This is a genomic window from Bacillus sp. 95MFCvi2.1, assembly GCF_000374965.1.
GTDB classification, from domain to species: Bacteria; Bacillota; Bacilli; order Bacillales; family Bacillaceae_G; genus Bacillus_A; species Bacillus_A pseudomycoides.
Map to the genome: position 1 here is coordinate 227,185 of NZ_KB895691.1, position 56,918 is coordinate 284,102.

Here is a 56,918-nt window from a genome sequence, read left to right on the forward strand (position 1 = left end):
CTGCTGGTTCCCCTACTGGTGTGAAATCAAATTTAAAGTCTCCCGTATGAACAATTTGCCCTTGCGGTGTTTTCACAACAACTCCATATGAATCTGGAATACTGTGCGTCGTACGGAAGAAGGAAACAGATGTCTTTTTGAATTTAATAACATCGTCTTCTTGAATTTCGTAAAGTTTTGCTTTACGAAGTAATCCGTGCTCTTCTAACTTGTTTTTAATTAAGGCGATTGCCAATTTCCCACCATAAATTGGGATGTTCACTTGGCGTAATAAATAAGGGATTCCACCGATATGATCTTCGTGACCATGTGTGATAAATAACCCTTTAATTTTATCTTCGTTTCGTACAAAATAAGTGTAATCAGGAATCACGTAATCGATTCCGAGAAGTTCGTCTTCTGGAAATTTAATTCCAGCATCAATTATAATAATTTCATCTTGAAATTGGACAGCATATGTATTTTTGCCGATTTCACCGAGTCCACCAAGAGCAAAAACGGCCGCCTGATCATTTTTTAGGAATTTCATAAATTATACGATCTCCGTTAATGTTAAATCAGCATTTTGCTTTTCGTATTCAAGATGAGCGCCAGTAACAGATTGGACAAACTCAATATTATATGCGAACTTTTGTAATTTTGTACGAACGTCTCTTTCAGATTCCGCTTCTAAATATAAAACTTTTGTATTTTCACGTACTGGAACCTCAGTCATTTTTTCTTGATAGAATACTTTAAAAATCATTGGGAAAACCTCTCCTTGTCTATGTTTTGCATTATCTGTTACCTATTATAAAGCAAATAGTCATGATTTTCATGTTTTTTCGAATGAGAATGAAGAAAAAGCCCGAAATGGGCACGATTTAAGCCATGGTCTTTTTACGGACTAAATCGTTTAAATATCGTTTTAACTTTTTCTTCAGCTTCTTCAGCATGATTACTCCTTCCTTTCCTTATTTCAAACATGCATACTTATTTTTTGTTTAGTCAGTAGTAAATCTTCATCTCTACATACTAGGAAATCATAGAAGAGAAATGAGGGAAGTGCTGTCCGGATATTCAAGGGTTTTATTGGCTCGTGCAAGATGTAATCTTATGTTACGTTTTTGGCTCTCACAGGCAGTATGCCCCCCAGTTATGAATATAGTATGAGATAGATTAGAAAAGAAAATTCATTCAAACAAACATCAACGTTCTTTTGATAGTATATGCATATTGTGCGAATAAGGTTAGGAAGTGAACGCTTTCTTCACAGATGTTTAATATGTTATACTTTTTTTTAGAATTTGAAAAGAAATAGTCAAGGTAGGAACATAGAAGGGCTAGAAAGGGTTTTGAAAATGAATGATAAAATCGTCTTTTTTGATATTGATGGAACATTACTAGATCATGATAAAAAAATTCCGCAATCTACAAGAGAAGCCGTGCGTATGTTGCAGGCAAAAGGAGTACATGTGGCAATTGCGACAGGGCGTGCGCCTTTCATGTTTGAAGATATTCGTAATGAACTTAATATTCATAATTATGTTAGTTTTAATGGCCAATATGTTGTATTTGAAGATGAGGTTATATTTAAAAATCCGCTACATTCTAATACGTTACATACATTTACAAGATTTGCAAAGCAAGAGGGATACCCGCTTGTTTATTTAGATCATAAGGATATGAAGGCAACAGTAGAATATCATGATTATGTAAAAGAAAGTTTCGGAAGTTTGGAGTTTGAACATCCAGTATATGAACCGGGTTTTTATGAAAATCGTGATATTTATCAAACGCTTCTTTTTTGCCAAGCAGGTGAAGAAGAAAAGTTTCTTCATGATTATCCAGATTTTCACTTTATTCGTTGGCATGCATATTCGATGGACATTATCCCAAATGGTGGTTCAAAAGCAAAGGGAATTGAAAAGTTTATTGAGAAATTAGGATTTAAACGTGAACAGGTCTATGCTTTTGGAGATGGGTTAAATGATTTAGAGATGATTGAAGCGGTAGGAACAGGTATTGTGATGGGGAATGGTCATGAGGATTTGAAAAAACTTGCTAATTATGTGACGAAAGATGTTAGTGAAGATGGGATTCTTCACGGCTTACAGTGGGCTCATTTATTGTAACAAAAGAGTATGGGAACCATTTCATTATAAAAAAAGCAGGAGCTAAAGCTTCTGCTTTTTTGTTATTTTATCTTTCGAATGGTTTTGCATCATCAGGGGATGCAAAAGGGTTTTCTTGATTAATGTGGTCATAGAACATTACGCCGTTTAAATGATCAATTTCATGTTGAAATACAATCGCTGGTAACCCTTTTAAACGTAATTTTACTTCTTCACCATCGATAGTAGTCGCTTTAACTGTGATTCGTGTGTAACGCGGAACGTAGCCGGGAACTTCACGATCTACAGATAGGCACCCTTCGCCGCCCGATAAGTATGTACGTTCAACGGAGTGACTAATAATTTTTGGATTGAATAAAGCATAGCTGTATAATGTCTCATTTGTATCAGTAACATGAACAGCAATCATTCTTTTTGAAATGCCAATTTGTGGTGCAGCAATCCCGATTCCTGGACGTAAATTATATTTTTCAACCATTTCAGGGTGTTGACTGTTTATTACAAGTTCGATCATTTCTTTAAGAGTACGTATATCTTCTTCACTTGCTGGCAGAGGTACTTCTTCTGCTACTGCTCGTAGAATGGGATTTCCTTCACGAATTACATCATTCATTGTAAGCATTCACAATCTCTCCTTTCTCCTTTAGTCTACCAAAGGAGCCGAAAAAAGTCATGATAAAGTACATAGCCTCTATATATAATTGGAGAGAATTAAGAGTATGCCGGGTGCGGCACTTTCTTCATCAGAGTTCGTTTAGTAAAAAGAAAAGACGGCATAGCCGCCTGTTTCTTTCTATAGTTGTTTTGTTTTACATTAACGAATGCAAGCAGCACCAACGATAATTAAAAGGATAAACAATACAACGATTAAGGCAAAGCCGCGTCCGGATCCTCCTCCGCAAGAACCTCCATAGCCATAGGAAGGATATGAACAAGTTGGATAGCAATATGTGTATCCGTACATGAGATGACCTCCTTTATCATTTCCCGCTAACACTGCGGTTATTATAATGTATGGGAGAGTGATTAGGAGTGTATAGACATTCGCCTAGAAAAGGAAGAAGCGATTGCATATTTTTGTTGTAAAGAGAGAAAAACTAAGAAGAATTAATCGTTTACATATTATTCTACGATGAAAAGATGGTTAAAAAGGGAATAATATAACAGTAGGTTATTGCTTACTAATACAGATGTGAAAATGAAAACACCTATGTACAGTGGAAACCTCAATGTTATTCATAAAAAAAACGTAACCAAAGTAATTGACATCGTGATTAGAATAGTTGTAAACTAAAAAACGTGATCAAGATTGTATTAATATGTTTCTGAAAAAACATTAGTACAGATTGTTAGGTACACAAAATTATTCTCAACCGGCGAGGTTTCCTGTCGGTTTACATGGTTGCGTTTTCTTTCTAGCTAGTTGCTAGTGAAAGCGTTTCAGAATATGGTTCAAGAGAGGAAGAGGTGAACGGAATGGGTACTAAAACAAAAAAGACCCTATTTAATGTTGATGAGCAAATGAAAGCTATCGCAGCTCAATTTGAAACATTACAAATTTTAAATGAAAAAGGCGAAGTTGTGAATGAAGCAGCAATGCCCGAATTAACTGATGATCAATTAAAAGAATTAATGCGCCGTATGGTGTATACTCGCGTACTAGATCAACGTTCTATTTCTTTAAACCGTCAAGGACGTTTAGGTTTCTACGCACCAACAGCTGGACAAGAAGCTTCTCAATTAGCAAGTCATTTCGCACTTGAAGCAGAAGACTTCATCTTACCAGGATATCGTGACGTTCCACAATTAGTATGGCATGGTTTACCATTATACCAAGCATTCTTATTCTCTCGTGGACACTTCATGGGTAACCAAATGCCTGAAAATGTAAATGCACTTGCTCCACAAATCATCATCGGTGCGCAAATTATCCAAACTGCTGGTGTTGCGTTAGGTATGAAATTACGTGGTAAAAAATCTGTTGCAATTACTTACACAGGTGACGGCGGTGCTTCTCAAGGTGACTTCTACGAAGGTATGAACTTTGCAGGTGCATTCAAAGCTCCAGCAATCTTCGTTGTTCAAAACAACCGTTATGCAATTTCTACTCCAGTAGAAAAACAATCTGCAGCAAAAACTGTAGCGCAAAAAGCAGTAGCAGCAGGTATTTACGGAATTCAAGTAGACGGTATGGACCCATTAGCTGTATACGCAGCAACTGCTTTTGCTCGTGAGCGCGCAGTAAATGGCGAAGGTCCTACTTTAATCGAGACTTTAACATTCCGTTATGGTCCACATACAATGGCTGGTGATGACCCAACTCGTTACCGTACAAAAGATATCGAAAACGAATGGGAACAAAAAGATCCAATCGTACGCTTCCGTGCATTCTTAGAAAACAAAGGCCTATGGTCTCAAGAAGTAGAAGAAAAGGTAATCGAAGAAGCTAAAGAAGATATCAAACAAGCAATTGCTAAGGCTGACCAAGCTCCAAAACAAAAAGTTACTGATTTAATGGAAATCATGTACGAAAAAATGCCTTACAACTTAGCTGAACAGTATGAAATTTACAAAGAAAAGGAGTCGAAGTAAGCCATGGCTCAAATGACAATGATTCAAGCAATCACTGATGCTTTACGCGTTGAAATGAAAAATGACCCTAACGTACTTGTGTTTGGTGAAGACGTTGGTGTAAACGGCGGTGTATTCCGTGCTACTGAAGGTTTACAAGCTGAATTCGGTGAAGACCGTGTAATGGATACTCCACTTGCAGAGTCTGGTATTGGTGGACTTGCAGTTGGACTTGCACTTGAAGGATTCCGTCCAGTTCCAGAAATCCAATTCTTTGGTTTCGTTTATGAAGTAATGGATTCAATTTCTGGTCAATTAGCTCGTATGCGTTACCGTTCTGGTGGACGTTGGACTGCTCCAGTAACAGTTCGTTCTCCATTCGGTGGTGGTGTTCATACTCCTGAACTACATGCTGATAGCTTAGAAGGATTAGTGGCTCAACAACCTGGCCTAAAAGTTGTTATTCCATCTACTCCATACGATGCAAAAGGTCTTTTAATCTCTGCGATTCGTGACAACGATCCAGTTATCTACTTAGAGCATATGAAATTGTACCGTTCATTCCGTCAAGATGTACCAGAAGGCGAATACACAATTGATTTAGGTAAAGCTGATATCAAACGTGAAGGTACAGATGTATCTGTTATCGCTTACGGTGCTATGGTTCACGCTGCATTAAAAGCTGCTGAAGAACTTGAAAAAGAAGGTATCTCTTTAGAGGTTGTTGACTTACGTACAGTTCAACCATTAGATATCGAAACAATCATTGCTTCTGTTGAAAAAACAGGCCGCGTAGTTGTTGTTCAAGAAGCTCAAAAACAAGCTGGTATTGCAGCAAACGTTGTAGCGGAAATTAACGACCGTGCAATCTTAAACTTAGAAGCTCCAGTTGTACGTGTTGCAGCTGCTGATACAGTATTCCCATTCTCTCAAGCTGAGAGCGTATGGTTACCAAACCATAAAGATATTGTTGAAGCTGTTAACAAAGTAATGAACTTCTAATTTTAGTTTTTCATGTGCAAAAGAAATCAGCACATGCTGATTTCTTTTGTGCTTATTCCATAATAATGATATGAATCAGGGGGCTGAATTCCGTGGCATTTGAATTTAAACTACCAGATATCGGTGAAGGTATCCACGAAGGTGAAATCGTAAAATGGTTTATTAAACCAGGCGATGAAGTAAACGAAGACGACGTACTTCTTGAAGTACAAAATGATAAAGCAGTTGTAGAGATCCCTTCTCCAGTTAAAGGTAAAGTACTTGAAGTACTTGTAGAAGAAGGTACAGTTGCAGTAGTAGGAGATACTTTAATTAAGTTTGATGCTCCTGGATACGAAAACCTTAAATTTAAAGGTGACGACCATGACGATGCTCCAAAAGCAGAGGAAGCAAAAGCAGAAGCTCCAGTAGCAGCTACTTCAGCTCCAGCAGAAGCTGAAGAAGTAGTAAACGAGCGCGTAATTGCTATGCCATCTGTACGTAAGTACGCTCGTGAAAAAGGTGTAGACATTCATAAAGTAGCTGGCACTGGTAAAAATGGCCGCGTTGTAAAAGCTGACATCGATGCATTTGCAAATGGTGGACAAGCAGTAGCAGCAACTGAAGCTCCAGTAGCAGAAGCTCCAGCAGCAGCGAAAGAAGAAGCACCAAAAGCACAACCAATCCCAGCTGGTGAATACCCAGAAACTCGTGAGAAAATGAGCGGTATCCGTAAAGCAATTGCGAAAGCAATGGTTAACTCTAAACACACAGCTCCTCACGTAACATTAATGGACGAAGTAGATGTAACAGAACTTGTTGCTCACCGTAAAAAGTTCAAAGCTGTTGCAGCTGACAAAGGTATTAAATTAACTTACCTTCCATACGTTGTAAAAGCTTTAACATCTGCATTACGTGAATACCCAATGTTGAACACTTCTTTAGATGATGCATCTTCAGAAATCGTTCATAAACATTACTTCAACATCGGTATCGCAGCTGATACAGACAAAGGTCTATTGGTACCAGTTGTTAAAGATACAGATCGTAAATCTATCTTCACAATCTCTAACGAGATCAATGAGCTTGCTGGTAAAGCACGTGACGGTCGTCTAGCTCCAGCAGAAATGAAAGGTGCTTCTTGCACAATCACAAACATTGGTTCTGCAGGTGGACAATGGTTCACTCCAGTTATTAATCACCCGGAAGTAGCAATCCTTGGTATTGGCCGTATCGCTGAGAAACCAGTTGTGAAAAACGGTGAAATCGTTGCAGCTCCAGTATTAGCATTATCTCTAAGCTTTGACCATCGTTTAATTGACGGCGCAACTGCTCAAAAAGCATTAAACCAAATTAAACGTTTATTGAACGACCCACAATTATTAGTAATGGAGGCGTAATAACAATGGTAGTAGGAGATTTCCCAATTGAATTAGATACAGTCGTTGTTGGTGCAGGTCCTGGTGGATATGTTGCAGCAATTCGTGCAGCACAATTAGGTCAAAAGGTAGCAATTATTGAAAAAGCTAACCTTGGTGGCGTATGCTTAAACGTTGGATGTATTCCTTCTAAAGCATTAATCAATGCAGGTCATCGTTATGAGAATGCAAAACATTCTGATGACATGGGTATCATTGCTGAGAACGTAACAGTTGACTTCACAAAAGTTCAAGAATGGAAAAACGGCGTAGTTAAGAAATTAACTGGCGGTGTTGAAGGCCTTCTTAAAGGTAACAAAGTTGAAATCATTCGCGGTGAGGCTTACTTCGTAGATGCTAACACATTACGTGTAATGACTGAAGATGCAGCTCAAACTTATACGTTTAAAAATGCTGTTCTTGCAACTGGTTCTACACCAATCGAAATTCCTGGATTCAAATACTCTAAACGTGTTATCAACTCTACAGGTGCTTTAAGCTTACCTGAAATTCCTAAAAAACTTGTTGTAATCGGCGGCGGTTACATCGGTATGGAATTAGGAACTGCATATGCTAACTTCGGTACTGAAGTTACTGTAGTAGAAGCTGGCGATGAAATTTTAGCTGGTTTCGAAAAAGCAATGAGCACAGTTGTTAAACGTGCTCTTCAGAAAAAAGGTAACGTAAACATCCATACAAAAGCTATGGCTAAAGGCGTTGAAGAAACTGAAAACGGCGTAAAAGTTAGCTTCGAAGTTAAAGGCGAAGTACAAACTGTAGAAGCAGATTATGTATTAGTAACTGTAGGTCGTCGTCCAAACACTCAAGAAATCGGTCTTGAGCAAGTTGGAGTTAAAATGACTGACCGCGGTATCATCGAAATCGATGAGCAATGCCGTACAAACGTACCAAACATCTATGCAATCGGTGATATCGTTCCTGGACCACCATTAGCTCACAAAGCTTCTTACGAAGGTAAAGTAGCTGTGGAAGCAATTAGTGGACATGCATCAGCTATCGATTACATCGGAATTCCTGCAGTATGCTTCACTGATCCAGAATTAGCATCTGTTGGTTACACTAAGAAACAAGCTCAAGAAGCTGGAATGGAAGTAGCGGTTTCTAAATTCCCATTCGCTGCAAACGGCCGTGCATTATCATTAAACAGCACAGACGGTTTCGTACAACTTGTAACTCGTAAAGAAGATGGTCTTCTTGTAGGTGCGCAAGTTGCAGGTGCAGGCGCTTCTGATATTATCTCTGAGATTGGTTTAGCTATCGAAGCTGGAATGACAGCAGAAGATATCGCTCAAACAATCCATGCTCACCCAACATTAGGTGAAATCACAATGGAAGCAGCGGAAGTTGCTCTTGGAATGCCAATTCACATTGTAAAATAATATGAAGTAGATAAAAAACCACTTTCTAGATATTAGAAGGTGGTTTTTTATTTTTTATGTTAGGTAAGCTTTTTTAATCTCAATGCTGGAAGGAAATAAAGTTATTAGGATGAGATAGAGGATTGAATTGGAGGAAAGAATAATATTATTAATAGAAGTTACATTTTATCTTCCCATTCGTAGATAGTAGTGTAGTAACCCACATTTAATGAAAGCAAAGAAGCTGTCAAGATAAGTGATCTATAAAATCTAAGTTCTCGAGGACTGAATAAAATTTCAGTGTATTATAGAAAAAATAAAAACAACAAATAAGAGGTGATTCTTCGTCACCTCTTATTTGCTATTTTTTATTGTTCATTTTTAAATTGGTACATTTCTGGGCTTATACTAGAGTCATTATACAGGAATAGTATGACATCAGGATTTAATTCTTTTAGATCTTTTATTATATTTTTACTAGCTGCAAATCGTGGATCGATAAATGTTATTTGTTCAAAATGCTGAGCAAATAAGGGATATGTTGCATCAGCATAAGAATCTTTGATAACTACAGCATGTAATTTGTTTTTTGCTTGTGAATTTAAGATATTAATTTGTGCATAGTCATTTTGATAGACCATTGCATAAGTTGGTGCGGGTTGTTTTTTATCTATTGCAAAGAACTCTTTCATTGGTACTTTAGTTGCTTGCTCAGATACAGGCCCGATATATACGGTATAATCATCCCATGCATTTGGATCTTGTTTTAATTGTACATATGGGATTTGTTCAGGAGTTTTTATTAAATTGTACAGTTGTTTATTCCAACTTCCAATAAAATCTCCATTAGGTTTTTCAGTAATGAATTTATAATTATCTCGATTTACTTTATCATCTTTATATATCTTTGAGTGATCAGATATATAATTCATTGCATATTCATATCCATAAAACGCACCTTTCATATTCCAATGATGGTCTGTTTTAAAGTATAAACTTTCTAACTGTTCACGGCTAAACTCTTTTTGGAAGAATGGCAGAACATCGATAACAGGAAAGTTTATATTATTTAATGCTTGTACAAGGTAATCGCGATGTTTTTGGTCATATCCACGATCTACGTATGGTGGATATCTATATGAAAATGTCGTTAGTTTACTTGGTGCTAACATAAAATAAAACTCAGTTTTTGGAAACTGATTTCTTAAATTATCTAATTCATTTACAGATTGCTTCATTTGTTCACGTTCGTCAGTTTTTGTTGGTTCAGATAAAATAAAACCATCGTTTGCAACATATTTTTGATTTATAAATGTTCGGTTGAAGTGCATTTGTAAATTTGTATATGTTTTAATAAAGAAATCTCGAACTGCAATATGATCTGTAAAGTGTAACTCGGTATCTTTGAAGTATTTTCCTGATTTTAAACCATCTTTAGTTAAGACAGGATCAATAGCTAGATCCCTATTTTCAAAATTAGAAAAGGTTTTTTTATCCAAGTAAATAATTTTTCCAGTCCATATACACATTCCGAAAATAACAATTAAAAATCCTGTAATTAATATACGGTTGTTTAAATTTTTCATAGCTACCCCTCCTTTAAAAGCGGAAGTAAATAAATGGATTATACGTTGCATTTGTTAAATACATCATAACGATTATTAGCACACTTAAATAATAAAGTGGAGATAAAATTACTATCTTTTTTGTTGAAAGCATAGTTTTCAGCCAAGAAAAAATTGGAGCTGAAGTAACAATTGCCAGGAGAAAAATTCCCCAATAGTTCATGACATAGAAGTAACTCTTAATGTCTGTTAATGGTCCATTTATTCCAAACATTGTTTGGAGAAATTCAAAACAGTAAGCAAAATTATCAGCTCGGAAGAAAACCCATCCAATGATTACTAAAAACATAACGTATACATGTTGGACCGGGCGCCACATATTTTGTAACACTTTCTCAAAACCGGCTTTTTCTAAAGCAATGAGACATCCGTAATAAATTCCCCAAATCATAAATGTCCAACTAGCTCCATGCCAAAAACCTGTTAGTGCCCATACGATAAAAAGATTACGATAGACTTTCCAGCTGGATACTCGGTTTCCTCCAAGTGGAATATAGACATAATCGCGGAACCACGAACCAAGTGAAATGTGCCAACGACGCCAAAATTCAGAAATAGATTTTGAAATATATGGATAATTGAAATTCTCTAGAAAATCAAATCCAAACATTTTTCCTAATCCAATTGCCATATCACTATACCCAGAAAAATCAAAATAGATTTGTAGTGTATAAGCGATAGCACCAATCCAAGCGGTAGAAACACTCATGGTTGCTGGATCCATGGCGAAAATTTCATCGGCAATAGCGCCTAATTGATTAGCGATTAACACTTTTTTTCCTAATCCGATGATAAAACGTCGAACTCCTTCAGAGAATTTATCGGCATCAACTGTTCGGGTATGTAGTTGATGAGAAATTGTGTTATAACGAACGATTGGCCCAGCAACTAATTGAGGGAAAACAGTAAAGTACAATGCGAGATCAAAAATATTACGCTGAGCATCTACTTTCTTCTTATATATATCAATGATATAACTCATAGCGTGGAAAGTAAAAAAGGAAATACCAATCGGCAATGGAATCTTTTCTAATACAAAGTTTGTATGAAACATTGTATTTATATTATCGATTAAGAAATTAGCATATTTAAAATAACCTAAAATAGCTGTGTTTATAATAATAGCTAAAGTTAAGAGCGTTTTTCTACTAAGTATAGTTGCTCTTTCTTTGGCAAGCCAAATACCAAACCAATAGTTTATAAAAATAGAAAAGAGCATGAGAAATACATATATTGGTTCTCCCCACGCATAAAATAATAAGCTAAATAATAGAAGAACAATATTTTGCAATTCTTTGCGAACAGTGTAATATACAAATAACACTGCAGGTAAAAACAAACATAAGAATAAGAGGTTACTAAATACCATTTATGTTAAGTCCTTTCTGTAAGTTTATAGGCAGTCAGTAAAATATTATATCACAATTATAGAAATATAAAGAGTTTAATCTTGCTATAATTATCTGTTTAATGGAAGTTCTTTGCTCTCATATGTAAAATCTTTTTTAAAAGAAGAAGCATCCTAGCTGTCCTTTATATTTGGGACAGCTAGGATGCTTCTTACGTATATTATGTAATGATTTTTTTGAAATGCCCATATATATTGTAATAAACTAGGACATATGAAAGGGGGCAACGACTTGAAAATATCAATTGTTTCGATCTTTCATTTTATTATATGGGGCGGGTTTTCATTAGTGTTATTATTATCAAATCGTGATAAAGCACATTACAAAGTATTACTTTTTTTTATATTTTTTTATTTAGCTTATGTTATTGCACATTTTATGTTGCACTCCAGAAAAGAGGCAGTTTGTTGCACCATTGGAAATAGTATGTTCTTTTTTTTCATTAAATATCTCTTTTTCACAGGTTAGCGTTTATAAAAATACATTGTTCTTCCATTAAATAACCTTAATTCACCTTCTAATTTCTTGGCTAAAAAACGGCAGAATTCATTCGCTTTTCCTTTATCTCCAAATGTGGCAGTAGAAGGTAAGGAGATTTGAACGAAAGCTTGCTCGTTTTCTATTCCAACCCCCACATAAATAGAATTATATCGATCATGACTAGATTTTAGCTCAAGTGTAGTATCAGACGTATCAAGTATTTCGTATGGAAATGCCACGTTAGTATATGCATAGCTAACTTGCACACCGGTTTGGGAAGTAATTTCTTTATAATAACGAAAAAGTTGTTTTACATCTTCTAATGAGATAGCTTGTTGTTTAGATTTAGGTACAAGTTTAATAAATGCATGTTGCATAAAGATTTTCCTCCTGACGTAATATATATATTTATTTTAACACTGTTGTAAATTTTTTGACAATTAAAAAGGGATCATTCCTCGTTTTGTTTAATATATACAAGTAGAAAGTGTTGTGAAGAAAGGAGGGAGTAAATGTTTGAAAAATTGTATGATGAGCATGAAAGTGTGAAGGTACGATTTCTAGGATTTATGACACATGAGAACCGTTATGACTTTGGGGTCATTTATACAAATATGTTTTTTGGGAAACCTCTTGTCGTGTGCATGCAAACAGGGAGAGCAACTCTACTAGGACAAGATGATGTAGATAATGTTCAACATTTACAACAGGTCTTTAAATTACAATCGGAGGAGGAGGCGGATGATTTAGCACAGTTCTTTAAGTTTCTTGTACCACCTACTTCTTTACATGCTGAATATGAAGAATAAACAAAAGGGAACAGTCGTACTTATTAAGATATGACTGTTTTTTTGTTATTGTCTCATACTAATGTGAAATAAAATTTTTAATGTGTTATACTAAAAACCTATTGACGTAAAAAGTATAACATATTAAAATGAAGACAGAAAGTTAAGCGGTTACAAAAGTTTTTGGGATTATAAACTTAGGGGGAAATAAAAAATGGGAACAATCGTATGTCAAGATTGTGAAAGTACAATTGCACACTTCGAGGATGAGAAAGTAACGGTACTTTACGGGAAATGTGAATTTTGCGGATGTGATCACAAGGAGCATACAAAAGCCCAATAATATATAGGAATCTTGCAGCTGAAAAAGTTTTTAGGACCATAAACTTAGGGGGAAATGAAAAATGGGAACAATCGTATGTCAAGTTTGTGAAGGAACAATTGCACACTTTGAAGATGAAAAAACAACAGTACTTTATGGGAAATGTGGATCTCATTGTGAATGTGATCATAAAGAACATACAAAAGCCCAGTAATATATAGGAAGTTTATGAATATAAAGATTTGAAACTATAAATGAAACTCAGGGGGAAATAAAAAATGGGAACAATTGTATGTCAAGCTTGTGAAGGAACAATCGCACACTTTGAAGATGAAAAAACAACAGTACTTTACGGGAAATGTGGATCTTGCGGATGTGATCACAAGGAGCATACAAAAGCCCAATAATTAAAAAGGCGCCTGCACATCTGCAGACGCCTTTTTTAATAGATTGTAGTTGTATGACCAACCGTTGCAACAATTGCATCGTCCCTGATGGGAATAAATTTGAGTGTTGTTTGTAGATTATTAACAGAAGTATGTTGACTCATAAGACGGCTATCTATTCGTGTAATAAAATCTGTTAAATATGCTGAGATAAAGGCATAAGGAATTCTTCGTTCATTTAATAAATAAATGATTTGTTCTTTTGTTTGTACTCCTACACCGTGCCCATAAAAAAAGAAATTGCCTAAATAAATGGCATTCTCTCCTTGCCACTCAACCGAAGCTGGATTTACTTGTGGGTTTTTAAAGTAAACAAGATCGCCAGGAACGATATCCCCACCGGTTTTTGTCACCAGTTTTAAATCTTGATCATAATCCCATGTATATAGTAGAAGGTTTGCGAATAAGTGATTAAAGATTTGGTCATCATATAGAGCTAAAAGTGCTTTGTAAAAAATAATAATCATTGCTGTTGCACATTCTGTTCCGTATTTTTTTCCGTTTTTAAAAATATCTCGTATCGCGACGGAGGGTGGTACATTTGGGAGTAGTTGAAACCCTCCCAGTGGTGTCCTTTGCCAAAATTCAGGGTTACAATAGGACTCTTGGAATGTACGGAATTGAAGTCCGCTTTGAAAGAGTTCTAAGGCAGATGTAATAATATGAATTCGCAAATTTAGATCGAAAATGAGTTCATCAGCCGTTCGGAATGCATATACTTCTTGATTTCCAGCCATAATGGCTAATATTTGTTGTTTCTCAGTAGCGAACGGTTCGTTTTCACTCGTGATATAAGGATGTACAATAGAACGACCAATCACAATCATAGCTGTATCCCCACCTATACGTTACATTCTTTAGTATGGTATGAGTAAAAGAAAAAATGGTGAAAAAAAAGCCTATCAAATGATAGGCTTATATTCTTTAATAACGCGTAATGTTTGTAATGTCATGTCTTCGGGACCTTGTACTGGCAGACCCGCTTCTAAATTTTTGTGAATGTAATCTAAGTTTTCTTGTGTAATAATTTCACCTGGAGTAAAGATTGGAATCCCTGGTGGATAAACCATTACAAAATCAGCTATAATGCGGCCAGCAGCATTTTCAAATGGGATGACCTCTGTCTCTGAATAAAAAGCATCTCGAGGAGAGAGGGCAAGTACAGGGATTTCTGGAATTTCAACTTGTACTTGAACACCTTTGTCCGCTCTATCTTTAAATGTAGTTGCTAGTTTTTGTAAGGCCTGGATGAGAAGGTTGGTTTCATCCTCTGTATCCCCTAATGTAACGAGGCATAGAATGTTATATAAGTCCGAAAGCTCGACTTCAATGTTGTAATGTTCTCTTAACCATAATTCTGCCTCATGACCTGTAATACCTAAATTTTTGACAGATACAATCAGTTTTGTTGGATCATAACTAAATGTTGCATCCGTACCTAACATTTCTTTACCAGGGCAGTATAGGTTTTCAATCTTATTTACAGTATTGCGGACATGTTCAGCTAACTGAATTGTTTTTGTGATTAATTCTTGTCCTTCAGTCGCAAGGCGTTTTCTGGCAACATCTAAAGAAGCCAATAGAATATAAGAAGTTGATGTTGTTGTAAGCATGCTAATAATAGATTGGACATGTTTTACATTCACAAGACCTTCTTTTACATTTAAAATAGAACTTTGTGTTAAGGATCCTCCTAATTTATGGACACTTGTTGCTGCCATATCTGCACCAGCTTGCATGGCTGACATCGGTAGTTCCTCATGAAAATGAATATGAACACCGTGAGCTTCATCTACTAATACAGGTATATCGTAGGAATGAGCTAATTTTACAATTTGTTGTAAGTCTGCAGCAAATCCGAAATACGTTGGGTTAATAACAAGTAATCCTTTTGCATCTGAATGCTCCTCAAGTGCTTTTTTTACAGATTGAATCGTAATCCCGTGTGAAATACCGAGCTTCGGATCAATTTCAGGATGAATGAAAATTGGTTTTGCACCTGAGAAAATAATGGCTGACATTACAGATTTATGAACGTTTCGTGGTACAAGGATTTTATCACCTGGGCCACAAACGCTCATCACCATTGTCATAATTGCACCGCTTGTTCCCTGGACGGAAAAGAAAGTATGATCTGCACCGAACGCAGTCGCTGCTAAGTCTTGAGCCTCTTTAATCATACCTTTTGGATGATGTAAATCATCGAGCGGCGCGATATTAATTAAATCAATTGCTAATGCGTTATGCCCAATAAATTCGCGAAACATAGGATCCATTCCTTGTCCTTTTTTATGACCTGGGATATGGAATTGAATTGGATTTCGCTTACTGTGCTCTACTAAAGCGGTAAACAATGGTGTTTTGTATTGGGACAATCTATACACCCCTTCTTCTTTGTAATATTTATTATGAATTGTTTTATGTTTATCTTGTTCAATAAGAAAGTTATTTCCCCTGTATAGTTATATAACCGTCTATAAGAACTTGAATTGTTCTACTTACCATTCAAAAGTTTTGTCATGGAAGCTTCACTTTATTTTCAATAAAACAAAAGCATTATATCACCAATGATTATATATGTATAGGTAAAATTATTATTTTTATTATATGCATAATTAGTAGTAAGTTTATTCTTTTATTCGTAGGTAGGAAGCTCTTGGCCCAAGGTTCAGAGAAAACGAAGAGATACGTCGAATCCTACAGATAGAGTTATATTTCATCCTATTAGTTGCAGTCAATAATATCTACCTCTTAAAAATCAGTGAAAGCAAAGAAATTAGGTGGGGGATAGAATGTACGTAAAAGCCCGATTGATCAGGGCTCATAATTAGTGAAGAATGCGAAAGAAATGATTGGAATTTCACTTTATCAGTGGTTCAGTTTCAAACAAGAAAGAAGACATATGTCTTTTATTGCTCTGTTGTCTTCAGTATGAAGGGAGACAATTCCATAATAAAAGAGAAATAGTGTATAATGCAAAGTGGCTATAGCAAAGAAGGTTGAAAGTTTTATTTTTAAGGTAGCATAATGGTAGAAAATAAAAATGGATGAGGTGTACATATGGAATATCAATATCCACTTGATTATGATTGGTCAAATGATGAGATGATTGCAATCGTGACATTCTATGAGGCAATTGAAAAGGCATATGAAAAAGGTATCGTTAGAGAAGAATTGATGAGATTATATCGTCGTTTTAAAGAAATTGTACCGTCGAAAGCAGAAGAGAAGAAAATTGATAAAGAGTTTCAAGAGGTAAGTGGTTACTCTATATATCGGGCGATTCAAAAAGCGAAAGAAGTAGAAGAACAAAAGATTGTGAAAGTGTAAAAATATTTTGAAAATTTAAATTCAAAGTGCTATAATGGGATAACAACTAAAAACGGACAATGTACATTGTCCGTTTTCTACTATCGATTACAAATTTTATATAAAGGAAGGAGTGATTGCATCGTAGCTTCAACCTTTGTAAGAAATTGTTCATCAGTAAGTGTTGAAAATTCTTCTGGTGAGATGTGAATACCTACTAGTAACTCTGCTTTTTTTATAGTGGCTAAGCGTTCAATCATTTTTTGTAATTCATTTGCTTCAAGCATGTTATGCGGTTTTACACCTGGTTTAGTATGGTCAATGGACCAAACGAAGTCATTTGGTATATTTGTTTTTAAATCATTTAAATGTCCTAAGAAGGCATGAGCCGCTTCCACTTTCTGTGGACACTCATAGATTAAACCAAAGTATATGAAAGCGTGGGTTCCCCATAAACCGATTTGAAAATGTGGTAACATTTTATAACCGCGTTTATTTGTTGAAAAAGCAACCCAAGTATCGTTTGGTGGATTGACTTTACGACGTGCGTGTTTCGCTACATGATAGAAGAAAGTTTCACCAGTTTGTTCTGATAAATAATGAGAAAATTGTTCGCCTAGAGCTTCTAATTTAGGATGAATGTTTGTTTTAATAGCATTCATTCGCTCTTCAAGGCCATCAACAGAAAAGACTGCAAAGTCCTTTTCTTTAAATGTTTGTAATGTCATGACTGTTCCTCCAACTCCTAGTTTGTTTTTAATTTTAGCATAGCTTGTACTATTCATAAAAAAATCAGCATAAAAAATTTACGTAAAAAAATATAATTTTGTTGCATAGATGATTTATCCAACATAATATAGTATAAAACAAAAAATCAGAAAATTTAGTTAAATACAGTCCAAGGGCAGACGAATATTGGGAGGAGGCAATAAAAATGAGACAGGTGATTAATGCGTTAAAGAGAACAGATGCTGAAAAAAGAATTCCGGTGCTAAGATTGGAGTTAGATTATGAATTAGCAACGCTATACGATGCAATGATGGAAAATGATAATCAGAAAAAAGAAGAGTGCGTGCAAAAATTAGAAGTACTAAGACTTGAAATGATTCGTTTAGAAGCGTAATAATAGTATATGTATAAAAAATAAGTTGGTGCGAACCTTATAAAGGGTTCGTTTTTTCTGTGAACAGTATAGATCGGAGTGTTTAAACATGCAAGAGGTATGGAAAGAAATCGATACAAATGCAAAGCAGTGGATTCGAGAAGCTGGCGAGCGTTTAATGGCATCATTGCAAAAGACACTTATTGTAGAGACAAAATCAAATGCAGCTGATTTAGTAACAAATATGGATCGAGAAACAGAACAGTTCTTGATTGGGAAAATTAAACAAACATTCCCAGATCATTATATTTTAGGAGAAGAAGGGTATGGAGATGAGATTGCTTCTTCGGATGGAGTTGTTTGGTTAATTGATCCAATTGATGGTACGATGAATTTTGTTCATCAAAAAAGAAACTTTGCGATTTCAATTGGCATTTATGAGAACGGTATCGGAAAAATCGGTCTCGTCTATGATCCGGTTCATGAAGAACTGTATCATGCTGTAAAAGGTGAAGGAGCTTTTTGTAATGATACATCCATTCCTACTCTTGAGAAAAGTACAGTGGAGCATGGAATAATTGCGTTAAATGCAACTTGGCTCACTGATAATCCATTACTTAATATGGAGAAAATGATGCAGCTTGTGAAATTGGCAAGAGGGACACGATCATATGGATGTGCAGCGCTAGAAATGGTCTATGTTGCAACCGGAAGATTGGATGCTTACGTGACGCCACGATTATCTCCTTGGGATTTTGGCGGTGGAATGATTATTGTAGAAGAAGTTGGTGGTAAGGTGACGACATTTGCTGGCACTACTCTTTCTATCGTGGAAAAAAGCAGTGTATTAGTTGCGAAGCCGGGAGTATATGAAGAGTTACTACCATTTGTATCACAGTAACAAAAAAAGTAAGAGGCCAAGAAGTAGCTTCTTACTTTTTACTGTTACTGTGATTTGCGCATTTTGCGTTTTGTTATAAATCCATATCCAACTGTAACAAATGTGCCAATAATGCAAATAATAATACCGATGGGACTATTTTCAGCAATCATAATTCCAATGCCAATTAAGAAAATAACACCGATAATAGCTGTTAATAAAAAGCGATATTGAATGTGTTCCATATCTTCACCCTCCAATTTCATTTTACTTTCACAAAAGTAAGAATACAACTATATTTTCATTCTTGATTTTATTTTGATTGCCATTGTATCACCTTCGCTCTTATAATAGAGAAGGATTAAAAAGACACTAGGAGTTGGACATGTTGAAAAAACGACAAGATTTACGCAATATAGCAATTATCGCCCACGTTGACCATGGTAAAACAACACTTGTTGACCAATTATTACGTCAAGCGGGGACGTTCCGTGCAAATGAGCACGTAGAAGAGCGTGCAATGGATTCAAATGATTTAGAAAGAGAACGCGGTATTACCATTTTAGCGAAAAATACAGCGATTCACTATGAAGATAAACGAATTAACATTTTAGATACACCTGGACACGCTGACTTCGGTGGTGAAGTAGAGCGTATTATGAAAATGGTTGATGGTGTTTTACTTGTTGTTGATGCATACGAAGGTTGTATGCCTCAAACACGATTTGTTTTAAAGAAAGCATTAGAACAAAACTTAACTCCGATCGTGGTTGTAAACAAAATTGACCGTGACTTTGCTCGTCCTGATGAAGTGGTTGACGAAGTAATTGACTTATTCATTGAGCTTGGTGCAAACGAAGATCAATTAGAGTTCCCTGTTGTATTCGCATCAGCAATGAATGGAACAGCAAGCTTAGATTCAAACCCAGCAAATCAAGAAGAGAATATGAAATCATTATTTGACACAATCATTGAACATATTCCAGCACCAATTGATAATAGCGAAGAGCCACTTCAATTCCAAGTAGCACTTCTTGATTACAATGACTATGTTGGCCGTATTGGGGTTGGCCGTGTATTCCGCGGTACAATGAAAGTAGGACAACAAGTAGCATTAATGAAGGTTGACGGAAGTGTAAAACAATTCCGTGTAACTAAATTATTTGGTTACATTGGATTAAAACGCCAAGAAATTGAAGAAGCAAAAGCTGGAGACTTAGTAGCTGTTTCAGGTATGGAAGACATCAACGTTGGTGAAACAGTATGTCCAGTTGAGCATCAAGAGGCATTACCATTACTACGTATCGATGAGCCAACATTACAAATGACATTCCTTGTAAATAACAGTCCATTTGCAGGCCGTGAAGGTAAATATATTACATCTCGTAAAATTGAAGAGCGTCTTCGTGCACAGCTAGAAACAGATGTAAGCTTACGTGTAGATAACACAGATTCTCCTGATGCATGGATTGTATCTGGACGTGGAGAGTTACACTTATCAATCTTAATTGAGAACATGCGTCGTGAAGGATATGAATTACAAGTATCTAAACCAGAAGTAATTATTAAAGATGTTGATGGTGTAAGATGTGAGCCTGTAGAGCGTGTACAAATTGACGTGCCAGAAGAGTATACTGGTTCTATTATGGAGTCAATGGGTGCACGTAAAGGTGAAATGTTAGATATGGTGAATAACGGAAACGGTCAAGTTCGTCTTACGTTTATGGTTCCAGCACGTGGCCTAATTGGTTATACAACAGAGTTCTTAACTTTAACACGTGGTTACGGTATTTTAAACCATACATTCGATAGCTATCAGCCAGTACATGCTGGACAAGTTGGTGGACGTCGCCAAGGTGTTCTAGTTTCACTTGAAACAGGAAAAGCATCACAATACGGTATTATGCAAGTTGAAGACCGTGGTGTAATCTTCGTTGAACCAGGTACAGAAGTATATGCAGGTATGATTGTTGGGGAGCATACACGTGAGAATGATTTAACAGTTAACGTTGTAAAAATGAAACAACAAACTAACATTCGTTCTGCAACAAAAGACCAAACGTCAACAATGAAAAAACCTCGTATCATGACATTAGAAGAGTCATTAGAATACTTAAATGACGATGAGTACTGTGAAGTAACACCAGAATCAATCCGTCTTCGCAAAAAGATTCTTGATAAGAGCGAGCGCGAAAGAGCTGCTAAGAAAAAGAAATCTGTAGAAGCGTAAAAGATAAAGCTGCCTTTTCATTAAAAAGGCAGCTTTTTTAATTTATTTATTTTTCGAAAATTTAATCTTTTGTCTAGACAGTATTTTTTCTACAAGGTAATCTTATAGTAGACAACATAGAATTTAAAAATTAAGAAGTAAGGCGCTGCTAGTTAGTTGAATGAATTTGGCCGATATGGATTATTTTCTATCTTTATTTTAGATAGGGGGATTTATATTCATCTTTGCTAGATGAAGGGGAGAAGTATAATGCTAGAGAGAATGTCATTTTTTGCAAAGTTATACAATGTAGATGTGAATCCAGAAGTAGGGATGTGGCAGCTTTACGGTACAATGATTATACTAAGTGCACTCGTATATAAATTAGGATTTGCTAGGAAGTTACCGTTACTAAAAAACATTGTGATTTATGTATCCTTAGCAATTGGATGTACAGTTTTAACTTTTTTGGGAGTGTTTTTACCAGTAGGAGAAGGACTTGTTGTGACAGCGATTGTATTCGGTATTTATAGATTACGCTTACGCCAAGCAAAGCAACAAAGAGTGGGTTAAAGGGGGAATGTTTCATGCGTTCTGTACAAGATGCGTTATATAATTGGCTAACAATTAAAACTGTCGCGGAAGCACGCCCGCATGATGCAGCTGCGCAAGAAACATATTTACTGTTTCATCACATGTTACATGAAGATCATCAATTAAGAGATATAACGGTGGAAAAAAAAGAAGATATGTATTTGGTTACATATGAACAAGAAGGAGAAAAACATTCTACAAGATTTCCGATAGAGCTTATAGATTGTTTCTTAGATCAAATGAAACGAGAGCCGGAGAAATATAAATAAGCCCTCATCTGAATGATTAAGGACTTATTTGACAGTTTACCACTCATCTTCTATTGTTTTATCACGATATAAGTGGAAATTTCCAGTTGCATGGCGTTCCATTGTACGTTCTGCAATACGTTCTGTGCATTCCATGCACATATATGTATGAATAGGACGGTTACGAAGCCTTTTGGCCATAGGATTTTCGTCATCTAACTCTTCTTTTTTATCACAAAGCATGCATTTGACTCTCATTTCGTCACCTCAATACAAATTCTATCGATATAAGTATAGCATGTAAATTTGATATTTTTGAACTATAGGGGGAAAAAATAATATTTTCGCAATTCGAAAAATAAGTTATCATTAAGATAAATAAAATTTTGGAGGTGGAAATATGGCAAATGTAGTAGAACCTACATTGACAGATTCTTTAGTTCAATCTTTACGTGAAGGACGTATTATAACAATTGCAACAATTGATTTTGAAAAGGCTGTTCCGAATGTAAGTGCTATTTCATGGGTATATGCAATAAATGAGACAAGTATTCGATTTGCGATTGATCAACGCTCTCGTATTGCGGAAAATTTGCGCCATCATGCAGGGATTGTACTCACTGTAATGGCAAATGAATCTGTATTTTCCATTAGCGGTGAAGCAAAGATTTTAAAGGAGAGATTGGATGGCAGTCCACTCAAATTAACTGCAGTAGAAGTATCTGTTCAAGAAGTACGTGATGTTATGTTTTATGGAGCAAAGCTTGCTTCGGAACCAACATATGAAAAAACATATGATCCTCGTGCTGCTGAAACACTTGATAATCAAGTGTTAACGGCGATGAAAGAATTGTAGAAAAGTGGATGAACACTATGGTTGTTCACCCTTTTCTGCTATTTTAACCTGAGTGAATAAGGAATCTTTGCTGTATGTTAGAATATAAATTTTGACGAATGAATACGATACCTAGTTATGAATGAGAAAAATGATTAAAAAAAGTTTTAATTTATATGAATTTCGATTCTGCCTTGTTAATACATTACATATAATTATAACAATGGTTCGTCCATATCATGATTATGGATGAAACCCTTGTTCTACAAATTTAAAAGTGGAGTCAGGGGGTAACAGGTTGGATAAAATTTATGTGTTAGATACGAATGTACTTTTGCAGGATCCTTTATCTATTTTTTCTTTTGAAACAAATGAGGTAGTGATTCCAGCAGTTGTATTAGAAGAGGTTGATTCGAAAAAACGCTACATGGATGAAGTCGGACGAAATGCTCGTTATGTATCTAAATTGATAGATAGATTTCGCGAATTAGGAAAACTGCATGAGAGTATACCCCTTGAAAATGGAGGGACATTTCGTATTGAATTAAACCATCGCTCATTTGTTCAACTGCAAGATATTTTTGTTGAAAAAACAAACGATAATCGTATTTTAGCTGTTGCGAAAAATTTATTCTTAGAAGAGCAAGAGAAAGAGAATGGAAAGTCTGTCATTTTAGTAAGTAAAGATGTACTTGTGAGAGTAAAAGCAGATGCTCTTGGTTTACAAGCTGAAGATTATTTAAGTGATCGTGTAATTGAAGTAGAAAATATATATTCAGGTTTTTTAGAAGGTTACATATCAAAAGAACAGCTCAATTATTTTTATGAAAAAGGAGAATTTCCTTTATCGGAAATTGCAAATCATCCATTTTATCCAAATCAATTTATCGTGATGAAAGATGCATTAGGTGGTTCTAGCTCTGCACTTGGAATTGTTGATTATTCAGGGAAAAAAGTGAAGAAACTTATTTTTCATAATGAGCAAGTTTGGGGAATACGCCCACGGAATGTGCAGCAAATTATGGGATTAGAATTGTTGCTTCGGGAAGATATTCCACTCGTAACGTTAACAGGGAAAGCAGGAACTGGTAAAACATTACTCGCGTTAGCTGCTGGTCTTATGCAAACGGAGGATTTAGGATTGTACAAAAAACTCCTTGTTGCTCGGCCGATTGTTCCAGTTGGTAAGGATATCGGATATTTACCAGGAGAAAAAGAAGAAAAGTTAAGACCGTGGATGCAACCAATTTTCGATAATCTAGAGTATTTATTTAATACAAAAAAACCAGGCGAATTAGATGCGATTTTAGCGGGTATGGGTTCAATTGAAGTAGAGGCGCTTACTTATATACGAGGACGAAGTATTCCAGATCAATTTATTATTATTGATGAGGCGCAAAATTTAACGAAACATGAAGTGAAAACAATATTAACAAGGGTTGGAGAAAAAAGTAAAATTGTATTAATGGGAGATCCACAACAAATTGATCATCCTTACTTAGATGAATATAATAATGGTTTAACGTATGTTGTAGAGAAATTTAAAGAACAAAAAATTAGCGGACATGTAAAGTTTGTAAAAGGAGAGCGTTCTAATTTAGCGCAACTAGCAGCGGACTTATTATAAAGTGAAACTTTAATCAGTGAGGGATTTCATCAGCCGAAGTCTAACTGTTTTGCTGTTGTTAAATTTTTAGGTGGGAATACTTCTGACCGCAAAGAGTGGAAAAAAAGGAGTGGCTTTTGCCTACTCCTTTTTTAAATAATTGTAAACTTACGGATATTTCGAATTGGATTGTTTATATTAGAGCCGTCACCAAAGTAAAGGTGGACAGGTCCATCTTCTCGTAATGGTTTTCCATCTTTTGAAAATCCAAGAATAACATTGTTTGCTTCTTCTAATGAAAGTGTGATTGAATCATGCAATGTGTGGATTTCAACATGTGTTGCTTCAGCTGTAATTTCAGCATTTTTGAAAAAGGGATGAAGTGGTATGCCAAACGTTCCCGTAATAAGCTGTTCCTTTTTAAATTTTTTTACGCTTTTTTGAATAGGTGGAAAAGCGGCACCATCACGGATTTCACGATCCCAATGTTCGGAAGTGTGCTTGAGATAGTCTTCTAATTCTGATTTTTCTTCTTTCGTTTCGGTGAAGTAAGTTGTTAAATCTACTTTTCGATCATCAAAAATCCAAACGCTTGGGTCAAGGGTGATCGGAAAGCGTACTTTTCCATTTATAAATAAAATTTCACTCATTGTTGTTCCCCCATTTGTATTATGCTCCCACTTTTCAGTATAATAGCATTAGACACGATTGTCACAAAAAATGTTTCTATTGCAATTTATTAAAACTATCGCTAATATTAATAGATAGGATAGAAGAGTAGGACGGAAACGGAGGGAATCAATTTGGCGTCTGAGACAGTAGCAAATCATCAGGAAAAGGCACTTGCCCTTCTAAAAGCGGATGCGGAGAAGATTTTAAGACTTATTAAGGTGCAAATGGACCACCTTACGATGCCGCAATGTCCATTATATGAAGAAGTGTTGGACACGCAAATGTTTGGACTATCCCGTGAAGTTGACTTTGCGGTTCGTCTTGGTCTTATTACAGAAGAGCAAGGGAAAGAAATGTTAGGAGAGCTCGAACGGGAATTATCAGCACTTCATGAAGCATTTACAAACAAACAACAATAAAGGGTTCAAATAAGGGGGCTCAAACTGACTAAGTTTGAGCTTTTTATTTGTATAATAAAGCAGGAAGAATTCTAATACATATGGAATACAACAATTAAACTGAAAACAGAAAGAGGATATTGAATGAAAAAAGTATGGAAGTCAATGGATTATTCATTATTGCTTCCTCTTGCTATTTTATGTGTACTGGGAGTTATAATGGTATACAGTTCTAGCTCTATTGTAGCAATTACAAGGCATGAAAAACCGGCCGATTTCTTTTTTAATAAGCAATTATTAGCTCTAGCTATTGGAACCGTAGGGTTAGGAATTATCGTTGCTATTCCGTACCACGTTTGGAGAAAACGAATTGTTTTGTTATTAATGATGACAGGTAGTATTGGATTGCTAGCGTTAGCATTATTGATTGGAAAGAAAGTAAATGGTGCGCAAGCATGGGTGCTTGGTATACAGCCCGCTGAATTTGTTAAAATTGCTATCATTATTGTACTCGCGCGTTTCTTTGCGAGAAGGCAAGAAACTGATACTTCAGTTTGGAAGGGATCAGCAGGTACGATTATGTTTATAGGATTAATATTGTTTTTAATTCGTAAACAAAATGATTTAGGAACAGTTTTGTTAATCATAGGTATTGTCGGAATTATGTTTCTTTGTTCAGGGATTCCGATTAACAAGTGGATAAAGCGTCTTGCATTAAGCACAATTGTATGGATTCCGCTTTTATACTTAGTTGGTAATTATGCATTGAAACCTTATCAAAAAGCACGTTTTGCGGTGTTTTTAAATCCATTTGATGATCCACAGGGTGATGGATTTCAGTTGGTGAATTCCTTTATTGGAATTGCTTCAGGTGGACTGAATGGTAGAGGACTTAGTAATAGTATACAAAAATTTGGGTATTTACCTGAGCCGCATACAGACTTTATTATGGCGATCATATCTGAGGAACTTGGTTTTGTCGGTGTAGCGATTGTTTTAATTAGTTTGTTACTTATTATTATTCGTGCATTGCGAATTGCTCAAAAGTGTAAGGATCCATTTGGAAGTTTAATTGCTATAGGTATTGCTAGCCTGTTTGGGGTGCAAACGTTTGTTAACATTGGTGGTATGTCTGGGTTAATGCCTCTTACTGGTGTGCCTTTGCCGTTTGTCAGTTATGGTGGTAGTTCTTTAATGGCGAATCTATTTGCAATGGGTATATTGTTGAACTTAGGGAGTTATGTGAAACGACAAGAGAAGCAACAAAAAGAAATATATGAGAAAAAACAACAAGGTGAGCCACACCTTGTTGTTGTGAAATAAAAAGGTTTTGTGTTTGATGACACAAAACCTTTTTATTATGTTGTTTTTTAATAAGTTATACTTTGTTTGGTTTAAATAACAATAGTGTGTCATAAATATTTTAATGTGTTATACAATAAAACTGTCAGAAAAAGAAGAGTTGTGCTATACTATTTTTGTGAAACAAATTGATCAGAAAACTTATCATTTGTTAAAAAATAAGGTATGATGTATAAAAATAAGGTGAAGCTTTCCGAGTATAGTTTAGAAAAGAAAGTGAAGAATTTCACGCTTTTAGAGCGTGTACCTATTTAATCTCTAAAGTGGTAGGAAAGTAGAGGGGGAAAATCATGACAAAGCTGCAACGTATTCAAAAAGTTTTAGTAGCTAACCGTGGAGAAATTGCAATTCGTGTATTCCGAGCTTGTTCAGAACTTGGATTAAATACAGTTGCAATTTATTCAAAAGAGGATAGCGGTTCTTACCATCGCTATAAAGCGGATGAATCTTATTTAGTGGGAGAAGGCAAAAAACCAATCGATGCTTACCTTGATATTGAAGGTATTATTGAGATTGCAAAAAGCAATCACGTGGATGCAATTCACCCTGGATATGGTTTCCTGTCAGAAAATATCCAATTTGCTAGACGTTGTGAAGAAGAAGGAATTATCTTTATCGGACCAAAGAGCAAACATTTAGATATGTTTGGAGATAAAGTAAAAGCAAGAACACAAGCGCAATTAGCAAATATTCCAGTTATTCCGGGCAGCGATGGACCTATTAATTCACTAGAAGAAGTTGAAGAGTTTGCTAAGAAGTATGATTACCCGATAATTATTAAAGCATCACTTGGTGGTGGTGGCCGCGGTATGCGTATTGTACGTAGCGGTGATGAATTAAAAGAATCTTATGATCGTGCAAAATCAGAAGCGAAAGCAGCTTTTGGTAATGATGAAGTGTATGTTGAAAAATTCGTTGAAAAACCTAAACATATAGAAGTTCAAATATTAGCAGATGAAGAAGGAAATGTTGTGCATTTATATGAGCGTGATTGCTCTGTACAACGTCGTCATCAAAAAGTAGTTGAAATTGCGCCAAGCGTGTCACTTTCAGATGATCTTCGTCATCGTATTTGTGAAGCAGCGGTACAGTTAACGAAAAATGTAAATTATTTAAATGCTGGTACGGTTGAGTTCCTTGTAAAAGGCGATGACTTTTATTTCATTGAAGTAAATCCACGTGTTCAAGTAGAACATACAATTACAGAGATGATTACAGGCATTGATATTGTTCAGTCACAAATTTTAATTGCAGATGGACACGCTTTACATAGCCCAATCGTAAGTATACCAAAACAAGAAGACGTTATTGTGCATGGTTATGCGATTCAATCTCGTGTAACAACAGAAGATCCGCTTAATAATTTTATGCCTGATACAGGGAAAATTATGGCGTATCGTTCTGGTGGTGGTTTTGGCGTTCGTCTTGACACAGGTAACAGTTTCCAAGGGGCTGTTATTACACCGTACTATGATTCATTACTTGTAAAAGTAACAACTTGGGCGCTTACATTTGAACAAGCGGCTGCGAAAATGGAGCGCAACTTAAAAGAGTTTCGTATTCGTGGGATTAAAACAAACATTCCATTCTTAGAGAATGTAGTAAAACATAAAAACTTCTTGTCAGGGGAATATGATACGTCATTTATTGATGCATCACCTGAACTGTTCGTGTTTCCAAAACGTAAAGATCGTGGAACAAAGATGTTAAGTTATGTTGGTACGGTAACAGTAAATGGTTTCCCAGGAGTAGGGAAGAAAGAGAAGCCAATTTTCCCAGATGCACGTATACCAAATGTAAAACATTATGAATCGATTCAAGATGGAACAAAACAAATTTTAGACGAACGCGGAGCGGATGGATTAGTAAAATGGGTGCAAGATCAAAAACGTGTACTTTTAACAGATACAACATTCCGAGATGCGCACCAATCATTACTTGCAACACGGATTCGTACAAAAGATTTAAACCAAATTGCTGAACCGACAGCTAGAATGTTACCGAATTTATTCTCAGCGGAAATGTGGGGCGGTGCAACGTTTGATGTTGCGTATCGTTTCTTAAAAGAAGATCCATGGGAACGATTATTAGAACTTCGTGAAAGAATGCCAAATGTTTTATTCCAAATGCTTCTTCGTTCATCAAATGCGGTTGGTTATAAAAACTATCCAGATAATTTAATTCAAAAATTTGTAGAATGTTCAGCGCAAGCTGGTATCGATGTATTCCGTATTTTTGATAGCTTAAACTGGGTGGAAGGTATGAGAGTTGCAATTGATGCTGTAAGAGAGAGTGGCAAAATTGCAGAGGCAACAATGTGTTATACAGGGGATATCCATGACCCAATGCGCAGTAAATATGACTTAAATTATTATAAAAACTTAGCGAAAGAATTGGAAGCGTCAGGAGCACATATTCTAGGTATTAAAGATATGGCTGGATTATTAAAACCAAATGCAGCCTATGATTTAGTTTCTGCTTTAAAAGAAACGGTATCGATTCCGATTCACCTTCATACGCATGATACAAGTGGAAATGGTGTTTTAACGTATACGAAAGCAATTGAAGCAGGTGTTGATATTGTCGATGTAGCTGTAAGCTCAATGGCAGGTCTAACATCACAACCAAGTGCAAATACGTTATATTATGCGCTAGGTGGAAATGAAAGACAACCAGATGTTAATGTGGATTCATTAGAAAAACTTTCACATTACTGGGAGGATGTTCGTAAATATTATGCACCATTTGAAAGTGGTATGAATGCACCTCATACAGAGGTATATATGCATGAAATGCCAGGTGGCCAATATAGTAACCTTCAACAACAAGCGAAAGCAGTTGGTTTAGGAGACCGATTTGATGAAGTGAAAGTGATGTATCGCCGTGTAAATGATATGTTTGGTGATATTGTAAAAGTAACACCATCATCAAAAGTTGTTGGCGACATGGCGCTATTTATGGTACAAAATCACCTTATAGAACAAGACATTTTTGAGCGTGGACATTCTTTAGATTTCCCAGGTTCTGTTGTGGAAATGTTCTCTGGAGATCTTGGACAACCATATGGTGGCTTCCCGAAAGAATTACAAAAAATCATTTTAAAAGGGAAAGAGCCATTAACAGTAAGACCAGGGGAATTGTTAGAACCAGTGGACTTCGATGCTTTAAAAGAAGAGTTGTTCCATAAACTTGGACGTGAAGTAACGATTTTTGATGTTGTTGCATATGCATTATATCCAAAAGTATTTATGGATTATGAAAAAGTCGCTGGGCTTTATGGAAACGTGTCTGTACTCGATACGCCAACATTCTTCTATGGTATGAGGCTTGGTGAAGAAATTGGTGTGGAAATTGAACGTGGTAAAACATTAATGGTTAAATTAGTATCAATTGGTGAACCACAACCAGATGGGACACGTGTACTTTACTTTGAATTTAACGGGCAACCGCGTGAAATTGTTGTGAAAGATGAAGGTGTTAAATCAACAGTCGCGCAGCGTGTGAAAGGGAATCGTGAGAATCCAAATCATATTAGTGCAACAATGCCGGGAACGGTCATTAAAGTTGTTGTAAATGAAGGTGATGAAGTGAAAAAAGGCGATTCCATGGCAATTACAGAAGCGATGAAGATGGAAACGACGGTTCAGGCGCCATTCAATGGAAAAGTGAAGAAAGTATATGTAAAAGATGGAGATGCGATTCAAACAGGCGATTTACTTATTGAACTAGAACAATAATAATAAAGAAAAGAGTTGCTTGAAGGCAGCTCTTTTCTTTATATAAAAATAATAACTTGCCACAGTGGCAAGTTATTAAAACGATTGTTTATTTTGCGTTGTAGTTGATGGGTGTGCCTCTTTTGCATTTGCTGTGCTTCGTGTACCTAACATGACTAAATAGCATAATACAGCAAAGAGACAAGAAATAAAGAGTGAATGTAACAATGCCATTGATAAACTTGCATTAGTATAAACGACTAAAATACCAACAACTGCTTGAAGTGTAACGAGAATAAATGAGATAATCCATCCCCAATATACAACCCGGTGCTGTTTATAGTGACGAATAGCAACAATCATTGCGTATAGGATCCAAGCAAATATTAATATTGCGGCAACCCTGTGTCCCATTTGAACCCATTCATGCAATTGAGTAGGCCATGGTCTGTTTTTACTACAAAGTGGAAAGTCTGGACAAGCTAAACTTGCACGCTCGTGACGTACTAAAGCTCCTGTATAGACGACAATATAACTGTAAATTGTTACACCGTAAATATGAAATTTCATTTTTTTGTCCATAATGAGAGAACGTGCATCGAATTTTTTGTCGATTTCAAAAATAAGGCACGTTAGTAAAATGACAGAAGCAAACGAAATTAAAGAAATACCAAAATGAATAGCTAATACAGCAGGTACTTGTCCCCAAACAACTGCGGCAGCTCCCATGAGTGCTTGTGCCACTAAAAATACGAAAGATAAAACAGCTAGCGTTTTTGTTTCACGTACATGTTTATAATATTTCCAGGATAGGATACAAAGAAGTGTAACGAGAATCCCTGCCGATCCGGATGTTAAGCGGTGACTTAGTTCAATAATCGTTTCCATTGATAGATTAGAGGGAACGAGTTCACCATTACAAAGTGGCCAGGATTTACCGCATCCTTGACCTGAACCTGTTTTTGTAACTAAAGCCCCTCCTAATAAAACCCCTAGTAAGTCGAGGCTTGTAATGACTGCTAACCATTTAATAAAGCGTTGCAATCTGTTTCACCATCTTTCTGTTATGAAGTTATTGCGAAATATTTTCATTCCATCAATTTTATAGAACAAAACGCGCTACAGTCCTATGATATATAAAAAATAATAAAATAGCAAAGAAATGGAGAGAGGGGATAAAGAGTTTGGAATAAGAAAAAAACGGGATTTTAATTACATATTTTAGGAGAAAATATTTCTATTATAAAAAGAAATGGGAAGAATATATGCTAAATATGACAAAATAGTTTATTATAGAAGGTAAACTCATGTTATGATTAGGAAGTAATGGGAGAAACTTTTTTGTTATCCGACACAAAAAGTTCACGTTTTCTTCACAAATTGTTAGGGAAATATGATTTAATATACTCGAGTATGAGCGTAGATTAGTAGTAGAGTGAGAAAACAACATTTCTACTGTAATAATATTGCTATATAGAAGCGTAATACTTTTGTAAAGTAAAGACGCGAAAGAAGGATGAAAGTTTTAAGAGGGGGTTGAAATGATGAACCATGCAACAAGTGAGCTGCATGATGAGTCAGCTATAACAAATGTGCCGGAAACAACACGTGTACAAGATTTATTAGCGCTCGTTAAGATGGGGATTGTAAACTCGAATACACTTACGGTATTTACAGGATTTTGGTTGGCTTTACACTTTAATGGATTAAATGCTGTTAACCATTTGGATAAAATGTTCTTTACAATTGTCGGCTCGGCTTTAATTATGGCAGGATCATGTAGCTTGAATAACTATATTGATCGGGATATCGATCACTTAATGGAACGGACAAAAAATCGTCCGACAGTAACAGGAAAATATAAACCTGGTTTTGCGTTAACATTAGGTATGACTTTATTGCTTCTTGGTTTTGTATTCTTGTTATTTACAACACCAATGGCAGCAATTATAGGTTTCATCGGTGCTTTCACATACGTTGTTTTGTATTCATTATGGACAAAACGAGCATATACACTAAATACAGTAGTAGGTAGTGTATCTGGAGCAGTTCCACCTTTAATTGGTTGGGCAGCAGTTGATCCTAGTTTAGATCATCCAATTGCTTGGATGCTATTTTTAATTATGTTTATTTGGCAAATCCCACATTTCCTCGCGTTAGCGATGAAACGTGTTGATGAATATCGAAATGCAGGTATTCCCATGCTTCCTGTTGTACATGGATTTGATATTACAAAACGTCAAATCATGATTTGGACAGTATGTTTATTACCATTACCATTTTATATGAGTGGACTGGGAGTAACATTTATGGTAATTGCAACATTGCTTAACATTGGATGGATCGTATTAGGTTTCTATGGATTCCGTAAGAAGGATGACATAAAATGGTCCGTACAAATGTTTGTCTACTCCTTGAACTACTTGACAATCTTATTTGTGTCAATGATTGTAGTTACATTCTTCTAAGACAACGACATGAGGGGATTTCTTTACGTTGAGATTTACTTTACTTACTATAAATAAAGTACAATCTAATTCACAAAGAAAGTGGGGGTTGTTTGTATGAAGAAACAGTGGCGACTGCTTTCATTCGTTTCACTGCTGGCTTTACTGTTAGGGGGATGCGGTAAAGCCTTTCAATCTACTTTAATTCCGCAAGGTGAAGTAGCAAAAATGCAATATGATTTACTCTTGTTAGCAAGTGCAATTATGGTAGGTGTCGTACTTGTAGTTACTATTATTTTCTTGTATGTAATTGTGCGTTTCCGACAAAAGAAGGGTCAAGAAGATTATATCCCAAAGCAAGTTGAAGGAAATCACAAACTAGAAATTATATGGACAGTCATTCCGATTATTCTTTTGCTGATATTGGCTGTTCCAACTGTTACATATACATTCAAACTTGCTGATGTAAGTGCGATGGAGAAAAAGAATATTGATAAAGACACAATCGTTGTTGATGTAACAGCGAATCTTTATTGGTGGGAATTTTCTTATAAATCAGAAAAGATAGTAACTTCGCAAGACCTAGTTATCCCCACAGGTAAAAAAGTATATTTGAATTTGAAAGGTGCTGACATTAAACATTCGTTTTGGGTCCCATCTTTAGCTGGGAAAATGGATACGAATACGGATAATGTCAATAAAATGTGGTTAAAGGCAGATAAATCAGGAACTTATAATGGTTTTTGTACAGAATTTTGTGGCCCATCACATTCTTTAATGCAATTTAAAGTAAAGGCTCTTGATGAAAGCGAGTACAAAGATTGGATTGCTGATATGAAGAAACTTGATGGTAAGAAGGAAGTTTCTTCTCCAAAAGAACAAGAAGGTCAAGAAATATTCAACAAAAGCTGTATTGGTTGTCATGCAACTGGATCAAATGATAGTAGACCACCTTCTGCACGTATCGCACCAAACCTAGCAAACTTTGCTGATCGCGATATGGTTGCCGGCATTGCTGAAAATAATGAAGAAAACGTAAAAAAATGGTTAAAGGATCCTGAAAATATGAAGCCAGGAAATAAAATGACTGGTAAATATGGCAACTTAACGGACGGTCAAGTAGATGCATTAAATGCATATTTGAAAACGTTAAAAGTTGAGAAGTAAAGAGGGATTATTTGCGAAGGGGAGGTTGAAAACGTGAGTTCTGTAGCAAAAAAACAGGGGATGGGTGCTGTTATATGGGATTATTTGACGACAGTAGACCATAAAAAAATTGCCATTCTCTATTTAATTGCAGGTGGATTGTTTTTTATCATTGGCGGAATAGAGGCATTATTTATCCGTCTTCAATTAGCGATTCCAAACAATGCTTTTCTTGTTGGGGATGCTTATAACCAAGTATTAACGATGCACGGTACAACAATGATTTTCCTCGCAGCTATGCCGCTCGTGTTTGCATTTATGAACGCCGCTGTACCACTTCAAATTGGGGCACGGGATGTGGCGTTTCCATTTTTAAATTCACTTGGATTTTGGTTATTTTTCTTCGGTGGAGTATTTTTAAACTTAAGTTGGTTTTTAGGAGGGGCACCTGATGCAGGGTGGACATCTTATGCATCGTTATCTCTTGCTTCTAAAGGACATGGTGTTGATTTTTATGTACTAGGGTTACAAATATCAGGTATAGGTACACTGATTGGTGGTATTAACTTCCTTGTCACAATTATTAATATGCGTGCACCTGGAATGACATATATGCGTATGCCAATGTTTACATGGACAACATTTGTAACTTCTTCACTTATTTTATTTGCTTTCCCACCATTAACAGTGGGATTGGCACTACTTATGTTAGATCGCTTATTTGGCACAAGTTTCTTTAACCCAGCTTTAGGGGGGAACACGATTATATGGGAACATTTATTCTGGATCTTCGGTCACCCAGAAGTGTATATTCTTATCCTTCCAGCTTTCGGAATATTCTCAGAAATTTTCGCTACATTCTCTAAAAAACGACTATTTGGTTACTCATCTATGGTATTTGCAACGGTGTTAATTGGATTTTTAGGATTTATGGTATGGGCGCATCATATGTTTACAGTTGGTCTTGGACCTGTTGCGAACGCTATTTTCTCAGTTGCAACAATGGCAATTGCAGTTCCGACTGGTATTAAAATATTTAACTGGCTCTTTACAATGTGGGGTGGAAGTATCAGGTTTACAACGCCAATGATGTGGGCTGTTGCTTTTATTCCATCATTTGTAATGGGTGGTGTAACAGGGGTCATGCTTGCCTCGGCTCCAGCTGACTATCAATTCCATGATAACTATTTCGTTGTAGCGCATTTTCACTACGTAATCGTTGGTGGAGTTGTATTTGGACTATTAGCAGGTGCACATTATTATTGGCCACTTATGTTTAACAAAGTATTAAATGAAACCTTGGGGAAAATAACATTTTGGTTGTTCTTTATCGGCTTCCATTTAACATTCTTTATCCAGCATTTCCTTGGTTTAATTGGTATGCCACGTCGCTACTTTACGTATTTACCAGGCCAAGGATTAGAAACGGGGAACTTAATTAGTTCGATTGGTGCTGTATTTATGGGGCTAGGAACGATCGTTCTGTTATTTAATGTTGTGAAAACATCGTTGTCTAAAGAGAAAGCTGGCCGCGATCCGTGGGATGCTCGTACATTAGAATGGACAATGCCTGCACCTACACCAGAATACAATTTTAAACAATTACCATTCGTTCGCGGATTAGATCCGTTCTGGATTGAAAAACGTGAAGGGAATAAAGAAATAACACCAGCAGAGCCTGTTAGTGATATTCATATGCCAAACCCTTCATTTTCACCATTTGTTATATCTCTTGGATTATTTATAGCAGCATTTGGTGCGATGTACATGCAAGGTGGGAAAGATAAGTTTTGGTTATTGGTTGCAATTATTGGACTTATCATTACATTTGGTGCAATGTTCTTACGTTCAGTAATTGATGATCATGGTTATCATATTCATAAAGAAGATTTAGATGATAAGGGGGGCACAGCGTAATGCATGTAGAGGAAAAATTAACAAATGAAACGTTTCCAGCAGAGCCTGAAAAAGCAACCCTTGAGGGGAAAAATAAGTTTGTTGGATTTTGGCTATTTCTTGGAGGCGAAACTGTATTGTTCGCTTCCTTATTTGGCACATATTTAGCGTTGAAAAATTCTACAAACGGTGGCCCCACTTCTCAAGAAATGTTTCAAATGCCACTTGTCTTTATTATGACGATGCTTTTGTTAACAAGTAGTTTAACAAGCGTGTATGCGATGTATCATATGAAGAACTTTAACTTTAAGCAAATGCAGCTTTGGTTACTTGTTACAGTACTATTAGGATTAGGGTTTTTAGGATTTGAGATTTATGAATTTTATCATTATACACACGAATTCAAACATACGATGAGAAGTAGTGCATTTGGTTCAGCGTTTTATGCGCTTGTTGGAACTCATGGATTACACGTATTGTTCGGATTATTATGGATCTTAACATTAGTTTTTCGGAATGCGAAGCGCGGGCTGAATTTATATAATGCTCCAAAGTTTTACGTTGCATCTATTTACTGGCACTTTATTGATGTAGTTTGGGTGTTTATTTTCACTGTAGTATACTTGATGGGAATGGTGGGATAAACAATGGCGATAAAGCAAACAAATACAAGTAACTCAAAAGTAGATCTTGTTTATCGTAGAAAAAAAAGTGCTGAGGAAATGAGACATCAAGTGATTACATTTGGTCTAATGATTTTCTTAACGATTGTAGCTTTTGTGGCAGTCGCTTATCCGAAAACATTTAGTCCTCTTTTCTCTGTACCATTTATTTTACTATTAGCTGTTGTTCAAGTAATATTTCAATTGTATTATTTCATGCATATGAGTCATAAGGGACATGAAGCAGCAACCTTTTTCTTATATTCTGGATTATTGATAGGGTTGTTAACCATTTTAGCTTTTATGACAATTGTTTGGGTTTAAAAAGTAAAGGATAGGGAGCTTGAAGTTATCTTCGCTCCCTTTTTCCTATGAGGGTAAGGAGTTCATATTGAAAGGGTGGGTGTAAAATGGGCAACTTATGGATATTTGGTTTTCAAGCTTTATGGAGCCCGATCTTTTTACTTTTTATGGTGTCTATCCTTATCTGTTACTTTCTTATTATCGGGCCGTATAGAAATCGGTTCGATAATGCAGAAAAGGTAAATAAAAAGCAAATGTTTTATTTTACGACTGGGATTATCCTGTTGTATCTTGTAAAAGGTGGGCCTATTGATTTACTTGGACATATTGTATTTAGTGCACATATGTTTGAAATGGCAGTGATGTACATCGCTGTACCACCATTATTGTTATTAGGGATTCCAGTTTGGTTATACACATATATTACCTCTTTCCGTTTTATCCAAGTGATATTGATTATGTTTACAAAACCGCTTATTGCTCTGTTTGTATTTAATGGATTATTTTCTATTTATCATTTGCCTGTTGTTTTTGATGCTGTAAAGCAAAATCAAGTTGCTCATCCTATTTTTCTTGCTGTTTTATTTTTTACAGCAATGATGATGTGGTGGCCTATGCTAAATCCATTACCGGAGTATCAAACATTAAGTGAAATAAAGAAAATTGGTTACATGTTTGCGAACGGTGTATTATTGACACCAGCTTGTGCGCTAATCATATTTGCTAGTGAATCGTTGTTTGCTACATATACGGATCCGAGTGCGTGGATGAAAGCGATGGAGCTCTGTGTACCTGCAGGAACATTGAGTGATTTAAATATAACCGGACCAGAATTTTTACATTGGATGCCGATTGTGCAAGATCAACAAACAGGCGGTATCATTATGAAAATTGTCCAGGAAATAGTGTATGGTACAATTATTGGCTATGTGTTTTTTAAATGGGCACGTAAAGAACGTAAAAAAGATGAGGAGCAACTACAGAAAGTGCCTCCTTATTTGCAACCAAAATAAAGAAGGTGTATCACATGGATACACCTTCTTTACTATTCTATAACTGCAAATTCCTTTAGCTTTTTTTCAATATTTTGCAAGAGTTGTTCGCTTTTTTGGATTACGTTTGTAGGGAAAACTTCATTTTCACCATATTCAACGCCATGTGGATAGTAATGTTTTCCTAACAATGGTGGAAGTAATTTAACTTGTGCATGGCGTCCTCCGATTTCCCCTTCTACCGCAAAGCCTTGTATCCGTAAATAATATACATCCTTCAATATTTCAAATTTATAGTCATATGTAACTCGCTCATAGTCCCACTGTCCAGCAAGTACAAAACGTTGATTTTGCATAACTTCCGTGAGCAGTGTAAAATCAATGGTCGCCCCTATAAGTTTTGAATTTGTAAATTGCATGGAATACCTCCTTATCTTTATTTGAAAACCTTTAATTTTATAATAGTATGAATAATAAGAAATCGCAATTCATATTGAGAGAAAAGGGAGAATCACGGCTTTTTTTATTTAAATATGATATAGTGAAAATAGTGCGGTACACACAAAAGAGAAGACAGGCATTTGTGTATATCTCAATTTTATGTTTGACCAGGAGGTATATTGTTTGAAGAAATTATTACGTATCGTAATGATTACGGTTTTTATTTTAGCTATTGATTTATACGGGAAATTACTCGTTTCGCAATATATATTACAGCCATCTCATTCTAAGCAGGAACATAAGATTGTTAAGAAAAAGAAACAGATAAATGAAGGATTTCCAGAGACAATCTCCCAATTAATAGGAGGGGATTCGGAAAGTTTATTAGCAAAATGGGGTGAGCCAGCTCGAATCGAACCTTCTGCGTATGGTTACGAATGGTGGATTTATAATCAAGATTTATCACAATATGTGCAGTTTGGTGTTGCAGAACATAAAATTGTAACAGCTTATGTTGCTGGTAATAAAGTGGATGTAGTTCCATTTCGTATGGATGAAAAATATGAAGATGTCTATAAAAAAAATCCATTCTCACATGAAATTTCTTTGAAAAAAGGAAGAAACAGCTATCAATTTGAATTATCTGATACTGAAATTGCAGAACAACCACTTGTTTCGATAGAAGAAGATGGTTGGGCGCAGTTATACTTTGACCGATTCACACATAAACTTGTCGGAATTCGGTATATGGATGATGAGACATTGCTTCGACAAAGGCCGTATCAGCTTGTTTATTCTGGAGAGTTAGGGGCGGAGCAGCCAATTACTCCAGAGAAAATGACACAAATAGAACATGGCAATATGCAACAAATTCTAGATTTGACGAATATTATTCGTAGTCGTCATCAACTACCGTTACTAACATGGGATCAACAAACAGCTGAAGTGGCTTTTGGGCATAGCAAGGATATGAAAGAGAATAATTATTTTTCGCATGATTCGCCGGAATTTGGGACTTTAGGAGATCGATTACAACGTGGTCAAGTCGCATTTCAACTCGCAGGTGAAAATATAGCAGCACAGCATACTGATGGGATCGCTGCAGTACAAGGTTGGTTGAATAGTGAAGGACATCGGAAAAACTTGCTAAATGAACAATTTACTGGACTAGGTGTTGGAGTCTTCGATAAATTTTATACTCAAAATTTCATTAGAAAATAGGAAAAGGTGCATGAATCGTTTAAAAATAGGCGAACCATGCGCCTTTTTTTTCTTACAATATAGTAGATACATCTGAAGAGGTGAGGATTATGACAAAAACAAAAGGACCGTTACATCCTTCTGTTCAACAGTTTAAAGAGTTTGTAAACCATCACCCTAAAATGGTTCATGAAGTTCGAAATGGTCAAAAAACATGGCAACAATTTTATGAGGAATGGTATTTACTTGGAGAACAAGATGAAATGTGGAAGGTGTATAAAGCAGATGGAGAAACGATTTCTTCTCCAGCTCAAGAAAACAATGATGAAAAAGCCGTCGATTTGATGGGACAAATGCTTTCTTTTTTAAAAAAATTAGATGCAGAGCAAATGCAGCAACATCTAGCTAATGTAACGAGTGCCATTGGGAGTGTACAACAGGTTATTCAGCAATTTCAAGGGAATCGTACACAACCTGAGCAAAGAACTTCTGAAAACAATCCATTTTTCTTTCGAAAAGATTAGGAGGAAAGAGGATGAGGGCAGAGCTTATGGAATTTATAAAAGCTGATGAAGATTTAGGGCGTTATATTCGTGAACAACCCCATTGGTATCGAAAATTATCACGTAATCCGGAGGAAAAGGAGGCATTTGAATTAGCTGCTTTACAGTATTATAAAAAGACAATCCCGGACAAAGTTGCAAAATTTCAAAATCAATTGGCGGTTGCTTCTATTATGATTGACATGTTTCAATATATGAAGCAGCAAAATGCAACGTAATTGGAAGGGAAAACTATGTCCGTCATGCGAAACTTTTGTTACAATAGAAAAGGATTATTGAAAAAAGGAGTTATAGCATGACGGAAATTTGTTTAGTACGACATGGACAAACTGATTGGAATTTTCAAGAGATTATTCAAGGGCGTGAAGACATTCCACTTAATGAAGTTGGGAAAAAGCAAGCAAGTCAAAGTGCAGCTGCGTTGCAATTGGACACATGGGATGTGATTATCAGCAGTCCCTTAATTAGAGCGCAGGAAACAGCTCAGATGATTAGTAACGCTGTTGGAATACATTCTATTCTTCTTGATGAGCGGTTTGTTGAACGGAATTTTGGCGAAGCTTCAGGGAAACCCGTTTCCACAGTTAGAGAGCTGATTGCAGAGGGAAATGTAGAAGGTATGGAGACAGATGGAGAGATTGTAAATCGTTGCTTTTCTGCATTGCAAGATGTTGCACAAGTACATGCAGGTAAGCGCGTTATTATCGTTGCACATTCACATGCGATAAAAGCAATTTTAAATGCAATCTCCCCTGATGAAATTACATTTAAAACTCCATTGAAAAATGCTTGCATTAGTTATGTAAAAGAGGAAAATGGAAGCTGGGACGTGCTACGATATAATATCGCGGAGCATATTTGCGTATAAGAAATTATGACGGATGATGGTTTTCGGTAATCGGACTTTTTACTTTATATTCAGATGGGATATTCAAATTAGTAGTTCGGTTTTAAATGTGTTATGATGGATACTCGGAGGTGTCTCTCATGATTGTAGCGACGCTTGAAAGCGTAATGATATTAGACGAGGCAGAACAGCTTGCAAAAGCGATTGTCTGTTCAGATATAGCAAAGGGTTATCGGGAATGTTATAAGGCGTTACAGGAAGATTTGGAAGCTCAAACATTAATTAGTCAATTTACAGCAATGAAAGAGCGATATGAAGAAGTGCAACGCTTTGGAAAATATCATCCTGATTATACTTTCGTTTCGAAAAATATGCGAGAATTAAAACGTTCTGTAGATTTGCATGAAAAGATAGCTGCTTTTAAAAAAGCAGAAAATGCTTTGCAAAAACTATTAGATGAAGTCAGTGTAGCGATTGGTTCCGAAGTATCATCTGCTATTAAAGTTCCTACTGGAAATCCGTTTTTTGATGCAGGTGGATGCGGAGGCGGTTGTGGCTCTGGTGGAAGTTGTGGTTGTAAAAAAACGGGGTGATGTGCCCCGTTTTTTAGAATATGGAAGAAAACGTATACAGAATTCGTTTAACAATGTACTATAATTTCACAAATTTCTGATTGATGTTTATAAGATACAAGAATATGAGTATATAAAAGGAGAAGATGGAGAAGATTATGTTCGGGCAACGACAAAGTATGATTGTTTATTTACATTCATTGAAACATGCCAAGATTTTAAGGAAATATGGTAATATTCATTACATATCAAAGCGTTTGAAATATGCAGTTGTATATTGTGATATGGAACAAATAGAGCATATGATACAAAAGCTAAATAAACTTCCTTTTGTGAAAAAAATTGAGCAGTCATATCGCCCATTTCTTAAAACGGAATTTGAAAATTCACGTCCGGATCGCGCGAAAGAATACGACTATAGTTAAAGAGAAAGACCCCCACTATTTTGGTGGGGGTCTTCTCGGTTTTTTCTTTTTAAAGAAAACGTCTCTTTTCTGCAGAACGTATGTTTGTTTTGGTGCATAATGATCTTATCAAATAAAATGAGGTGAGAACAGGTGAAGAAAGCATATTTTTCGAAACGGATCTATAAGGTAGATTTACCGCATGAAATGGTAGATGCATTGGCAGAGACAATCGAAACATGTAATCAGGCGAAGCGCTTTGCGTTTCAAATGATTGTTCGGGAAAAACGTTGGAACCGTAAGATATATACAGATAGTCTTCATCTCGTTCTCAAGCGGAAATTCGGCATCTTTATTCATTAATCCGCGGCTTTTACGATTGGTCGCCGAGGGTTAGGGTATAAAGAAAAAGTAGCTGGGGTGCTTCAGCCTTATATTCCAAAGAAAGATGCACACCACTGGAGCCATTGGCATCAATTAAACAATCGATTGGATATTGGCACGCATCATTTCTATCAGCTATACGATGTAGATCAACCGAAAGAAGTCTTACAAATCGAACGGTTACACTTGTTTGAAAATGAAAAGAAAAAACTAGCAAAATGATTTGCATGATAAAAAAGAGCAATTTGTCCTAGATTTTTACGCTTATTACCAGAGCAGATAACAAGTCTAGGAACTGGATGCATGACAAAGTGTTCTATCCTCGATATAAGAATAAAGTAGTTGTACCTATTTTGTTTGCCTTTCGTCGGAAGATAGAATGGGTCGTCTTACATTGCATACAGACACTACCGAACTCTATATTGTTGTATCCTCTTTGTTGAACGAGAGGAACTGTTTTTGTGAGGACAGAGACAGGAGAATCCCCCACCTTAAGCTCTTGTAGAGGTAGGTGAGGGTAGTTCAATTTAATAAAAATACAATGAGTATAAATTGCTATTGCATTGGAGGAATGAAATGATTCATTCGTAAAATGCCGATAAGGTGATTAAAATATAATTCTTTTTCTGGGAAAATTGTAGAAGGTTTTACAGTAAAAGAAGTAACGTTTTTTTCGATTTGTTCCGCTGTTTCCTCGAATAAAACGATTCGTTTACTTTTTGTACCTTCAAGTATAGGAATCCCTTCGCGGCATATATATAGCGGTTGGAAATTCCCAACCGTTGTAGGTTTAAGAACAACAACAAGTGAGCATACTTTTTTATCATTTTTTAAGGTTTCAAATTGTAACATATGTGATACACGATCTTTATTTGTCTTTGCAATCTCAAGTAATTCATATAAATCGGAGTAGCCTTCTCCTAGTTCAATAAAACGTTGAATCATATTATTTCCTCCTCTTTCTTTTACTGTATCACTTCGTTTTTAAAATGAAAAGCAGACAAAGAAAAAAAACCCTGCAAAGCAGGGCCCTTCTTATACTAGTATGTACTAGTAAGAAGGCAAAGGGAGAGGAGAAACCGGAGGAAGAACTTATGGGGAAACGTAAGTCTTCTCCGCGGTTGGCAACAACATCGAAGGTGATGTTGTTATATTTATTTATGTCCAATCTAAATGAAGATATACATAATGAATTTAAAATTTATCGTAGGCTTTTTATTTTTCTTTTTTTTATTTTATGATAGGATAAAAAAGATAAAGTGAAACTTGCGTTAGTAGAGAGGGATCGGACTCGCCAATAGCGAGATGAATATACATATGGGATACTGGAAAGTTATCATGTAATGATGACTTTTTTAACGAAATAAATTAGTTTTTCTTTTAATAGATAGCGGATTCGTTTATCCTTTAATGGAAAAACACCAAAAAAACAGTGAGGTTTGATAGCGGTTAACCAAACGAATATGCGTTTGTAATAATCGCTCGATAGATTGAAATAAAGGTAGTGACAGCAAATGAGAGTAGTTTCTGGAAAATGTAAAGGGCATCCGCTTAAGGCTGTGCCAGGTAATACAACGCGACCGACAACAGATAAGGTAAAAGAAGCCATCTTTAATATGATTGGTCCTTATTTCGAAGGAGGAATTGCCCTCGATTTGTTTGGAGGTAGCGGAGGGCTTGGGATTGAAGCGCTTAGCAGAGGGGTTGACAAAGCCATTTTTGTTGATCGGGATAATAAAGCGGTGAAGGTTATTCATCAAAATTTAGAAAGCTGTAGGGTACATGACCAAGCTGAAGTGTATAGAAATGATGCAGAGCGCGCTTTGAAGGCGTTAATTAAACGTGAACTATCATTTGATCTCATACTGCTAGATCCACCATACAAAGATCAAAAAATCATTTCATTAATTAGTGTTATGGACCAACACGGATTATTGAACGAAGATGGATTGATTATGGCAGAACATGGGGATGATGTAGTCTTACCGGAAGCAATAGGGGGACTTGTAAAGGTAAGAGCAGAAAATTATGGTATGACAGCGATTTCCATTTATAAGCATGAAGGTGAGGGGACCGAATGACAAGCATAGCAATTTCTTCAGGGAGTTTTGATCCGATAACTCTTGGGCATTTGGATATTATTAAAAGAGGCGCAAAGGTGTTTGACGAAGTATATGTTGTCGTTTTAAACAATTCTTCCAAGAAGCCGTTCTTTTCAGTAGAAGAGCGCCTAGAGCTAATTCGAGAAGCAACAAAAGATATTCCAAACGTAAAAGTTGATTCGCATAGCGGACTGTTAGTTGAATATGCAAAAATGCGTAATGCAAACGCAATTTTACGTGGTTTACGTGCAGTTTCTGATTTTGAATATGAGATGCAAATTACATCGATGAATCGTAAGTTAGACGAAAATATTGAAACCTTTTTTATTATGACAAATAATCAATATTCATTTTTAAGTTCGAGCATTGTGAAGGAAGTGGCTCGTTATGGTGGAAATGTAGCTGGTCTTGTTCCTTCTGTTGTAGAGCACGCTTTAAAAGAAAAGTTTCAAACCCCGTTAAGATGAACGGGGTTTTTCTTTGTTTATTATGCGTAAGAATAATAAAATAACATATAGATATAAACAAAATAGTGTAAAAGTAGGACCGTAGCGAAGCAACATTTCCCAAGTCTTTGCAAGAATAGAAGCATGGTTTGATAAAAAAACAGGGATATCTTGTTGATTTGGTGAAAAAGAATGTAATTTTTCATAAAGTGGTACCCAAAATATAAAAGTGTAAATTGGGGCGAGAATACTTTGGATAATTCTTGCAAAGAAATAGGGTTTAAAGCGAATATCAGTTTCGGCTAAAATACTCGCTACCTGAGCTTGGATAGAAAGGCCGCTAAATGCGAGGATAAAGCTCGTTACCATTGCTTGTTCAAGAATTGTAGTCTGATTGGTTTGGCTGATCATTTGGCTACCTAGTGTCATTTCAAAAAGTCCTGATAGGATGGGAATGCTAAAGTGTGGTGACAGTTGGAAGAATTTTAAAATATGTTGCATAATAAAAGCTAGTGCTGCCGTGAGTTGGAAGACAGTAATCATTTTATTTAAAACGGAGAATAAAATAATAAATCCACCAATCATGAGTAAAGTTTGAATAGAGGAGATAATGGCATCACCAAGTAGTTTTCCAATTGGTCTGTTCTCTTGTAAACGCGTCTCGTGGAGAATTGAAAAAGCGTGTTGTAAGGGACGTTTTTGAATGGATTGTTTTTCTTGTATGTAAGTATTGTTGTTTCCATAAAAACGCATAAGTAATCCGACAGTAAGGTTGCTAACATAATGTGCAGCAGCTAGTATGAAACCTAATTTAGGATTGTTAAAAAAGCCAATAGAAACAGCTCCAAAAATAAATAATGGATTTGAAGAGTTGGTAAATGATACGAGTCGTTCCGCTTCTATTTGCGTTAGCTGATTACTTTTCCGGAGTCTTGCGCTTAATTTGGCGCCCGCAGGGAAGCCGGAGGCCATTCCCATTGCCCAAACAAATCCGCCAATACCAGGCACACGAAAGAGCGGGCGCATAAGCGGTTCTAATATAATACCGATAAACTTTACAACACCTATACTAATTAAAAGCTCCGCAACGATAAAAAAAGGTAGTAGTGAAGGAAAGACAACTTCCCACCATATATTTAATCCGCGAATAGAAGATTGCAAAGCGGCTTGGGGGTGAAGTACGAGAGAAAATGTTAGAAATATCATCGTTATGGTGAGAAAAGCTGTTTTCCATTTTTCATACATTTTAACGTAGCCCCCTTTGTCCCAAAAAACGTTCATTTCAGTATACGTGGATACATGGTGAATTTAGACCATAAGTATGAAAAAGAGGATGAAAAAATTTAAAGGGTGAGAGAAATGAATGAACCAAAAATAGGCTTAGCTCTTGGATCTGGAGGTGCAAAAGGCTTTGCGCATGTCGGGGTGATTAAAGTGTTACGAGAGGCGAATATTCCCATTCATATGATTGCTGGAAGTAGTATGGGGGCGTTAATTGGGACATTTTATGCAGCGGGTTGCAACGTGGAGAGACTCTATCGAATGGCCACATTATTTAAACGAAAATACTATTTGGATTTTACTGTACCGAAAATGGGATTTATTTCTGGAAAACGGGTAAAAGATATGATTAAAATGTTTACATATAATAAAAATTTAGAAGAGCTAGATATCCCAACTGCAGTTGTGGCCACTGACATTTTAAAGGGGGAAAAAGTTGTATTTACAAGCGGTTCTATTGCTGATGCGGTGAGGGCGAGTATTTCTGTGCCAGGAGTGTTTGTACCTGAAAAAATAGATGGTCGTTTATTAGTGGATGGCGGAGTGATTGATCGCATCCCTGTATCCGTTGTTAAAGACTTAGGAGCTGATATTGTAATTGCTGTAGATGTATCTCCTATTAAGGTGAACGGAGAAGTTACATCCATTTATGATGTTATCATGCAGAGTATTGAGATTATGCAGCATGAACTTGTTGTTAATCGGCAAATTGCTTCAGACTTAATGATGCGCCCGGCAGTAGAACAGTTTAGTTCTCGTGCTTTTACCAATATCGAAGACATTATTCGAGTTGGAGAAGAAGAGGCCGAAAAACACATTCAGAAAATTTACTTATTAATTGAGCAGTGGAAGGAGAAAAATAATGTTTAAGCGTTTTCGTTTTATATATGCAATTTTAATTGGCGTTATATTAGCAATGTTGCTTGTCTATGTACGTCTACCATATTATGTAACAAAACCAGGTATGGCAGCGAAATTAGAACCATATGTACAAGTTGATGGTGGGAAGAAAGAGTCAGGTGATTTTATGCTCGTGACCGTTTCGATGGGGCCTGCGAATGTTGTAAATCTAATAGCTGCCCAATTTAATAAATATAATCACATTTCTAAAGCAGAGGAGATTTTGCAAAAAGGTGAGAGTGATGAAGAATATCAATTCCGCCAAGCGTATGCAATGAAAGATTCTCAAAACGCAGCCATTTATAATGCGTATAAGCGAGCAAATCGTTCAGTTTCCTTTCAAAACAAAGGGGTTTTAGTTGCTGGGATTGCGAAAAATATGTCCGCTGAAGGGAAATTAAAACTTGGGGATATAATTGTCGCTGTTGACGGTCAGCCTTTTGAAGCGATAGACCAATTTATTGCATATATGTCAGGTAAAAAAGAAGGGGATGTAGTAAATATTGAGTATATTCGTGGGGGGAAACGTTCTACAGAAAAACTAACGCTAAAACAAATTCCTGATGGCAAGGGACGTGTTGGTATTGGAGTTTCCATTGTTACTGAAAGGGACTTAGTAGTAGATCCAAAGGTGAAAATTGATTCACATGAAATTGGGGGACCATCAGCAGGATTAATGTTTACATTGGAAATCTATAATCAATTGACTGAAGAGGATATGACAAAAGGTCATGAGATTGCTGGAACGGGAACCATTAATGAAAAGGGAGAAGTTGGTCCGATTGGTGGTATTCAACAAAAAGTTGTAGCTGCTAGTGATGCGGGTGCAGAAATATTCTTTGCTCCAAATGAAAAAGGGGCACCGAAATCGAATTATAAAGAAGCGCTTGAAGCAGCGAAAGATATAAAAACAAAGATGAAAATTGTACCAGTAGATACATTAGATGATGCGCTAGCATATTTAGAAAAAATGTCAGAAAAAAAGTAAACCTCTCGCCCTAGAGAGGTTTTTTTATAAAAAATTATTCGTTGTTTCATCATACCGAATAGGATGCTGAGTTATATCCTTTTGTATACATTTTGTACGTAAAGGTTCTTGTAGCACTGAAAAATAAACAGCATTTGCTTTGCGCTCTATATCTAGAACGGGATGTTGAAATGTTTTCGTATGAGTAAGAAGCGGGAGTCCTAGATTTTTTTTGTGTTTCGAAATATAAGTTTGTCCTTTTTGTGACATACCAAGTAAACGGATATATGGTGCATGTTGCTCTATATGTGCCTTTTCCATTTCTTCTTTTGTTGTATTTGTTAAAATATGTGTACATACCCGTTGTAATCTAGTCCATGTATAACGTTTTGTTTTTAATGCTTCCATGAAAGTAAGAAATGAAGAGGTATTATGTATTTTTGATAAAATACGATGCTCCAATCCTTCCTCTACCTCATATATATGTTGTAAATCCTTGGAAGACATTGTCAAAAGTCTATATTTAAAAAATGGGAAATACTCCTCCCAACAATGCAGTGTATGATACGTTTGTTTATAGCTTTCTAAAAAAGATGCGGTACAATTGGGTACAAATGGATAAATGGTTGTGAATGAATCATTTTCACTAAATAATTGTTTGCGAATGCTAGTCGCACTTGCAATATGGTTATCTTGAAAGGTTTCGTCATGGTAATGAGATGCGAACCTTTCAATGGTATGTGCATGAATGGAACTTTTCTGAGAAAGAATCGCTTCAATGTAATGTAAGCCTAATATATTATTTGGCTGGGACATATCAACAGTATTGACGTCCGATAAGATGTGTGAGAAGGCTTGAGAAGTTGCTTTGGCATAGCTGTTTCCAGCATCCATAAATTGCTGCACAAGTTGATTGAAAGTATCTTTTTCCTTTTGGCGTAAAGAAATGGTATTATAGAAGTTTTGAATCTCTCCATCCTCACTGCCGAAGCAAATTTCAGAAACGCCAAGGGCATCTAAAATAGAAATAGCACCGTTAGCAAATGTTTCGGCTTTTTGTGTTGCGAATGTATAAGGGAGTTCAACAACAAGATCTATACCACCGGCTAGAGCCATCTTGGTTCGGAACCATTTTGATAAGAGAGCTGGTTCACCACGTTGTAAAAATGATCCGCTCATGACAGCGATTGTAATGTCGGACTGTGTTAACTTTTTTGTTTGTTGCACATGATAAGCATGACCGTTATGAAAGGGGTTATATTCAACAATAATACCGCTTGCCTTTATGATAATCTCTCCTTTCGATGTAGCATCTTTTCTAAAAACATGATAATCTATATATTATTTCCTATAATGACTTCATTATAGTGTAAAGAAAAAACATTGACAAATATAAAATGGCTAGCTATAATTTTGTTTGTTGCCTTGAGGTGATATGATATGAAATGGTCCATCCATCAATTAAACAAATTGAGACATAAAGGATTGACATTGGATGAGATGGTAGATGTAAGTGAGCTAAAAGAAGTCGAGAAAGAAATTCGAGAAATTAATCCTGTCCATGTAACAGGTAGAGTTGATTTTGGCTCCAGTAAGTTTACGTTTCATCTACATATAACTGGAAGCATGGTTTTACCATGTTCTCGCTCTTTAGTAGATGTAACATTACCATTTGACATTAAAACAACTGAGGTGTTCCAAACTTCAGAAGAAGAGTATGAAACGGAAGCGGAAATCCATTACTTAGAAGGAGAAGTACTTGACTTACTCCCAATAATCAAGGAAAATATACTTTTGGAGATTCCAATGCAAATTTTCAGTGATGATGTTTCCGGTGGAGCACCAACGCAAGGTCAAGACTGGCAAGTGATTTCGGAAGAAAGCAAAGAAAAGCCTGTTGATCCAAGGTTAGCAGGACTTGCGAAGTTTTTTGACAAATAATCGGAAGACTGGTTCAGGCCTTCATATGAAAATAACTATTTCTTTTAAGGAGGTGGGAAGAATGGCTGTACCTTTTAGAAGAACTTCTAAAACAGTAAAAAGAAAGCGTCGTACGCATTTCAAATTATCAGTACCTGGTATGGTAGAGTGCCCAAGCTGTGGTGAAGCGAAATTAGCTCACCGTGTATGTAAAGCATGCGGTACTTACAAAGGTAAAGAAGTAATCAGCAAGTAATTGTGGAAATAAACGCAGAAGATATTCTTCTGCGTTTATTTTTTTTTGTATTATTCTTTATATGTTGGTATTCTATCTTTTCTAGTAACTGCATATGTTTAATAAAAAATGCATAAGGAGGACTAGAGGAATGGCGACAACAAGACAAGATGCATGGACTGATGATGAAGATTTACTTCTGGCAGAAGTGGTACTCCGGCATATTCGTGAAGGAGGAACCCAGCTTTCCGCATTTAAAGAGGTAGGTAGACATTTATCTCGTACACCTGCAGCATGCGGATTTAGGTGGAATTCTTACGTTAGAAAGCAGTATAAAGAACGTATTGAAGAGGCAAAACAAATTCGTAAGGTAGAGAATTATGTAGTAAGGCAACCAAAAGTGGTGGAGTTTTCTCCTACATCAATTACATTAGACGATGTTATTAACTTCTTACAAAAATATAAAGATGAAAAAGAATTAAAAGAATTACACCAAAAAATTGAATTGTTACAAAAGGAAAAGGAATGGCTTCTACAGCGTGTATCTGTATATGAAGAAGAGTATCGTACTTTGCTTGATTATATTGATCGAAAAAGAAGTGTGATGGTACTAGAAACAAAAGAAAGAGATACCATTCATGAGCATGAAACATTAGAAAAGGTGAAAAAATAAAAACAGCTGAATAACAGCTGTTTTTATTTTATGCGGATTCTTCATTTGTAACCGCATTCAAATTAGCTTCTGGATGCCAAATGTAAAATTCGCCATCAGTGGTTGATATTTGCCCGAAGTTTAGTTTCTCCCAAAATGCAGCGGATTGAATACGAGCTGTTGTTTTGATTGGAAATTGTAGTTGTTTTGCATAATTAACAAGCATTTGACCAAAACCCTGTTTTTGGAAGTTTGGTAACACTTCAAGTTTAGAGAGTTCTACGTAAGATCCAGTAATCTCAAGATTTAATTCACCATGTCTCCTCATGTACAAGCTCATACGTGCGATAAGGGATCCGCCGTAATAAATGCCGTAAAATGGGGACTCGCTATCATTTTCAATAATATTTGCTTGCAATTCTTCGAACATGGAGAGTTCTTGAGCGCCACAGCCCTTAAATTTTTTAAATTCGTCTAACGTTTTATAATTGATGAGCAAGCGCTCAACTTTTGGGAATGTCATTACAACACATCCTTTTCTCGTTTTGTAAAATAAAGAAAAGTATAAATATTTTCAATAATATTATAACTCATTTTTTCATTTTTATGAAGGAAATAGAATATTTCTTTCAGTATTTTTTTGGAGGATTTGCTACACTAGTCGTATGAAGGGAATTTATATATATTTATGAAATGTACTTTTAGTTGTTGAAATATAAATAAGATATACTCAATGTTATGATGAGTTATAGAGGGGAGGTAATCAGGAGGCTTCTAATTGATTACAGGATATCTTTCTTCTTTGTATTCGTTAGGAGATTCTGAGGGAATAGAGATGAAGATTGGGATTGTTGGTCCGGGAGCTATTGGTCTTCTTTTTGCATTTTATTTAAAAAAGAACAAACAGGATGTTACATTATTTACAAGAACGGTAGAACAAACTGAAAAGTTAATGCAGGAGGGGATAAGCTGTATTCGTAAGGGAAGAAAGGAAACGGTATTTCCGAATGTTACGCCATTAGAGAGTATTGTAGGTGAACAAATGGACTATACGTTTATTGCTGTAAAACAATATCATTTAGCGAATATACTTCCTTTCATAAAAGGACAAAGGCAGATTATCTTTTTGCAAAATGGAATGTCTCATCTGGATATATTACACGAAATAAAGTGTGAAAATGTAGCGGTGGGGATTGTGGAGCATGGGGCAAAAAAAGAAAATGAATATACAGTGCGCCATACAGGAGTAGGGGTTACGAAATTTGGAGTAGTAAATGGTGATTGGTCTCAATTTGAGGCAGTATTGGATTGTTTTTCCTCAAAGTATTTTTCGGTGCAAGTAGAAGAAGATTGGAAACAAACAATGAGTTATAAACTTGTAATAAATGCCTGCATTAATCCACTAACAGCTTTATTTGGTATACAAAACGGAGAATTGCTATCGAATCCTTTTTTTTATAAAGTGATGGAGCAAATATTTCAGGAGGTCATGTTCCTTGTAGGGGAGGAAAAAAAAGAAGAGATGTGGCAATTGGTTTGTCATGTATGTGAAACAACATCCAGTAATACATCCTCTATGTTAGCAGACGTGAAAGAGAATCGGGAAACGGAAATTGATGCTATTATTGGCTATGCGATAGAAGAAGCGAGGAAACAGCGAAAGCAAGTTCCCACACTGCAATTTTTATACAATTCAATAAAGGGATTAGAAGTATAAGAGATATTCTTTGCTTTTACATCAAACATTGACTACAATTTGGATTGGTGAGAGAACAGGATAGGAAAGGAAGAATTATATGGAGATAAAAGAAATCTCTGTTCCACTACAAGGTGTTGTGGCGGACTATATGAAGGGTAGAAAAGAAGTGCAGGCATTCTTCGATTATCCGTTGACAGAAGATGGATTCGGGCGGCGTCTGTATGATTTGCGTGATAAGAAGTTTTTCCGTCAAGACTTAGTGGCACATTTATTGGAATATAATACTAATTTACATGCTGGAGACCATACTCTTCGGAATATAGAGGCGCTAGCGGATGAAAATACATATGTTGTTGTTGGAGGACAACAAGCAGGACTATTAACAGGACCTCTTTATACTGTGCATAAAATTATTTCGATTTTGCAGCTTGCAAAAGAAAAAGAAGCAAGTTTAGGAGTTCGTGTAGTTCCTGTTTTTTGGATTGCTGGTGAAGATCACGATATCGATGAAATTAATCATGTGTTTGTAACGAAAAATAAAAAAATAAAAAAGACGATTTTCCATGATCGTCATCCAAAAAAGGCAAGTGCATCTGAATCTGATCTTTCAATAGCAGACTGTAGAAAGTGGATTGAAGAAATTTTCAAAACATATCCGGAAACGAATTTTACAAAGGATGTATTACAGTTTGTTGAAGATGCTTTGCAGAATTCTCGTACATATGTAGATTTCTTTGCGCATCTTATTATGAAATTATTTGTAGATTCAGGATTGATTCTCGTTGATTCCCATCATCCAGCGTTAAGAAAGTTAGAAGTTTCTTTTTTTAAACAAATACTAAGTCGATATAAAGAAGTGCAAATGAGTCTTCAAGAACAACAGCAATTAGTAAAGGAACAAGGATATAAACCGATTATTGAAACAAAATCAAATGCAGTGCACATATTTATGCAAATTGATGAAGAGCGTGTGTTGTTAGAAGAAGAGAATGGGAAATTTGTTGGAAAAGATGGTATTTATTCATTTTCGTATGAAGAGTTGATAGCGGAAATGGAAAAAAGTCCGGAACGATTTAGTAATAATGTTGTAACAAGACCACTTATGCAAGAATATATATTTCCGACATTAGCGTTTATTGGAGGGCCTGGTGAAATTGCTTACTGGAGTGAATTGCAGCAAGTATTTCATGTGTTTGGTTTTCAGATGCCTCCGGTTGTTCCGAGACTCACAATTAGTTATATGGAACGCGATATTATAACAGATTTACATGATTTACAATTACAAGAGAGTGATCCATTTGTAAATGACATAGATATGCTACGTGATGAGTGGCTTTCTAATCAAATAGAAGAACCAATTGACAATCAGTTTATAGAAGCGACAGAGAAAATGATGGATGTTCATACTTCTTTACAACAGTTTGTAAAAAAAATAGACCCGGGATTGCAGCAATTCGCTGAGAAAAATGAGTGGAAAATTAAAGAGCAAATTGAGTTGCTAGAAAGAATGTTAAAGCGAAATGTTGAGAAAAAACATGAAGTAGAGCTGAATAAATTTCGCCGTTTACAATACGCGCTCCGTCCGCTAGGTGCGCCGCAAGAACGGGTATGGAATATATGTTATTATTTAAATCGGTTTGGATTAGATTTTGTTGAACGAGTAATGAAGCGATCGTACTCTTGGAACGGGAACCATCATATTATAAAACTATAAAATCTTGCTCTTAGGAGCAGGATTTTATTTTTTGTATGTGGAATTAACTGTAAAGTGATTTTTTCTGAATTATCTAACTAAATGTTCAGGAGTATGATATTTATAATAAAGCACATGTATATGACAAAATAGAACAAAATGCAAACGTATTATTGTGTTTTTCGACATGTTTTTATTTAATTTCCCGCAAAAAATGATAAAATTTAGTATATAATAAAGTGAAACTGCGATTTGTGGATATTAGATTTCCACTGACGCCAAGTTGGATGTGACATATTTTCGTAGCATTAATTTCCCGACATATTGGGTGGTTTATTAGGAAGAAAAAGAGACATTCAACGTAATTATTTTGCAAAAAGTAGGTGCAACAATGTTTAAACACGTAACAGTTCTTTTAAAAGAAACAGTAGATGGTTTGGATATAAAACCAGGTGGTACATATGTAGATTGTACGCTAGGTGGTGGAGGACATAGTTCCTATTTATTATCCCAGCTAACGGAAGGGGGAAAATTAATTGCATTTGATCAAGATGAAATTGCGATTCAAAATGCAAAAGAAAGATTTTCTTCTTATGGTGATCAATTTATAACAGTGAAGAGTAATTTTCGCTATTTGTCAGAAAAGCTACATGAATTAGGAATAACAGAAGTAGACGGAATTTTATTTGATTTAGGTGTTTCATCCCCACAATTAGATACACCAGAACGTGGTTTTAGTTATCATCATGATGCGCCCTTAGATATGCGGATGGATCAAGATGCCCCATTAACGGCATATGATGTTGTAAACAACTGGTCATATGAACAACTCGTAAGAATCTTTTTCCAATATGGTGAAGAGAAGTTTTCAAAGCAAATTGCAAGGAAAATCGAAGCGTACCGCGAGAATAAGGCGATTGAAACGACAGGAGAGTTAGTAGAGCTAATTAAAGAAGGAATTCCTGCTCCAGCTCGTAGAACGGGTGGACATCCTGCAAAACGAGTGTTCCAAGCGATTCGAATTGCTGTAAATGATGAGTTGAAAGTATTCGAGGAGGCACTGGAATCTGCGATTGAAATGGTTAAGCCAGGTGGAAGAATCAGTGTTATTACGTTCCATTCATTAGAAGATCGTATTTGTAAAACAACATTTAAACGAAATAGTACAACACCACAGCTTCCTCCAGGATTACCAATTATCCCTGATGAGTTTAAGCCGAAACTAAAGCTCATTACAAGAAAACCGATTTTACCTTCTGATGAAGAATTAGAAGAAAATAATCGAGCGCGTTCTGCGAAGTTACGAATCGCTGAAAAACGATAAAAAGGAGAGAGAGGTATGACAAATTTAGCTGTAAAGTATAAACAACAACAAGTGCAAGAACAAGTGCAAGTACAATCTCAAGCTCCGCAGCAAAATGTACAATCAAAAGCGAAAACAAAAATTACAAGAATTGAAAAATTGTTGTATGTGACTTTTATTGGCTTTTTATTATATGCTTGTGTGGCTTTTATTGGAAATAAAGCAGGCCTGTACCAAGTTGATGCGGAAGCAGCAAAAATAGAGAATGAAATTGTGGAAAAACAAAAAACAAACCAAGAATTACAAGCTGAAGTGGAAAAGTTAAGTCGCTATGAGCGTATCGCAGAAATCGCAAAAAAACACGGGCTAGAAATTAATGCGAATAATGTGAAAGGTTTACATTAATATAGTAGGTGTGAAGAAAATATGAAGACGAATATGAACAAAATTCATACCAATAAAGGAGCAGGTTACTTTATGATATTTTTCCTCCTGCTCTTTTTGCTGTTGTTAGCCCGATTCTTTTATATTCAAGCAACAGGAACAGTACATGGTCAAGACTTAAAGAAACTTGCACAAGACAAGCATAATAAAAATGGCGTACTTGAAGCGAATCGTGGAACGATTTATGATCAAAATGGACATGTGTTAGCGCAAGATGCGAACTCATACAGGATTGTTGCGAAACTAAAAGGTGAAAAACCTGTAAAAGATAAAGAGGATGCTGCAAAGAAAATTGCAGGTGTACTTGGGACAGGTGAAGATGAAATTTTAGCCACTTTAAACAAAGATAAGAGTCAGGTAGAGTTCGGAGCGCTGGGAAAGAACTTGACGAAAGAAAAGAAAGAGCAACTAGCAAGTCTTAAAATACCAGGTATTTCATTTGTTACAGAAAAAGCTAGAGTGTATCCAAATGGGGATTTCGCATCTTACGTGTTAGGTTATGCAAAACCTGATGATAAAGGAGTTGCGAAGGGGAAATTTGGATTAGAAGAGAGTTTAGATAAGTATTTACGTGCATCTAATGGAAGTGTAGCATATACAGGAGATCGTAATGGTGTTTCTCTCGATGGTGGAAAGCAAAATGTAAAGCCACCGAAAAATGGAGAAAATGTATATTTAACAATTGATCAACGTATTCAAGGTTTTTTAGAAGATGCGATGAAAGCAGCTGATCAGCACTATGAACCTTCTATGCTAATTGGATTGGTTGCAGATCCGAAAACAGGAAAAATACTAGGAATGTCTAGTCGACCTAGCTATGACCCAAATAAGGGTGATATTCAATACTATCATAATGATCCAATCGCAAATGCGTATGAGCCGGGGTCTACGATGAAAATTTTCACATTAGCTGCGGCGATTAATGAAGGTGTATATAATGGTCAAGAATATTACC

At 36.0% G+C, this 56,918-nt stretch carries 65 protein-coding genes and 1 pseudogene (2 of these 66 only partly in view); 47 read left to right on the forward strand and 19 right to left on the reverse strand.

Annotation, left to right across the window (positions count from 1 at the left end):
• Together rnjA and C568_RS0104335 are read right to left on the reverse strand one after the other, a co-directional pair.
• On the reverse strand, positions 1–529 hold the start of the coding sequence (gene rnjA / locus C568_RS0104330; protein ID WP_003199940.1) for a ribonuclease J1. Its footprint begins 1,139 nt before the window's first position; only the first 529 of its 1,668 coding nucleotides appear in the window; the start codon lies at positions 527–529; the stop codon falls past the left edge of the window.
• Positions 530–532: 3 nt separating this feature from the next.
• Complete coding sequence (locus C568_RS0104335) at positions 533–745, reverse strand: DNA-dependent RNA polymerase subunit epsilon (protein WP_003199941.1); 213 nt, start codon at positions 743–745, stop codon at positions 533–535.
• Between the two features lie 595 nt (positions 746–1,340).
• On the opposite strand from C568_RS0104335, the gene C568_RS0104340 reads away from it, so the two are divergent.
• The gene (locus C568_RS0104340; protein WP_018780878.1) at positions 1,341–2,114 is read left to right on the forward strand and encodes a Cof-type HAD-IIB family hydrolase; all 774 of its coding nucleotides are present in this window, start codon (positions 1,341–1,343) and stop codon (positions 2,112–2,114) included.
• Positions 2,115–2,181: 67 nt separating this feature from the next.
• On the opposite strand, the gene def is transcribed toward C568_RS0104340, so the two are convergent.
• Positions 2,182–2,736 carry a peptide deformylase gene (def, locus tag C568_RS0104345; RefSeq protein ID WP_003199945.1) on the reverse strand — a complete coding sequence of 185 codons (555 nt, stop codon included), beginning with the start codon at positions 2,734–2,736 and terminating at the stop codon, positions 2,182–2,184.
• A gap of 192 nt (positions 2,737–2,928) precedes the next feature.
• The gene (locus tag C568_RS0104350; RefSeq protein ID WP_018764787.1) at positions 2,929–3,078 is read right to left on the reverse strand and encodes a YjcZ family sporulation protein; all 150 of its coding nucleotides are present in this window, start codon (positions 3,076–3,078) and stop codon (positions 2,929–2,931) included.
• A 512-nt stretch (positions 3,079–3,590) separates the two neighbouring features.
• Here C568_RS0104350 and pdhA point away from each other — a divergent pair.
• The 4 genes from pdhA to lpdA all read left to right on the forward strand — a co-directional run bounded on the left by pdhA (position 3,591) and on the right by lpdA (position 8,484).
• Positions 3,591–4,706: a pyruvate dehydrogenase E1 component subunit alpha gene (gene pdhA / locus C568_RS0104355; protein WP_000536894.1), complete on the forward strand. Its 1,116-nt coding sequence runs from the start codon at positions 3,591–3,593 to the stop codon at positions 4,704–4,706.
• Between the two features lie 3 nt (positions 4,707–4,709).
• Positions 4,710–5,687, forward strand: coding sequence for a pyruvate dehydrogenase complex E1 component subunit beta (gene pdhB / locus C568_RS0104360; RefSeq protein ID WP_000068166.1), 978 nt, complete (start codon positions 4,710–4,712; stop codon positions 5,685–5,687).
• Between the two features lie 92 nt (positions 5,688–5,779).
• Positions 5,780–7,066, forward strand: coding sequence for a dihydrolipoamide acetyltransferase family protein (locus tag C568_RS0104365; protein ID WP_006095815.1), 1,287 nt, complete (start codon positions 5,780–5,782; stop codon positions 7,064–7,066).
• A gap of 5 nt (positions 7,067–7,071) precedes the next feature.
• Complete coding sequence (gene lpdA, locus C568_RS0104370) at positions 7,072–8,484, forward strand: dihydrolipoyl dehydrogenase (RefSeq protein ID WP_003208305.1); 1,413 nt, start codon at positions 7,072–7,074, stop codon at positions 8,482–8,484.
• 347 nt (positions 8,485–8,831) lie between these two features.
• On the opposite strand, the gene C568_RS0104375 is transcribed toward lpdA, so the two are convergent.
• Together C568_RS0104375 and C568_RS0104380 are read right to left on the reverse strand one after the other, a co-directional pair.
• Positions 8,832–10,049 carry a DHHW family protein gene (locus tag C568_RS0104375; protein WP_018780879.1) on the reverse strand — a complete coding sequence of 406 codons (1,218 nt, stop codon included), beginning with the start codon at positions 10,047–10,049 and terminating at the stop codon, positions 8,832–8,834.
• Positions 10,050–10,062: 13 nt separating this feature from the next.
• A complete protein-coding gene (locus C568_RS0104380) occupies positions 10,063–11,457 on the reverse strand; it encodes an MBOAT family O-acyltransferase (RefSeq protein ID WP_018780880.1) in 1,395 nt (464 codons plus the stop codon).
• Between the two features lie 271 nt (positions 11,458–11,728).
• Between C568_RS0104380 and C568_RS35165 the strand changes: the two genes are divergently transcribed.
• On the forward strand, positions 11,729–11,965 hold the full coding sequence (locus tag C568_RS35165) for a hypothetical protein (RefSeq protein WP_018780881.1): 237 nt from the start codon (positions 11,729–11,731) through the stop codon (positions 11,963–11,965).
• On the opposite strand, the gene C568_RS0104390 is transcribed toward C568_RS35165, so the two are convergent.
• Complete coding sequence (locus C568_RS0104390; protein WP_006095812.1) at positions 11,962–12,354, reverse strand: DUF1885 family protein; 393 nt, start codon at positions 12,352–12,354, stop codon at positions 11,962–11,964. The two genes, C568_RS35165 and C568_RS0104390, sit on opposite strands and share 4 nt — an antisense overlap.
• A gap of 135 nt (positions 12,355–12,489) precedes the next feature.
• Between C568_RS0104390 and C568_RS0104395 the strand changes: the two genes are divergently transcribed.
• The 4 genes from C568_RS0104395 to C568_RS0104410 all read left to right on the forward strand — a co-directional run bounded on the left by C568_RS0104395 (position 12,490) and on the right by C568_RS0104410 (position 13,494).
• Positions 12,490–12,786: a DUF3055 domain-containing protein gene (locus C568_RS0104395; RefSeq protein ID WP_003199960.1), complete on the forward strand. Its 297-nt coding sequence runs from the start codon at positions 12,490–12,492 to the stop codon at positions 12,784–12,786.
• Between the two features lie 193 nt (positions 12,787–12,979).
• Positions 12,980–13,108 (forward strand): GapA-binding peptide SR1P, encoded by a 129-nt coding sequence (locus C568_RS0104400; RefSeq protein WP_003199961.1) that lies wholly within the window; start codon positions 12,980–12,982, stop codon positions 13,106–13,108.
• A gap of 61 nt (positions 13,109–13,169) precedes the next feature.
• Positions 13,170–13,301 (forward strand): GapA-binding peptide SR1P, encoded by a 132-nt coding sequence (locus C568_RS0104405; protein WP_006095811.1) that lies wholly within the window; start codon positions 13,170–13,172, stop codon positions 13,299–13,301.
• Between the two features lie 64 nt (positions 13,302–13,365).
• Positions 13,366–13,494, forward strand: a complete 129-nt coding sequence (locus tag C568_RS0104410; RefSeq protein WP_006095810.1) for a GapA-binding peptide SR1P — start codon at positions 13,366–13,368, stop codon at positions 13,492–13,494.
• A 35-nt stretch (positions 13,495–13,529) separates the two neighbouring features.
• On the opposite strand, the gene C568_RS0104415 is transcribed toward C568_RS0104410, so the two are convergent.
• Together C568_RS0104415 and C568_RS0104420 are read right to left on the reverse strand one after the other, a co-directional pair.
• Complete coding sequence (locus C568_RS0104415) at positions 13,530–14,360, reverse strand: protein-glutamine gamma-glutamyltransferase (RefSeq protein WP_003199676.1); 831 nt, start codon at positions 14,358–14,360, stop codon at positions 13,530–13,532.
• Between the two features lie 75 nt (positions 14,361–14,435).
• Positions 14,436–15,908 carry an aminotransferase class I/II-fold pyridoxal phosphate-dependent enzyme gene (locus tag C568_RS0104420; protein ID WP_018780882.1) on the reverse strand — a complete coding sequence of 491 codons (1,473 nt, stop codon included), beginning with the start codon at positions 15,906–15,908 and terminating at the stop codon, positions 14,436–14,438.
• A gap of 685 nt (positions 15,909–16,593) precedes the next feature.
• Between C568_RS0104420 and C568_RS0104425 the strand changes: the two genes are divergently transcribed.
• Positions 16,594–16,863, forward strand: coding sequence for a UPF0223 family protein (locus C568_RS0104425; RefSeq protein ID WP_003199680.1), 270 nt, complete (start codon positions 16,594–16,596; stop codon positions 16,861–16,863).
• Between the two features lie 80 nt (positions 16,864–16,943).
• Here C568_RS0104425 and C568_RS0104430 read toward each other — a convergent pair whose 3' ends face one another.
• Complete coding sequence (locus C568_RS0104430) at positions 16,944–17,570, reverse strand: YktB family protein (protein WP_018780883.1); 627 nt, start codon at positions 17,568–17,570, stop codon at positions 16,944–16,946.
• Positions 17,571–17,776: 206 nt separating this feature from the next.
• Between C568_RS0104430 and C568_RS0104435 the strand changes: the two genes are divergently transcribed.
• Together C568_RS0104435 and C568_RS0104440 are read left to right on the forward strand one after the other, a co-directional pair.
• Complete coding sequence (locus C568_RS0104435; RefSeq protein WP_001250169.1) at positions 17,777–17,965, forward strand: hypothetical protein; 189 nt, start codon at positions 17,777–17,779, stop codon at positions 17,963–17,965.
• 88 nt (positions 17,966–18,053) lie between these two features.
• Positions 18,054–18,845, forward strand: coding sequence for an inositol monophosphatase family protein (locus C568_RS0104440; RefSeq protein ID WP_018780884.1), 792 nt, complete (start codon positions 18,054–18,056; stop codon positions 18,843–18,845).
• A gap of 44 nt (positions 18,846–18,889) precedes the next feature.
• On the opposite strand, the gene C568_RS0104445 is transcribed toward C568_RS0104440, so the two are convergent.
• Positions 18,890–19,069 carry a DUF5325 family protein gene (locus C568_RS0104445; RefSeq protein ID WP_000400124.1) on the reverse strand — a complete coding sequence of 60 codons (180 nt, stop codon included), beginning with the start codon at positions 19,067–19,069 and terminating at the stop codon, positions 18,890–18,892.
• A gap of 140 nt (positions 19,070–19,209) precedes the next feature.
• Here C568_RS0104445 and typA point away from each other — a divergent pair, with 140 nt between their 5' ends.
• From typA to C568_RS0104460, 3 genes are all read left to right on the forward strand, one after another.
• Positions 19,210–21,054, forward strand: a complete 1,845-nt coding sequence (typA, locus tag C568_RS0104450) for a translational GTPase TypA (RefSeq protein ID WP_006095807.1) — start codon at positions 19,210–19,212, stop codon at positions 21,052–21,054.
• A gap of 249 nt (positions 21,055–21,303) precedes the next feature.
• Complete coding sequence (locus C568_RS0104455; RefSeq protein ID WP_018780885.1) at positions 21,304–21,606, forward strand: YlaH-like family protein; 303 nt, start codon at positions 21,304–21,306, stop codon at positions 21,604–21,606.
• A gap of 14 nt (positions 21,607–21,620) precedes the next feature.
• A complete protein-coding gene (locus C568_RS0104460; RefSeq protein WP_018780886.1) occupies positions 21,621–21,896 on the forward strand; it encodes a hypothetical protein in 276 nt (91 codons plus the stop codon).
• A gap of 36 nt (positions 21,897–21,932) precedes the next feature.
• On the opposite strand, the gene C568_RS0104465 is transcribed toward C568_RS0104460, so the two are convergent.
• Positions 21,933–22,133 carry a YlaI family protein gene (locus C568_RS0104465; RefSeq protein ID WP_016116066.1) on the reverse strand — a complete coding sequence of 67 codons (201 nt, stop codon included), beginning with the start codon at positions 22,131–22,133 and terminating at the stop codon, positions 21,933–21,935.
• A 142-nt stretch (positions 22,134–22,275) separates the two neighbouring features.
• On the opposite strand from C568_RS0104465, the gene C568_RS0104470 reads away from it, so the two are divergent.
• Both C568_RS0104470 and C568_RS0104475 read left to right on the forward strand, forming a co-directional pair.
• Complete coding sequence (locus tag C568_RS0104470; RefSeq protein WP_003199697.1) at positions 22,276–22,731, forward strand: pyridoxamine 5'-phosphate oxidase family protein; 456 nt, start codon at positions 22,276–22,278, stop codon at positions 22,729–22,731.
• Positions 22,732–23,008: 277 nt separating this feature from the next.
• Positions 23,009–24,337 carry a PhoH family protein gene (locus tag C568_RS0104475; protein ID WP_018780887.1) on the forward strand — a complete coding sequence of 443 codons (1,329 nt, stop codon included), beginning with the start codon at positions 23,009–23,011 and terminating at the stop codon, positions 24,335–24,337.
• A 131-nt stretch (positions 24,338–24,468) separates the two neighbouring features.
• Here C568_RS0104475 and C568_RS0104480 read toward each other — a convergent pair whose 3' ends face one another.
• Positions 24,469–24,966: a hypothetical protein gene (locus C568_RS0104480; RefSeq protein ID WP_006095802.1), complete on the reverse strand. Its 498-nt coding sequence runs from the start codon at positions 24,964–24,966 to the stop codon at positions 24,469–24,471.
• A 153-nt stretch (positions 24,967–25,119) separates the two neighbouring features.
• On the opposite strand from C568_RS0104480, the gene C568_RS0104485 reads away from it, so the two are divergent.
• The 3 genes from C568_RS0104485 (at position 25,120) to pyc (ending at position 30,485) form a co-directional block, all read left to right on the forward strand.
• Positions 25,120–25,407 carry a YlaN family protein gene (locus C568_RS0104485; RefSeq protein ID WP_003199704.1) on the forward strand — a complete coding sequence of 96 codons (288 nt, stop codon included), beginning with the start codon at positions 25,120–25,122 and terminating at the stop codon, positions 25,405–25,407.
• Positions 25,408–25,530: 123 nt separating this feature from the next.
• Positions 25,531–26,709: an FtsW/RodA/SpoVE family cell cycle protein gene (locus tag C568_RS0104490; RefSeq protein ID WP_018764775.1), complete on the forward strand. Its 1,179-nt coding sequence runs from the start codon at positions 25,531–25,533 to the stop codon at positions 26,707–26,709.
• A gap of 329 nt (positions 26,710–27,038) precedes the next feature.
• On the forward strand, positions 27,039–30,485 hold the full coding sequence (gene pyc, locus C568_RS0104495) for a pyruvate carboxylase (protein ID WP_018780888.1): 3,447 nt from the start codon (positions 27,039–27,041) through the stop codon (positions 30,483–30,485).
• Positions 30,486–30,560: 75 nt separating this feature from the next.
• Here pyc and C568_RS0104500 read toward each other — a convergent pair whose 3' ends face one another.
• The gene (locus C568_RS0104500) at positions 30,561–31,508 is read right to left on the reverse strand and encodes a COX15/CtaA family protein (protein ID WP_018780889.1); all 948 of its coding nucleotides are present in this window, start codon (positions 31,506–31,508) and stop codon (positions 30,561–30,563) included.
• 500 nt (positions 31,509–32,008) lie between these two features.
• On the opposite strand from C568_RS0104500, the gene cyoE reads away from it, so the two are divergent.
• The 6 genes from cyoE to ctaG all read left to right on the forward strand — a co-directional run bounded on the left by cyoE (position 32,009) and on the right by ctaG (position 37,931).
• A complete protein-coding gene (gene cyoE, locus C568_RS0104505) occupies positions 32,009–32,932 on the forward strand; it encodes a heme o synthase (protein ID WP_018780890.1) in 924 nt (307 codons plus the stop codon).
• A gap of 96 nt (positions 32,933–33,028) precedes the next feature.
• The gene (coxB, locus tag C568_RS0104510) at positions 33,029–34,078 is read left to right on the forward strand and encodes a cytochrome c oxidase subunit II (RefSeq protein ID WP_018764771.1); all 1,050 of its coding nucleotides are present in this window, start codon (positions 33,029–33,031) and stop codon (positions 34,076–34,078) included.
• Positions 34,079–34,138: 60 nt separating this feature from the next.
• A complete protein-coding gene (gene ctaD / locus C568_RS0104515) occupies positions 34,139–35,974 on the forward strand; it encodes a cytochrome c oxidase subunit I (protein ID WP_170957067.1) in 1,836 nt (611 codons plus the stop codon).
• Positions 35,974–36,597 (forward strand): cytochrome c oxidase subunit III, encoded by a 624-nt coding sequence (gene ctaE / locus C568_RS0104520; RefSeq protein WP_003199716.1) that lies wholly within the window; start codon positions 35,974–35,976, stop codon positions 36,595–36,597. Before ctaD ends, ctaE begins: the two co-directional genes overlap by 1 nt.
• A 3-nt stretch (positions 36,598–36,600) precedes the next feature.
• Positions 36,601–36,939: a cytochrome c oxidase subunit IVB gene (gene ctaF, locus C568_RS0104525; RefSeq protein WP_003199718.1), complete on the forward strand. Its 339-nt coding sequence runs from the start codon at positions 36,601–36,603 to the stop codon at positions 36,937–36,939.
• Positions 36,940–37,025: 86 nt separating this feature from the next.
• Entirely contained in the window at positions 37,026–37,931 is a 906-nt protein-coding gene (ctaG, locus tag C568_RS0104530; RefSeq protein ID WP_006095795.1) for a cytochrome c oxidase assembly factor CtaG, read from the forward strand.
• A 32-nt stretch (positions 37,932–37,963) separates the two neighbouring features.
• Here the strand turns inward: ctaG and C568_RS0104535 are convergent, their stop codons facing one another.
• Entirely contained in the window at positions 37,964–38,329 is a 366-nt protein-coding gene (locus tag C568_RS0104535) for a YugN family protein (RefSeq protein ID WP_003199722.1), read from the reverse strand.
• A 205-nt stretch (positions 38,330–38,534) separates the two neighbouring features.
• Here C568_RS0104535 and C568_RS0104540 point away from each other — a divergent pair, with 205 nt between their 5' ends.
• The 8 genes and pseudogenes from C568_RS0104540 to C568_RS35175 form a co-directional block, all read left to right on the forward strand.
• The gene (locus C568_RS0104540) at positions 38,535–39,572 is read left to right on the forward strand and encodes a CAP domain-containing protein (protein ID WP_016116055.1); all 1,038 of its coding nucleotides are present in this window, start codon (positions 38,535–38,537) and stop codon (positions 39,570–39,572) included.
• An 89-nt stretch (positions 39,573–39,661) separates the two neighbouring features.
• Entirely contained in the window at positions 39,662–40,075 is a 414-nt protein-coding gene (locus tag C568_RS0104545; RefSeq protein ID WP_006095793.1) for a YlbD family protein, read from the forward strand.
• 11 nt (positions 40,076–40,086) lie between these two features.
• Entirely contained in the window at positions 40,087–40,332 is a 246-nt protein-coding gene (locus C568_RS0104550) for a YlbE-like family protein (protein WP_006095792.1), read from the forward strand.
• A gap of 77 nt (positions 40,333–40,409) precedes the next feature.
• A complete protein-coding gene (locus tag C568_RS0104555) occupies positions 40,410–40,982 on the forward strand; it encodes a histidine phosphatase family protein (protein ID WP_018780891.1) in 573 nt (190 codons plus the stop codon).
• 119 nt (positions 40,983–41,101) lie between these two features.
• On the forward strand, positions 41,102–41,554 hold the full coding sequence (locus C568_RS0104560) for a YlbF family regulator (protein ID WP_003199733.1): 453 nt from the start codon (positions 41,102–41,104) through the stop codon (positions 41,552–41,554).
• A 137-nt stretch (positions 41,555–41,691) separates the two neighbouring features.
• On the forward strand, positions 41,692–41,958 hold the full coding sequence (locus tag C568_RS0104565; protein WP_016116052.1) for a YlbG family protein: 267 nt from the start codon (positions 41,692–41,694) through the stop codon (positions 41,956–41,958).
• 132 nt (positions 41,959–42,090) lie between these two features.
• Positions 42,091–42,300, forward strand: a complete 210-nt coding sequence (locus C568_RS35170; protein ID WP_006095790.1) for a hypothetical protein — start codon at positions 42,091–42,093, stop codon at positions 42,298–42,300.
• Positions 42,274–42,543: pseudogene (locus tag C568_RS35175) on the forward strand (transposase); the annotation flags it as partial. The gene C568_RS35170 and the pseudogene C568_RS35175, both read left to right, overlap by 27 nt.
• A 333-nt stretch (positions 42,544–42,876) precedes the next feature.
• Here C568_RS35175 and C568_RS0104580 read toward each other — a convergent pair.
• The gene (locus tag C568_RS0104580) at positions 42,877–43,266 is read right to left on the reverse strand and encodes a DUF7147 family protein (protein ID WP_018764766.1); all 390 of its coding nucleotides are present in this window, start codon (positions 43,264–43,266) and stop codon (positions 42,877–42,879) included.
• Between the two features lie 569 nt (positions 43,267–43,835).
• Here C568_RS0104580 and rsmD point away from each other — a divergent pair.
• Positions 43,836–44,402: a 16S rRNA (guanine(966)-N(2))-methyltransferase RsmD gene (gene rsmD / locus C568_RS0104590; protein ID WP_003199738.1), complete on the forward strand. Its 567-nt coding sequence runs from the start codon at positions 43,836–43,838 to the stop codon at positions 44,400–44,402.
• Complete coding sequence (coaD, locus tag C568_RS0104595) at positions 44,399–44,890, forward strand: pantetheine-phosphate adenylyltransferase (RefSeq protein ID WP_018764765.1); 492 nt, start codon at positions 44,399–44,401, stop codon at positions 44,888–44,890. Before rsmD ends, coaD begins: the two co-directional genes overlap by 4 nt.
• Here coaD and ylbJ read toward each other — a convergent pair.
• Positions 44,882–46,114: a sporulation integral membrane protein YlbJ gene (gene ylbJ / locus C568_RS0104600; protein ID WP_018780892.1), complete on the reverse strand. Its 1,233-nt coding sequence runs from the start codon at positions 46,112–46,114 to the stop codon at positions 44,882–44,884. The genes coaD and ylbJ overlap by 9 nt on opposite strands.
• A gap of 114 nt (positions 46,115–46,228) precedes the next feature.
• Here ylbJ and C568_RS0104605 point away from each other — a divergent pair, with 114 nt between their 5' ends.
• Both C568_RS0104605 and C568_RS0104610 read left to right on the forward strand, forming a co-directional pair.
• Positions 46,229–47,020: a patatin-like phospholipase family protein gene (locus C568_RS0104605; RefSeq protein WP_018780893.1), complete on the forward strand. Its 792-nt coding sequence runs from the start codon at positions 46,229–46,231 to the stop codon at positions 47,018–47,020.
• A complete protein-coding gene (locus C568_RS0104610; protein ID WP_018780894.1) occupies positions 47,013–48,038 on the forward strand; it encodes a SepM family pheromone-processing serine protease in 1,026 nt (341 codons plus the stop codon). The genes C568_RS0104605 and C568_RS0104610 overlap by 8 nt, the downstream gene beginning before the upstream one ends.
• 24 nt (positions 48,039–48,062) lie before the next feature.
• On the opposite strand, the gene C568_RS0104615 is transcribed toward C568_RS0104610, so the two are convergent.
• Positions 48,063–49,304 carry a nucleotidyltransferase gene (locus C568_RS0104615; RefSeq protein WP_080740057.1) on the reverse strand — a complete coding sequence of 414 codons (1,242 nt, stop codon included), beginning with the start codon at positions 49,302–49,304 and terminating at the stop codon, positions 48,063–48,065.
• Between the two features lie 153 nt (positions 49,305–49,457).
• On the opposite strand from C568_RS0104615, the gene C568_RS0104620 reads away from it, so the two are divergent.
• The 3 genes from C568_RS0104620 to C568_RS0104630 all read left to right on the forward strand — a co-directional run bounded on the left by C568_RS0104620 (position 49,458) and on the right by C568_RS0104630 (position 50,845).
• Positions 49,458–49,958, forward strand: a complete 501-nt coding sequence (locus C568_RS0104620; RefSeq protein ID WP_003199747.1) for a YceD family protein — start codon at positions 49,458–49,460, stop codon at positions 49,956–49,958.
• A 61-nt stretch (positions 49,959–50,019) separates the two neighbouring features.
• Entirely contained in the window at positions 50,020–50,193 is a 174-nt protein-coding gene (gene rpmF, locus C568_RS0104625) for a 50S ribosomal protein L32 (protein ID WP_001984764.1), read from the forward strand.
• Positions 50,194–50,323: 130 nt separating this feature from the next.
• Positions 50,324–50,845 carry an RsfA family transcriptional regulator gene (locus C568_RS0104630; protein ID WP_006095784.1) on the forward strand — a complete coding sequence of 174 codons (522 nt, stop codon included), beginning with the start codon at positions 50,324–50,326 and terminating at the stop codon, positions 50,843–50,845.
• 28 nt (positions 50,846–50,873) lie between these two features.
• On the opposite strand, the gene C568_RS0104635 is transcribed toward C568_RS0104630, so the two are convergent.
• Positions 50,874–51,347 (reverse strand): N-acetyltransferase, encoded by a 474-nt coding sequence (locus C568_RS0104635; RefSeq protein WP_006095783.1) that lies wholly within the window; start codon positions 51,345–51,347, stop codon positions 50,874–50,876.
• Positions 51,348–51,653: 306 nt separating this feature from the next.
• On the opposite strand from C568_RS0104635, the gene panE reads away from it, so the two are divergent.
• The 5 genes from panE to C568_RS0104660 all read left to right on the forward strand — a co-directional run.
• A complete protein-coding gene (gene panE, locus C568_RS0104640) occupies positions 51,654–52,541 on the forward strand; it encodes a 2-dehydropantoate 2-reductase (RefSeq protein WP_029426905.1) in 888 nt (295 codons plus the stop codon).
• A 79-nt stretch (positions 52,542–52,620) separates the two neighbouring features.
• On the forward strand, positions 52,621–54,237 hold the full coding sequence (bshC, locus tag C568_RS0104645; RefSeq protein ID WP_018780897.1) for a bacillithiol biosynthesis cysteine-adding enzyme BshC: 1,617 nt from the start codon (positions 52,621–52,623) through the stop codon (positions 54,235–54,237).
• 370 nt (positions 54,238–54,607) lie between these two features.
• Positions 54,608–55,540: a 16S rRNA (cytosine(1402)-N(4))-methyltransferase RsmH gene (gene rsmH / locus C568_RS0104650; protein WP_016116040.1), complete on the forward strand. Its 933-nt coding sequence runs from the start codon at positions 54,608–54,610 to the stop codon at positions 55,538–55,540.
• Positions 55,541–55,555: 15 nt separating this feature from the next.
• Complete coding sequence (gene ftsL / locus C568_RS0104655; protein ID WP_018780898.1) at positions 55,556–55,924, forward strand: cell division protein FtsL; 369 nt, start codon at positions 55,556–55,558, stop codon at positions 55,922–55,924.
• Between the two features lie 21 nt (positions 55,925–55,945).
• Positions 55,946–56,918: the beginning of a PASTA domain-containing penicillin-binding protein gene (locus C568_RS0104660; RefSeq protein ID WP_018780899.1), read on the forward strand. 1,175 nt of this gene lie beyond the right edge of the window; 973 of the gene's 2,148 nt are visible here — the first part of the coding sequence; the start codon lies at positions 55,946–55,948; its stop codon lies beyond the right edge, outside the window.

Coding starts and splice junctions, on each gene's coding strand:
- C568_RS0104335 (WP_003199941.1), bottom strand. CDS start 745: ATGATTTTTAAAGTATTCTATCAAGAAAAAATGACTGAGGTTCCAGTA.
- C568_RS0104340 (WP_018780878.1), top strand. CDS start 1,341: ATGAATGATAAAATCGTCTTTTTTGATATTGATGGAACATTACTAGAT.
- def (WP_003199945.1), bottom strand. CDS start 2,736: ATGCTTACAATGAATGATGTAATTCGTGAAGGAAATCCCATTCTACGA.
- C568_RS0104350 (WP_018764787.1), bottom strand. CDS start 3,078: ATGTACGGATACACATATTGCTATCCAACTTGTTCATATCCTTCCTAT.
- pdhA (WP_000536894.1), top strand. CDS start 3,591: ATGGGTACTAAAACAAAAAAGACCCTATTTAATGTTGATGAGCAAATG.
- pdhB (WP_000068166.1), top strand. CDS start 4,710: ATGGCTCAAATGACAATGATTCAAGCAATCACTGATGCTTTACGCGTT.
- lpdA (WP_003208305.1), top strand. CDS start 7,072: ATGGTAGTAGGAGATTTCCCAATTGAATTAGATACAGTCGTTGTTGGT.
- C568_RS0104375 (WP_018780879.1), bottom strand. CDS start 10,049: ATGAAAAATTTAAACAACCGTATATTAATTACAGGATTTTTAATTGTT.
- C568_RS0104380 (WP_018780880.1), bottom strand. CDS start 11,457: ATGGTATTTAGTAACCTCTTATTCTTATGTTTGTTTTTACCTGCAGTG.
- C568_RS0104390 (WP_006095812.1), bottom strand. CDS start 12,354: ATGCAACATGCATTTATTAAACTTGTACCTAAATCTAAACAACAAGCT.
- C568_RS0104395 (WP_003199960.1), top strand. CDS start 12,490: ATGTTTGAAAAATTGTATGATGAGCATGAAAGTGTGAAGGTACGATTT.
- C568_RS0104400 (WP_003199961.1), top strand. CDS start 12,980: ATGGGAACAATCGTATGTCAAGATTGTGAAAGTACAATTGCACACTTC.
- C568_RS0104405 (WP_006095811.1), top strand. CDS start 13,170: ATGGGAACAATCGTATGTCAAGTTTGTGAAGGAACAATTGCACACTTT.
- C568_RS0104410 (WP_006095810.1), top strand. CDS start 13,366: ATGGGAACAATTGTATGTCAAGCTTGTGAAGGAACAATCGCACACTTT.
- C568_RS0104415 (WP_003199676.1), bottom strand. CDS start 14,360: ATGATTGTGATTGGTCGTTCTATTGTACATCCTTATATCACGAGTGAA.
- C568_RS0104425 (WP_003199680.1), top strand. CDS start 16,594: ATGGAATATCAATATCCACTTGATTATGATTGGTCAAATGATGAGATG.
- C568_RS0104430 (WP_018780883.1), bottom strand. CDS start 17,570: ATGACATTACAAACATTTAAAGAAAAGGACTTTGCAGTCTTTTCTGTT.
- C568_RS0104435 (WP_001250169.1), top strand. CDS start 17,777: ATGAGACAGGTGATTAATGCGTTAAAGAGAACAGATGCTGAAAAAAGA.
- C568_RS0104440 (WP_018780884.1), top strand. CDS start 18,054: ATGCAAGAGGTATGGAAAGAAATCGATACAAATGCAAAGCAGTGGATT.
- C568_RS0104445 (WP_000400124.1), bottom strand. CDS start 19,069: ATGGAACACATTCAATATCGCTTTTTATTAACAGCTATTATCGGTGTT.
- typA (WP_006095807.1), top strand. CDS start 19,210: ATGTTGAAAAAACGACAAGATTTACGCAATATAGCAATTATCGCCCAC.
- C568_RS0104455 (WP_018780885.1), top strand. CDS start 21,304: ATGCTAGAGAGAATGTCATTTTTTGCAAAGTTATACAATGTAGATGTG.
- C568_RS0104460 (WP_018780886.1), top strand. CDS start 21,621: ATGCGTTCTGTACAAGATGCGTTATATAATTGGCTAACAATTAAAACT.
- C568_RS0104465 (WP_016116066.1), bottom strand. CDS start 22,133: ATGAGAGTCAAATGCATGCTTTGTGATAAAAAAGAAGAGTTAGATGAC.
- C568_RS0104470 (WP_003199697.1), top strand. CDS start 22,276: ATGGCAAATGTAGTAGAACCTACATTGACAGATTCTTTAGTTCAATCT.
- C568_RS0104480 (WP_006095802.1), bottom strand. CDS start 24,966: ATGAGTGAAATTTTATTTATAAATGGAAAAGTACGCTTTCCGATCACC.
- C568_RS0104490 (WP_018764775.1), top strand. CDS start 25,531: ATGAAAAAAGTATGGAAGTCAATGGATTATTCATTATTGCTTCCTCTT.
- pyc (WP_018780888.1), top strand. CDS start 27,039: ATGACAAAGCTGCAACGTATTCAAAAAGTTTTAGTAGCTAACCGTGGA.
- cyoE (WP_018780890.1), top strand. CDS start 32,009: ATGAACCATGCAACAAGTGAGCTGCATGATGAGTCAGCTATAACAAAT.
- coxB (WP_018764771.1), top strand. CDS start 33,029: ATGAAGAAACAGTGGCGACTGCTTTCATTCGTTTCACTGCTGGCTTTA.
- ctaD (WP_170957067.1), top strand. CDS start 34,139: ATGGGTGCTGTTATATGGGATTATTTGACGACAGTAGACCATAAAAAA.
- ctaE (WP_003199716.1), top strand. CDS start 35,974: ATGCATGTAGAGGAAAAATTAACAAATGAAACGTTTCCAGCAGAGCCT.
- ctaF (WP_003199718.1), top strand. CDS start 36,601: ATGGCGATAAAGCAAACAAATACAAGTAACTCAAAAGTAGATCTTGTT.
- ctaG (WP_006095795.1), top strand. CDS start 37,026: ATGGGCAACTTATGGATATTTGGTTTTCAAGCTTTATGGAGCCCGATC.
- C568_RS0104535 (WP_003199722.1), bottom strand. CDS start 38,329: ATGCAATTTACAAATTCAAAACTTATAGGGGCGACCATTGATTTTACA.
- C568_RS0104545 (WP_006095793.1), top strand. CDS start 39,662: ATGACAAAAACAAAAGGACCGTTACATCCTTCTGTTCAACAGTTTAAA.
- C568_RS0104550 (WP_006095792.1), top strand. CDS start 40,087: ATGAGGGCAGAGCTTATGGAATTTATAAAAGCTGATGAAGATTTAGGG.
- C568_RS0104555 (WP_018780891.1), top strand. CDS start 40,410: ATGACGGAAATTTGTTTAGTACGACATGGACAAACTGATTGGAATTTT.
- C568_RS0104560 (WP_003199733.1), top strand. CDS start 41,102: ATGATTGTAGCGACGCTTGAAAGCGTAATGATATTAGACGAGGCAGAA.
- C568_RS0104565 (WP_016116052.1), top strand. CDS start 41,692: ATGTTCGGGCAACGACAAAGTATGATTGTTTATTTACATTCATTGAAA.
- C568_RS0104580 (WP_018764766.1), bottom strand. CDS start 43,266: ATGATTCAACGTTTTATTGAACTAGGAGAAGGCTACTCCGATTTATAT.
- rsmD (WP_003199738.1), top strand. CDS start 43,836: ATGAGAGTAGTTTCTGGAAAATGTAAAGGGCATCCGCTTAAGGCTGTG.
- coaD (WP_018764765.1), top strand. CDS start 44,399: ATGACAAGCATAGCAATTTCTTCAGGGAGTTTTGATCCGATAACTCTT.
- ylbJ (WP_018780892.1), bottom strand. CDS start 46,114: ATGTATGAAAAATGGAAAACAGCTTTTCTCACCATAACGATGATATTT.
- C568_RS0104605 (WP_018780893.1), top strand. CDS start 46,229: ATGAATGAACCAAAAATAGGCTTAGCTCTTGGATCTGGAGGTGCAAAA.
- C568_RS0104610 (WP_018780894.1), top strand. CDS start 47,013: ATGTTTAAGCGTTTTCGTTTTATATATGCAATTTTAATTGGCGTTATA.
- C568_RS0104620 (WP_003199747.1), top strand. CDS start 49,458: ATGAAATGGTCCATCCATCAATTAAACAAATTGAGACATAAAGGATTG.
- rpmF (WP_001984764.1), top strand. CDS start 50,020: ATGGCTGTACCTTTTAGAAGAACTTCTAAAACAGTAAAAAGAAAGCGT.
- C568_RS0104630 (WP_006095784.1), top strand. CDS start 50,324: ATGGCGACAACAAGACAAGATGCATGGACTGATGATGAAGATTTACTT.
- C568_RS0104635 (WP_006095783.1), bottom strand. CDS start 51,347: ATGACATTCCCAAAAGTTGAGCGCTTGCTCATCAATTATAAAACGTTA.
- bshC (WP_018780897.1), top strand. CDS start 52,621: ATGGAGATAAAAGAAATCTCTGTTCCACTACAAGGTGTTGTGGCGGAC.
- rsmH (WP_016116040.1), top strand. CDS start 54,608: ATGTTTAAACACGTAACAGTTCTTTTAAAAGAAACAGTAGATGGTTTG.
- ftsL (WP_018780898.1), top strand. CDS start 55,556: ATGACAAATTTAGCTGTAAAGTATAAACAACAACAAGTGCAAGAACAA.